The organism is Streptomyces sp. WAC05374 (genome assembly GCF_004353505.1).
Lineage (GTDB): Bacteria > Actinomycetota > Actinomycetes > Streptomycetales > Streptomycetaceae > Streptomyces.
In genome coordinates this window covers 115344-171960 of record NZ_SMNQ01000004.1, presented here as the reverse complement: position 1 = coordinate 171960, position 56617 = coordinate 115344, and the positions used below count along the sequence as shown (strand labels likewise).

The following is a 56617-nucleotide window of genomic DNA, read 5'->3' as shown; positions in this document are numbered from 1 at the left end:
GCTGTGGGTCCGGCTGTACGACGTCGAGGTCAACGGCACCCCGCTCGACGTCGGTCCCGCCTGCCGCACGGCCCGCCCCATGCGGCTCGTGCTGACCGGCCGCGGCTACCACGACTTCGCCAACCAGGCGTTCGGCTACACCGTCGACCGGGGCGGCCCCCTGACGGGTACCGCCGAGATCCCCGAGTTCCGCGGATGCGGGGCGAAGGAGGACCTGGACCCGCTGTTCACCGCGTCCGTCTCCGGCAGGGACAACTTCACCCGGATGACGCAGGGGCCGCTGTGCACCGAACAGGACGCGACGTTCTGTCCCGATCCCCCCAGGCCCAAGCCCCAGAAGTGAACGTGAACCGAGGAGTCGTGGTGGGAACAGAAGTGGTCGTCGAGGGGCTCACCATGTCCTTCGGCACGCAGAACATCTGGCAGGACGTCAGCCTCACCCTGCCCGCCGGTGAGGTCAGCGTGATGCTCGGCCCCTCCGGCACCGGCAAGACCGTGTTCCTGAAGTCCGTCATCGGGCTCCTCAAGCCCGAGCGCGGGCGCGTCCTCATCAACGGCGTCGACATGGTGAACAGCCCTGAACGCGAGATCTACGAGACGCGCAAGCTGTTCGGGCTGATGTTCCAGGACGGTGCGCTCTTCGGGTCGATGTCGCTCTTCGACAACGTCGCCTTTCCGCTGCGCGAACACACCCGCAAGAAGGAATCCGAGATCCGCCGCATCGTCATGGAGCGGATGGACATGGTGGGACTCGTCGGCGCCGAACAAAAACTGCCCGGCGAGATATCCGGCGGAATGCGCAAACGCGCCGGACTGGCCCGGGCACTCGTACTCGACCCCCAGATCATCCTGTGCGACGAGCCCGATTCCGGACTCGATCCCGTCCGCACCGCCTATCTGTCGCAACTCCTCATCGACCTCAATGCGCAGATCGACGCCACGATGCTGATCGTCACGCACAACCTCGACATCGCGGCGACGGTTCCGGACAACATGGGAATGCTGTTCCGGCGCCGCCTCGTCACGTTCGGACCGCGGGAGGTGCTGCTCACCAGCGACGAGCCGGTGGTGGCGCAATTCCTCAGCGGGCGGCGCGAGGGGCCCATCGGCATGTCGGAGGAGAAGGACGCGGCGACGCTGGCCCGTGAGCAGCGCACCGCTCCGGCGTACGCGCCCCGGACACCGGCGCCCCAACTGGAACCGTCCCCGGGCCTGCCGCCCCGGGCGGCGGTCCAGCGCCGCCGCGAGCGCGTCCTCGGCATGCTGCCCCGCCTGCCGGAGGCCGCCAGGGCCGCGATCCTGCAGAGCTACGCCCCCGCCGGCCCGATCGGCGGCACCGCCTCATGACCCCGGACCTCCCCCCCCCCCCCCCCCCCCCCCCCCCCCCCCCCCCCCCCCCCCCCCCCCCCCCCCCCCCCCCCCCCCCCCCCCCCCCCCCCCCCCCCCGCCCCCCCCCGCCCCGCCCCCCCCCCCCCCCCCCCCCCCCACCCCCCGCCCCCGAAGCCCCCACACGCCGGCCGTCGGTCCACCAGCCCCCCGCCCGAGCCCCGTTGGCGCCCGAAGCCCCCGCCCCCGAACCCCCCACACCCCGGCCGTCCGTGCGGTTACCGGCCGCCTCGCGGCTGCTCGCGCCGCTGCGCGAGACCGGCAGGCTGTTCGCGCTCGCCGCCACCGTCGCCCGCGACATCTTCCGGCGGCCGTTCCAGTTCCGGGAGTTCGTCGAGCAGTTCTGGTTCGTCGCCGGCGTGACCATCCTGCCCGCCGCCCTGGTGTCCATCCCGTTCGGCGCGGTCATCGCGCTCCAGGTCGGGTCGCTCACCCAGCAGCTCGGTGCCCAGTCGTTCACCGGCGGGGCCAGTGTCCTGGCCGTCGTGCAGCAGGCCAGCCCGCTGATCGTGGCCCTGCTGATCGCCGGCGCGGGCGGCTCCGCCATCTGCGCCGACCTCGGGTCGCGGAAGATCCGCGAGGAACTGGACGCCATGGAAGTCATGGGCGTCTCGCCCGTCCAGCGCCTGGTCGTGCCCCGGGTCCTCGCCACCATGCTCGTCGCCGTGCTCCTCAACGGCATGGTCTCCGTCGTCGGCACCCTCGGCGGCTACTTCTTCAACGTCGTCCTCCAGAACGGCACCCCCGGCGCCTACCTCGCCAGCTTCTCCGCCCTCGCCCAGCTTCCCGACCTCTGGATCAGCGAGATCAAGGCGCTGATCTTCGGCTTCCTCGCCGGCATCGTCGCCGCCCACCGGGGACTCAACCCGCGCGGCGGCCCGAAGGGCGTGGGCGACGCCGTCAACCAGTCCGTCGTCATCACCTTCCTCCTCCTCTTCTTCGTCAACATGGTCCTCACCGCGATCTACCTCCAGATCGTCCCCGCGAAGGGGGCGTGACGATGGCCTCCCCGCTCGCCTGGCTCGACCGCTCCGGCGACCAGCTCGTCTTCTACGTCAAGGCGCTGGTGTGGATACCCCGCACCCTGCACCGCTACTTCAGGGAGGTGCAGCGCCTGCTCGCCGAGGTCGCCTTCGGCAGCGGCGGCCTCGGCGTCATCGGCGGCACCATCGGCGTGATGATCGCCATGACCCTGTTCACCGGCACCGTCGTCGGCCTCCAGGGCTACGCCGCGCTCAACCAGATCGGCACGTCCGCCTTCACCGGCTTCGTCTCCGCCTACTTCAACACCCGCGAGATCGCCCCGCTGGTCGCCGGCCTCGCCCTCTCCGCCACCGTCGGCGCCGGATTCACGGCGCAGCTCGGCGCGATGCGCATCAACGAGGAGGTCGACGCGCTCGAGGCCATGGGCGTGCGCTCCCTGCCCTACCTCGTCACCACCCGCATCATCGCGGGCGTCGTCGCCATCGTCCCGCTCTACGCGATCGGGCTGCTCTCCTCCTACGTGGCCTCCCGCACGGTCACCGTCCTGTTCAACGGCCAGTCGGCGGGCACGTACGACCACTACTTCACGCTGTTCCTCTCACCCGACGACGTCCTGCTCTCCATCCTCAAGGTCCTCATCTTCAGCGTGCTGGTGATCCTCGCCCACTGCTCCTACGGCTTCCGCGCCACCGGCGGGCCCGCGGGGGTCGGCGTCGCCGTCGGCCGGTCGGTGCGCGGCGCCATCGTCCTGATCAGCGTCACCGACTTCTTCCTGTCCCTCGCGATCTGGGGAGCGACCACGACCGTGAAGGTGGCCGGATGAACACGACGACGCTCCGCAGACGGCTCGCCGGAGTCGTGTTCCTGCTCGTCCCCGTCCTCCTGGCCCGGCTGGCGGTGGCGGTGTACGACAAGGAGTTCAGCCGCGACGCCACCGTCACCGTCCTGACCGGCAGCGCCGGCAACGAGATGCACCGCGGCGCGGAGGTGAAGCTGCGCGGCGTCGTCATCGGCGACGTGCGCGACATCCGCGCCGACGGCACCGGCGCCCGCCTCACCCTCGCCATCGACCCCCGCCACCTCGGACGCGTCCCGGCCGACGTCACCGCGCAGATGCTGCCCACCACCCTGTTCGGCGAACGGTTCGTCGCCCTCGTACCGCCCGCCCGCGACCCCTCCCCGCGCGCGCTCACCGCCGGCGCCACCATCCCGCAGGACCGCTCCGCCAACGCCGTCGAGCTGGAACAGGTCCTCGACCAGGTGCTCCCGCTGCTCACCGCCGTCAAGCCGGAGAAGCTGTCCGCCACCCTCACCGCCGTCGCCCAGGCACTCGAAGGGCGCGGCGAGCAGCTCGGCGACACCCTCGTCACCCTCGAAGCGCACCTGAAACGGCTCAACCCCCACCTGCCCGCCCTCAACCGCGACATCACCCACCTCGTCGAGGTCGGCCGCGCGTACGGCGACGCCGCCCCCGACATCCTGGACGCCCTCACCGACTTCACCACCACCAGCGGCACCCTCGCCGCCGAGCAGGACCGGCTCGCCCGCCTCTACGGCACGACCACCGTGTCCGCCCAGGACCTCACGGCCTTCCTCCGCGCCCACCGCGCCCACCTCATCCGCCTCTCCGCCACCTCCCGCCCCACCCTCGAACTCCTCGCCCGCCACTCCTCCTCCTTCCCCTGCACCCTGCGCACCCTCGCCGGCTTCGTCCCGGCCATGGACAAGGCGCTCGGCAAGGGCACCGGCCGGCCCGGCCTCCACGTCAGCGTCCGTACCGTCCCCTCCCGCGGCGCGTACCTCCCCGGCAAGGACCGGCCCGTCTACGAGGCGACCGGCGGCCCGCACTGCTACGCCGTCCCGTACACCGGCAAGCCCCTGGCGGACCCGAGGGCCGCCGGCCAGCGTCTCGGCCTGCCCAACTCGCCGCAGGAGAACCAGCTCGTCACCGAACTGATCGCCCCGGGCCTCCGGGCCGCGCCCCAGTCCCTGCCCGACTGGAGCACCGTCCTGACGGGCCCCCTCTTCCGCGGAGCGGAGGTGACCCTCCAGTGAAGCGCCGTTCCCTCGCCGGACCGCTCACCAAGTCGCTCGCCTTCATCGTCGTGACCGTCCTGGCCACCACCGTCCTGGCGTTCTCCGTCGCCAACGAGGGCGTCGGCGACACCGTCGCGTACAAGGCCCGGTTCACCGACGTCACCGGCCTCGTCGAGGGCGACAGCGTCCGCATCGCCGGGGTGAAGGTCGGCCAGGTCGAGTCCGTCCGGATCGCCGACCGGCGGATCGCCGAAGTCGGCTTCACCGTCCAGAAGGGCCGGGCGCTGCCCGCGTCGGCGACCGCGTCGATCAAGTACCTCAACATGGTCGGCCAGCGGTACGTCGACCTCGACCGGGGCACCGGCCCCGTCGGCCGGTCCCTGCCCGCCGGGGCGGTCATCCCCCTCACCCGCACCACCCCCGCACTCGACCTCACCCAGCTCTTCAACGGCTTCCAGCCGCTGTTCCGGGGCCTGTCGCCGGACGAGATCAACAGCCTGGCCGGCTCCATCGTGCGGGTCCTCCAGGGCGACGGCGGAACCGTCGACTCCCTGCTGGAGCACATCGGCTCGCTCACCACCACCGTCGCCGGCAAGGACAAGGTCATCGGGGAAGTGATCACCAACCTCAACACGGTGCTGAAAACGGTCAACGACCGCGAGGAGGGCTTCAACGACCTGGTCGTCACCCTCCAGCAGCTCGTCAGCGGCTTCGCGGGGGACCGCGAACCCCTCGGCGAGGCCATCGCCGCCATGGGGTCGCTCACCACCGTCACCGCCGGACTCCTCGAGGACGGCCGCGCCCCCCTCAAGAACGACATCCGCCAGCTCGGCCGTCTGTCCGGACAACTGGCCGACAGCACCGACCGGATCGAATCCTTCCTGCGCACCACACCCGCCAAGATGCAGGCCGTCGGACGCCTCGCCTCCTACGGATCGTGGCTCAACCTCTACCTCTGCGAGGCCACGGTCACCGGCGTCACCACCGACGACGGCACCCGGCCGCCCACCGGCATCGCGATCACGGAACCGAGGTGCCGCGCATGAGACGCCGCACACCCGTACGGGAACGCAACCCCGTCACCGTCGGCGCCGTCGGCCTGCTCCTCCTCGCCCTCCTCGCCCTCGGCACGTACCGGATCGACGCCCTGACGGGCGGCACCACCGCCTACACCGCCGACTTCACCGAGGCGGCCGGACTCGACGAGGGCGACGAGGTGCGCGTCGCCGGCGTCAAGGTCGGCGCGGTCACGGAGGTCGCCCTGGACGGCGCCAAGGTGAAGGTGGGCTTCGAGGTCGACGACGAGACCTGGATCGGAGACTCCAGCACCGCCGCCATCGCCATCAAGACCCTGCTCGGCGAGAAGTACCTGGCCGTCGACCCCCTCGGCACCAGCGCCCAGGACCCCGGCGACCGCATCCCCCTGGCCCGCACCACCTCGCCCTACGACGTCACCCAGGCCCTCACCGGCCTCGGCGACACCATCGACGCGCTCGACACCCGCCGGCTCGCCCAGAGCTTCGAAGCCATCTCCGCCACATTCGCCGACTCCCCGCCCCATGTGCGCAGCGCCGCCACCGGCCTGTCCGCGCTGTCCGCGTCGGTCTCCTCGCGCGACGCGCAACTCGCCGAACTCCTCAAGGGCAGCGCGCGGCTGACGAAGACCCTGGAGGGGAAGAAGAGCAGCGTCGAGACGCTCCTGGAGGACGGGGGCCTGCTCCTCGGCGAACTCCAGGCCCGCCGCGACGCCATCCACCTCCTCCTCACCGGCGCCCGCGACCTCGGCACCCAGCTCGCCGGCCTGGTGCGGGACAACGACCGGCAGCTCGGCCCCACCCTCGCCGCACTCGGCCGGGTCACCGGCGTCCTGGTGAAGAACCGCGAGAACCTCGACCGCACCCTCGCCCTGGCCGGCCCGTACTACCGGCTCGTCGGCAACACCCTCGGCAACGGGCGCTGGTTCGATACGTACGTCTGCGGTCTCGTCCCCCGCACCTACCTCGACCCCGGCACGCCCCCCGCCACCGGATGCATGCCGCCCAGACCCGCGGGAGGCGGTACCAGGTGAACCTCCGACGCGCCCTCGGCATCACCGCCGGGCTCGCCCTCGTGGCCGTCGCCGGAGCGTCCGGCGTCACGGCCCTCGACGAGTCCCGCACCACCCGCGTCACCGCCCGCTTCGACCGCGCCACCGGCGTGTACGAGGGCTCCGACCTCCGCATCCTCGGTGTCAGGGCCGGCACCGTCGGCTCCGTACGCCCCCGGGGCGACGAAGTCGAGGTCACCCTGCTGATCGACGAGGGCGTCCGCGTCCCGGCCGGCGCCCACGCCGTCATCGTGACGCCCAGCGTCGTCGCCGACCGCTACGTGCAGCTCGCCCCCGCCTACACCGGCGGACCCGAGATCCGGGACGGCGCCGTGCTGCCCGCCGCCCGCAACGCGACGCCCCTGGAGGTCGACGAACTGTACGCGTCCCTCACCGAACTCACCGAGGCCCTCGGGCCGAACGGCGCCAACGCCGACGGAGCCCTCGCCGGCCTCGTCGGCACAGGAGCCGCCAACCTCAAGGGCAACGGCAAGGCCATCGGCGACTCCATCGAGCAGTTCGGCAAGGCCGCCAAGACCCTCGACGCGAGCAGCGGCGACCTCTTCGAGACGCTCACCCACCTCCAGTCCTTCACCACCATGCTCAAGAACAACGACGGCGACGTCCGCACGGCCCAGGAGCGGCTCGCCACCGTCACCGGCTTCCTCGCCCAGGACAAGGAGAACCTGGGCGCGGCGCTGAAGGAACTGGGCACCGCCCTCGCCCGGGTGAAGACCTTCATCGAGGACAACCGCGGCAGCCTCAAGAAGAACGTCGACCTTCTCGTCCCCCTCACCCGGACCCTCGTCGACCAGCGCGCCTCCCTCGCCGAGGCCCTGGACACCGCGCCGCTCGCCGCCGGCAACGCCCTCAAGGCGTACGACCCCGTCCACCGCACCCTCAACGGCCGCGCCGACATCAACGAGCTCAGCCTCGGCACCGGCCGCGTCACCGGCGCCCCCGGCCTGCCGAACGGCCTCGTCCCCGTCACCCCCGCCCGCCGCCAGGCCCTGCCCGCCCTGCCGCTGCCCGTGGTCGGCACCCTCTACGGGACACCCGAGAAGGGGGCCTCACGGTGAACCGCCCCTCCGGCCGCTTCCGTCTCCCGCCGCTCCCTCGCCCTACCGTCCCCTCCCGCCCCTCCGGCCGTCGTCGCCGTACCACCACCACCGGCGTCGCCGCCGTCCTCGCCCTGGCCGTCGGCCTCTCCGTGACCGTCGTGAGCTGCGACGCGCCGGCCGTCCCGGAGCTGTCCGGCCTCGAGCAGTTGCCGCTGCCCGGGGGCGCCGACCTCGGCGACCACCCGTACGAGATCACCGCCGAGTTCGCCGACGTCCTCAGCCTCGTCCCGCAGTCCGCGGTCAAGGTCAACGACGTCGCCGTCGGCCGCGTCACCCGCATCACCCTCGACCGCACCGACTGGTCCGCCACCGTCACCATGCGCGTCAACGGCGACGTGACGCTCCCCGCCGACGCGTACGCCCACCTCGAACAGTCCAGCCTCCTCGGCGAGAAGTACATCCAGCTCACCGCACCCCCCAAGCGCGCCGCCACGCCCCGGGGCACCCTCGGCGACGGCGACCGCATCCCCATGAGCCGCACCAACCGCAACCCCGAGGTCGAAGAGGTCTTCGGAGCCCTGTCGATGCTCCTCAACGGCGGCGGCATCCAGCAGATCCGGACCATCACCAGCGAACTGGGCACGGCCCTGCGCGGCAACGAGACCGAGATCCGCTCCCTGCTGCGACGGCTCGACACCCTCGTCACCACCCTGGACGGCAACAAGAGCGACATCACCGCCGCACTCGACCAGGTCAACCGGCTGACCGCCACCCTCGCCGGACGCGAACGCGACGTCGGCACCGTCCTCACCGGCCTCAGCCCCGGCCTGAAGGTCCTCCAGAGGCAGCGCGCCTCGCTCCTCACCATGCTCGGCGCACTCGACACCCTCTCCGGCGTCGCCGTCGACACCGTCAACCGGAGCAAGGCCGACCTGATCGCCGACCTCAAGGCCCTCGGACCCACCCTCCAGGCGCTCGCCGACTCCGGCAAGGCCCTGCCCGACTCCCTCCAGGTGCTGCTCACCTACCCGTTCACGGACGAGGTGCTCCGCGGCGTCAAGGGCGACTACCTCAACGTCTACCTGGACGTGACCGCCGCCCCCGGCACCCGGATCATCCCGGCGCTCACACCCCCCGCCGACCCCGCCCCCGCCACGCCGTCCGGCCCGCCCCTGCCCCTGCCGCCGACCGGGAGGAACTGATGCCGACCACCGCCATCCGGCTGAAGAACCTCGCCTTCCTCCTCATCGGCACCCTCGTCCTCGGCTTCGTCGGAGTGCGGTACGCGGACGTCGGCCACCTCGTCGGCCTGCGCGACCACTACACCGTGCGCGTACAACTGGCGACCACGGGCGGGCTCTTCACCCACTCGAACGTCACTTACCGCGGCGTGCCCGTCGGCCGCGTCGGCCCCCTCCACCTCACCGACGACGGGGTCGAGGCCGAGCTGCGCATCAGGAAGTCGGCCCCCGCCATCCCGGCCGACCTCGACGCCGTCGTCGCCAACCTCTCCGCCGTCGGCGAGCAGTACATCGACCTCCGCCCCGTCTCCGACGGCGGACCGTACCTGCGTGAGGGCGCGGTCATCGCCCGCGCCGACACACGGACCCCCGCACCCGTCACCCGTGTGCTGAGCGGGGTCGGCGCACTGGCCTCCTCCGTCGACCCGGAGGCACTGCGCACGGTCGTGGACGAACTCGGCACCGCGCTCAACGGGCGCGGCGACGACCTCCAGGCGCTGCTGGACAGTGGCGACGCCTTCGTCCGCGCCGCCGACGAGGCGCTGCCGTCCACCACCCGGCTGATCACCGACGCCGAGACCGTCCTGCGGACCCAGGCCGAGGAGGCCGGGGCGATCACCTCCTTCGCCTCCGGTGCCAAGGAGCTCGCCGCGCGGCTCAAGGACTCCGACGCCGACCTGCGGGCCCTGATCGCCGCGGCCCCGGAGGCCGCCGGCCAGGTCAGCGCCCTGCTGCGGGACCTCGACCCCGCCTTCGGCGTCGTCCTGGCCAACCTGCTGACCACCTCCGAAGTGGCGGTCACCCGCCAGCGCGGCATGGCGGAGTTCCTGGTGACCGTGCCCGCCCTCGTGGCCGCCGGGTCGACCGCCGTCACCCCCGACGGCCTCCGCCTCGGCATGTCGGTCACCTTCTTCGAGCCGCTGCCCTGCACGGCGGGGTACGGCGGTACGACGTACCGCAACGGCCTCGACCTGTCGCCCGCACCGGAGTTCAACACGCAGGCCCGGTGCACGGCCCCGCCATCGAGCGGCACCAACGTCCGCGGCTCCGCCCACGCACCCGGCGGCGGCCGGTGAGGGGGGCGGTGCGCGTCCACGGCTGGCGGGCCGCCGTCGCCGCGGCGGCGCTGCTGTGCGTCCTCGCCGCCTGCTCGTACGCCCGGGCGGCGGGCGACGGCACCCGGGCGCACGCCGAGGCACGGGACGCCGCCCTGGCGGCGGGGCGCGCCCACGTGGCCCGGCTCGGCGGCGTGGACGCCTCCGGGGCGCCGGGCCCGGCCACCGTCACGGACGTGGCGCTCACGGCGCTCGACGACCGGGCGGGTACGGCGCGCCTCATCGCGACGGTACGGGTTCGGAGCGCGCCCGGCGGCGCCGACCGCAGGCGCGTGGAAGCCACCCTCGCGCGCCGCGGCGACGGCTGGAAGGTCACCACGCTCACCGACGTCCCGGTGGCACGGCCATGAGCCGGGCGGCGCGTGGGCCTGTGGGCGGCCCGGCGGCGAGCCGGGCGGCGCGTGGGCCTGTGGGTGGCACGGCGGCGAGGCGGGCGGCGCGCGCCGCCGTTGTGCTGGTGCTGCTGCTGGGCGCGGCCGCACTCCTCGTCCGTGCCCAGCAGTTGAGCGGCACGCCCGCGGCCGGGAACCGGGCGTTCACCGACACCGCGGCCACCTCCCGGGCCGTGCGGGAGGTCGGCGGGGCGCTCACCCGGGTGTTCTCGTACGGCCCCGGCGCCACCGCCACCACCCGGCAGGCGGCGCGCCGGCACCTCGCGGGCAAGGCGGCCCGCCAGTACGACACGCTGTTCGGCCAGGTCGAGCAGCAGGCGGCCCGGCAGCGGCTGACGCTCACCACCCGGGTCGTACGCGCCGGAGTTGCCCGGCTCGACGACGACCGCGCACACCTCCTGTTCTTCCTCGACCAGGTCGCGCGGCGCGCCGGCGCACCGCCCACCACGGTCGCCGCACAGCTCTCCGTCACCGCTGAACTGCACGACGGGCGCTGGCGGATCGTCGACATCCGATCGCGATAGGGGGCACCCGCACCGATGGCCCACACCAAGAGAGGCAATCCGCTCCTGACGGCAGCGGCGGCACTCGCCCTGCTCGCGGCCGGCGGCGCAAGCTGGGGCGGCTGGTCCTGGTACACGGCGGCGCACGACGAGTCCACCGCGGACGCCGTCACGCGCGACGAGGTGCTCGCCGCGGGGGAACAGGCCGTGCAGAACATGAACACGCTCGACCACCGCGACCTGCGCCGCGGACTGGACACCTGGCAGGCGTCGGCCACCGGCGACCTGCTGGCCCAGCTCAGGGACGGCCGCCCGCAGTTCGAGCGGCAGATCCAGCAGGCCAGAACGGTGACCAGCGCCAAGGTGCTGTCCGGCGCGGTGACCGAACTCGACACCCGGGCCGGGCGGGCGAGCGTGATGGTCGCCCTCCGGATCACCGTCACCCCGCCCAAGGGCAAGCCCGCCGCCAAGGAGAGCCGGATGCTCGGCGAGCTCACCCGGACCGCCGGGGGCTGGAAGCTCAGCTCCCTGGGCCAGGCACCGGTCGGCACCACGTCCGGGCCCGCGACCGCCGCCGACTGACAGGAGCCGCCCCATGCCGACGACCCGTCACCTCATCAACCGGCAACGCCGCCTGGCGACCGTCCAGGCGAGCCGCACGGCCACCCCCGCCTCCCGGACCGCACCCGCGACCGGGAAGACGCGGACAGGGTCCGGGGCGCGGACCGTCCCCGCACCGGCGTCCGCGTCCACATCCCCGTCCGCGTCCGCGTCCGGGTCGCGCCATGCCGACGATCGCGGACGGCTCCGGAGCCACCGGTTGCCCGTCGCCCTGGGCGTCCTCACCGTCCTCCTGGGCGGTTTCGCCACCTGGGCCACCGGGCAGGCGGCCGCCCTGCGCGACACACCCGCCGCCCGCAACGCCGCCCTCACCGACGCCGCCCGCACCAGCGAGGTCAAGGGCCAGGTCACCAAGGCGGTGAACGAGCTGTTCTCGTACGACTACACGGCGACCGCAGCCGCCGACCGGGCCGTGCGCGCCCACCTCACCGGTAAGGCGGTCGGCCAGCACCGCACCATGCTCGCCCCGGTGCGGCAGCAGGCGGCGCGGCAGAAGCTCGTCCTCACCACCACCGTGACGCAGAGCGGCGTGGAGCTGATCGACGGCGACCGCGCGCGGGTGCTGATCTACGCGGACCAGAGCAACACCCGCACGGCGGCCAAGAAGGACGCGACCACGTACGGCGCCGCCATGTTCGCGGTCGAGGCGGTACGGAAGGACGGCGCCTGGCGCATCGCCGCCATCGACACCCTGGGCGCGGGCTCATGAGGCGGCGGGTGCGGCGGAGGCTCACCGGGACGGCGGCGGCGGTCGCCGCGATGGCCGCCCTCACGGCGTCGCAGGCCCCCGGCCTCGTACGCCCGCCCGAGCCGGCCGCCGAACGGCCCCTGGCGGGGAACCGCCCGCAGCGCGCGCCGCTGCCGCCGAGCGACGACGCCTACCACACCGAGCTGCCCCCGCTCACGTCACCGGCGCCGTCCGTGTTGCGCCCGCCCCGCCCCGGCGGCGGCCCCCAGGCGGGGCCGATCACCGCCCACGCCGGGATACCCGCCACCGTCCTGGCCGCCTACCGGCGCGCCGAGGCCGCCGTCGCCCGCACCGACCCGGGCTGCCGGCTGCCGTGGCAGTTGCTCGCCGCGATCGGCAGGGTGGAGTCGGGCCAGGCGCGCGGCGGCCGCGTGGACGCGCACGGCACCACGCTGGAGCCGATTCTCGGGCCGGTCCTCAACGGGATCGGCTTCGCCCGGATCACGGACACGGACGGTGGGGCGTACGACGGGGACGGGGTGTACGACCGGGCCGTCGGCCCCATGCAGTTCATCCCGTCCACGTGGTCGCGCTGGGGCGCGGACGGCAACGGAGACGGCCGGAAGGACCCCGGCAACGTCCATGACGCCGCCCTGGCCGCCGGCCACTACCTGTGCGCGGGGGAGCGGAGGCTCACGGTCGGGGCCGACCTGGAACGGGCGGTGCTCAGCTACAACCACTCCGTCCCCTATCTGCGGACGGTCCTGTCCTGGCTGGCCTTCTACCAGCGCGGCGCGCATCCCGTGCCGGACCGCACGGGCGTGCTCCCCGTGAGCCCCGGCCCGGGCAGTGCCCCCGTCCGCCCCATGGTTCCGCAGCCCTCCCCGCGCCCGCCCCGCCCCACGGGCGCGCCGCGGCCGGACACGCCGACGCACCCGGGCACGGCCCCCACGCCGGGCACCTCCCCGCGACCGGCACCGCCCCCGAAACCCACCCCACCGCCCCCCACGCGACCGACCCCAACCCCCACACCGACGCCGACGCCGACCCCGACCCCGACGCCGACCCCGACCCCGACCCCCACCCCCTCGCCCACCGACCCGTCCCCGGGCCCCACCTGCCCGCCCCCGCAGCCCGCCCCGACCGACACCCCCGCCCCCATCCCGACTCCCACACCCACACCCGCGCCCACCCCCACGCCCTGTTCGGCCCCCTCCTCAGCCGCCGCCCCCTGACAGCACCTGGTCGAGGTCGTACGACACGGGCTCCTCGAGCTGCCCGTACCCGCAGCTCTCCGGCGTACGGTCCGGCCGCCAGCGGCGGAACTGGGCCGTGTGCCGGAACCGGCTGCCCTCCATGTGGTCGTAGCCGACCTCGCACACCCGCTCGGGCCTGAGCGCCACCCAGGACAGGTCCTTCTTGCCGGACCAGCGACTCGGCGCGCCGGGCAGCCGTGCGGCCTCGTGCGCGGCCTCGTCGGCCCAGGCCGCCCACGGGTGCCCGCCGGGCGGGTCCATGCGGAGGGGTTCCAGCTCGTCGATCAGTTCCGCGCGGCGCTTCCCGGTGAACGCGGCGCAGACCCCGACATGCTGGAGGGTGCCGCGGTCGTCGTACAGGCCGAGCAGGAGGGAGCCGACGACGGGGCCGCTCTTGTGGAAGCGGTAGCCGGCCACGACGACATCGGCGGTCCGCTCGTGCTTGATCTTGTACATGAGCCGTGCGTCGGGCCGGTAGAGCAGGTCGAGCGGCTTGGCGATCACACCGTCGAGTCCGGCACCCTCGTACTGGTCGAACCAGCCGCGCGCCACCTCGATGTCGGTCGTGGACGGTGCCAGGTGGACGGGGGCGTCGGCGCCGCGCAGGGCTTCCTCCAGCGCGGCCCGGCGCTCGACGAGCACGGTGTCCATGAGCGACTCGTCGCCGAGGGCGAGGATGTCGAAGGCGATGAAACGGGCGGGCGTGCGTTCGGAGAGCGTCTTCACGCGGGAGGCGGCCGGGTGGATGCGCTCGGTGAGCCGGTCGAAGTCCAGCCGGCCCTCGTGGGCGATCACGATCTCGCCGTCGATGACGCAGCGCTCGGGGAGCCGGGGCGGCAGGGCGGTGACCAGCTCGGGGAAGTACCGGGTGAGCGGCTTCCCGGTGCGGCTGCCGATGACCAGCTCGGGTCCGTCCCGGTGGACGATGGCGCGGAAGCCGTCCCACTTGGCCTCGTACTGCATGCCGGGCGGGATCTTCTTCACGGACTTGGCCAGCATCGGTTTCACGGGCGGCATCACCGGCAGGTCCATGGCTCGATTCTGCCCGAGAGCCAATTGATATGCCCGATATGCACACCTCAGGTGGGCGTCCTACTGTGGCAGCCATGGGAAACGCGGTGGAGCTGGAGGCCGGCGGGCGGACCGTACGCCTGTCCAACCCTGACAAGGTCTACTTCCCCGAGCGCGGCTTCACGAAGCTGGACGTGGCGCGCTACTTCCTCGCCGTGCGCGAGGGCATCACGCGCGCCCTGCGCGACCGGCCCACCACCCTGGAGCGCTTCGTCGACGGAGTGGAGGGCGAGTCGTTCTTCCAGAAGCGCGCGCCCAAGAACCTCCCCGACTGGATTCCCACCGCCCACATCACGTTCCCCAGCGGTCGCTTCGCCGACGAGATCCGGCCCACCGAGATCGCCGCCGTGATCTGGGCCGCGAACCTCGGCACGCTCACCTTCCACCCCTGGCCCGTCCGTGGCGACCACACCGACCACCCCGACGAGCTGCGCATCGACCTCGACCCCCAGCCCGGCACCGGCTTCGCGGACGCGGTGGCCGCCGCGCACGAGCTGCACGCCCTGCTGGACGAGCACGGACTGCGCGGCTGGCCGAAGACCTCCGGCGGGCGCGGCATCCACGTCTACGTACCGATCGAGCCGCGCTGGGACTTCACCCGTGTCCGCCGCGCGGCCATCGCGGTCGGCCGCGAGCTGGAGCGGCGGATGCCCGGCCGGGTCACCACCGCCTGGTGGAAGGAGGAGCGCGGCGAGAAGATCTTCGTCGACTACAACCAGACGGCCCGCGACCGGACGATCGCCTCCGCCTACTCGATCCGTCCCAAGCCCCACGCCCCGGTGTCCGCCCCCCTGCGCTGGGACGAGCTCGACGACGTCGACCCCCGTGACTTCGACCTGGCGACCATGCCCGTGCGGTACGCCGATCACGGCGACATCCACGCGGACATGGACGACCACGCCTTCTCGCTGGACAGCCTGCTGGAGCTGGCCGCCAAGGACGAGCGCGACCACGGCCTGGCCGACCTGCCGTACCCGCCGGACTACCCGAAGATGCCGGGTGAGCCCAAGCGGGTACAGCCGAGCCGCGCCAAGAAGACCGACTAGGGCGTGTCTTTCGGATCTTGCCGGGCTCGCGGGCCCTGGCACGCGCTCCCCCTGCCTGCGGCGGGGGGACCCCCAGCGGCGTTGTCATCGGTCGCCAATGGCCCCCGTAGCCCTACGGGCACGGGAGGTGCCCCCACCGCAGTGGCTCCTCCCCCTGCCTGCGGCGGGGGGACCCCCACCTCCGCCTTGCATCCACACGCACCAGACCCCGCTCCCTGATCCGGCCTGATCCAAAAGACACGCCCTAGCCGCTCAGACCGGCCGGCCGGTCACAGCTCCTTGATCCGGATGTCGCGGTAGGAGATCACGTCCGTCGTGCCGTGGACCTGGAGCCCCACGTAACCGGTGGCGTACCGCCGGCCGTCCGTGCCCGGGTCGCCGTGGCGCGGCGGGGAGAACTCCTGCCCCCCGGTGTTGTCGAACTCGTTGATCAGCACACCGTTGCGGAAGACCGTGTAGTGCTGGCCCTCCACCCGGATCTCGTAGTCGTTCCAGGTGCCCTTGGGCGTGACGCCCGCCCCGCCCAGGCCCACCCGGTCGAACCCGTATATAGAGCCGGTCTTGTACATGTCGCCGTCCGGCCGGTCCAGGACCTGGACCTCGTGCCCGAACGTGATGGCGACCCACTCCGGCCGCGGCTCCTCGGGGTGGTCGTGGACGTGCGGGAAGCGGACGAACACACCGGAGTTGGCGTTGCCCGTGCCCGGGGCGTCGTCGCGCCACTGGAGCCTCAGCGAGAAGTCCCCGTACTGCCGCTGCGGGAACCACAGCATGCCCATGCCCGGAACCGTCGTGCTGCTGGTCATCGAGCCGTCGCCGTTGAGGGTGAACTTCCCGCCCCCGACGTGCTGCCATTTCGCGAAGGTCTCCGCCGAGCCGTCGAACAGCGTGCGGTAGCCGCTGGTCCCGCCCGGCTTGCCGATGCCGGACTCCCTGGCCGCGCGGTGGATGGTCCGGTGCTCCCGGGCGTCGATGACCCCGTCGGCGAGCAGCCGGTCGAGGACCGTGTCCACGTGCTTGAGGAACAGCGCGTGCGACGACCAGTCCTTCTCGTCCTCGATCAGTTCGTTGATGGTGCACCGGCCGCGCGTCATGCGGTTGGGCACTCCGGAGTCGACGGTGCCGACGATGACGGTGAGCCGCTCGTCGTACTCGGGGCAGTGGGGCGCCGGTACGCCGCCGCCCTCCGCGATGTCGAAGCCCACCCGCGTGGCGGCCGAGGTGTTGCCGGCCTTGTCGGTGGCCCGGTGCAGCACCGTGTGGTGGCCGACCCGGTCCACGACGACCGGCGCCGTGTACGCCAGGTACGGCCCGCCGTCCAGGGAGTACTCGACCTTGTCCACGCCCGAGCCGCCGGTGTCGGTCGCCGTGACCGTCACGGTGGCGCTGGTGATGAACGCTCCGTCGGAGTTCTTGCTGCCGGTCACCGTGGCCGTCGTCCGGGGCGGGGTGGTGTCCTGGGCGGGCGGGGCGACGACCGTGAACTGCACCGACTTCTCCGCCGCCACGTTCCCGGCCCGGTCCGTGGCCCGGTAGCGGACGGTGTGCGTGCCCACCTGGTGGACCATGACCGGGGCGGTGTACGCCTGCCAGGCGCCGCCGGCTCCGAGCGCGTACGCGATGGTGTTGACGCCCGAGCCGGTGTCGGACGCGGTGACCGTGACCGTCGCCATGTCCAGGTACTGGCCCTGGTCGTTCCTCTCGCCGCTGACGGTCGCGGACGTCTCCGGCGGGGTCCTGTCGTCCGTCGGCGGGGCGACCACGGTGAAGTCGACCGCCTTCACGGCGGAGGTGTTGCCCGCCTTGTCGGTGGCCCGGTAGCGGACGGTGTGCGTGCCGACCTGGTGGACCATCACCGGAGCGGTGTACGCCTGCCAGGCTCCGTCCGCCCCGACCGCGTACTCGATGCGGTCGACGCCCGAGCCGCCGGTGTCGGTGGCCGACACCGTGACGTTGGCGTGGCCGACGTACGCGCCGTCGGCGTTCCGCTCACCCTCGACCTTCGCGGCGGTCTCGGGCGCCGTGGTGTCCTCGCCGCCGCCTTCGGTCACGGTGAGGATGCCCTGCATCGCGCCGTGGCCCGGGATCGTGCAGAAGAAGCGGTACCGGCCGGGCGTCAGGGTGACCTGGGCGGTGTGCTTGCCGCCCCGGTCGTCGTTGGGGTTGGCCAGGATGTTGAGCGGGACGTCGTTGTTGTACTCCGGGTCCGAGACGTCGAACGTCAGCGTGTGCGGCATTCCGGTGGTGTTCCCGGTCGCCGTGCTGTTTTCGAACACGATCGTCGTGGGACCCGCCACCGCGGTGGCCGGGAAGGTCAGGTATCGGTCGACGGGGTCACCGGCGGTCCAGGTGAGCACCTGTTCCGCCGCGGCCGCCGGTCCGTTGTCCGGCCGCCCGTACGCGGCGGTCGACGTGAGGCCGAGGACCATCAGCAGCGACCCGAGCAGGGCGGTCCACAGCCGTGGGGTGCGGTGCCTCACTGTGCCGCCTCCTTCCTCGCCAGAAAGTCCGCGGCGGGCGTCGGCTCGCCGCCCTTGTAGGTCACGCGCCACAGGGCGGACTGGGCGTCGGAGGTGAAGAAACCGCGCCCGTAGTCCAGGACGTACAGCGAGCCGTCCGGGGCGAACTTCCAGTCCATCAGGTTGCGGATACCGCCCGGCCCGACCGGGATGATCTTCTTCAGGGACTCGGCGTGCACCGGCAGGCCGCCCTTGCCGACCGTTCTCGGATCGGTCAGCACCGCGTGCCGCGGCTGGTCACCGTCGTAGAAGTCCCCGACGAACCACTTGCCGTCCCAGTACGCCGGCCACTTGACGGTGCTGTCCGACGCGGCGTCGTACCGGTACACCGGCCCGTTCATGGTGGCCTGGCCGCCGCCCTTGAGCCACGGCAGCAGCAGCTTCTGCTCCTCGGTCCGGTAGCTGGGCACACCGCTCGCGTCACGTGGGTAGTCCACGCCGCCGCCCTGGGGCGAGTACCAGATGGTGTTCGGGGTGACCGGCGGCAGGTTCACCAGGCCGTCGTTGTTCGGCGACTCGTTCTTCGGCCTGGCGCAGTCGTACCAGCCGAGCGGCTTGCCCGGATCGGGCAGGTTGCGGTCCCGGTAGGGCTGGTTGTTGCCCATGCAGTACGGCCAGCCGTGGTTGCCCGCCCTGGTGATCGCGGCGAACGTGTCGTACTTCGCCGGGCCCCATGTGGTGGACGGCGCACCGGCGTCGGGGCCGACCCACCCCGCGTACAGGATGTCGGTCCGCTTGTCGACGAAGATCCGGGCCGGGTTGCGTACGCCCATCACATAGATCTCGCCCCGTGTCTTGCCGCCGCCCTCGTCCGGCTCCTGCCCGGTGAAGAGATTGCCCTCGGGGAGCGTGTACGTGCCGTCGTCCTCGGGGTGGATGCGGAGGATCTTGCCGTTGAGGTTGTTGGTGTTGCCGGAGGTGCGGCGCGCGTCGGCGAAGGAGACGCCCTTGAAGTCCGGCTCCGGGTTGTTGCCCGCGTACCCCCCGCTGAAGCCGCTGGAGTTGTTGTCACCGGTGGCGATGTACAGGTTCTCCTTGGAGTCCCAGGCCATCCCGCCGCCCGCGTGGCAGCAACTGTGGATCTGCACCGGCCACTTCAGCAGCACCTTCTCGCTCGCGAGGTCCAGCGTGCTGGTGGCCGGATCGAGAGTGAAGCGGGAGACGTACCGCTCCGCCATGTGCGTGTCGCGGTTGATCCTCGCGTGCGGTGTGTAGTGCAGGTACACCCAGCCGTTGGTGAGGAAGTCCGGGTCGAGCTCGATGCCGAGGAGACCCTCCTCGTTCTTCGTCAGCTCGTCGCCGCCGCCCTTGTTGCCGAAGACCGTCAGCTCGCCCGCGAGCCGAACCGTCTTCGTCCTGGGGTCGTAGACGTGGATCTCGCCCTTGCCCTTGCCGATGTCCGGATTGTTCCAGTCGGTCACCACGGGCTTGGAGGAGTCGGCGCCGCCGCGCCCGATGTAGAGGATGCGCCCGTCCGGGGCGGCGACCAGGCCGTGCGGCTCCCCGATCTGGTCGTTGCGGCCCGGCTGGTTGGGCCGTGTGACGCGCTCGGCGGTGTAATTGGCGTCGATGGTGGCCTTGCAGTCGGCACGGGAGAGGCGGGTCGTCCACAGCAGGGCGCCGCGCAGGTGGTCGCGGAAGTCCGTCTCGGCGAACGAGGCGGCCGTACCGCCCATGCCCGTGTAGAAGGACCGGCCGCCGTCGTAGTCACGGCACCAGGAGATGGGGTGGTCCCACCCGTTGGCACCCGGCCCCGGCTGGTAGGTGCTCTCCTTGACCCGCGCCACCGTGTGCACGCTGCCCGACGGGTTCACCGACCAGTTGAGCCACTTGTCCGGGCGCTTCCAGTTCAACGGGAGCTGCCGCGTGGCCGGATGCCGGCGGTCGCCTGCCTCGACGGTCGCCCGCTGGACGGTGGCCGGGCTCTGGGCCGCGGGCCGGGCGCCGACCAGCCCGGTGAACCAGTCCGAGTACGGCTCGGTGCGCGCCGCGTCATGGATGCCGAGGAAGCCGCCGCCGGCCTCCATGTACGTTTCGAGGCCCGCCTCCTGCTCGGGGTCGAGCACATCGCCGCCGCCGGTGAGGAACACCACCGCGTTGTACCGGCCGAGCCTGCGGGCGTCGGTGAACACCGCGGCGTCGTCCGTCGCCTCGGTGCGGAACTGCTGGGCGGCCGGACCGGACCGGCCGATCGACTCGATCGCCGCGATGCCGGCGTCGACGGTCGGGGACTCGGCCGTCGCCGAGGCGTGGAACACCAGCACGCGTACATGCGCCCCGCCGGGCGGTGACGGGATCGACAACGTTGTCCGAATGGGAGCCGGCTCGCCGGGATTCGGCCCGGCGGTGGCTGCCGTCCCGCTGAGCAGTAAGGCCGCCAGGGCGCCGGAGGCGACGGCGACTTCCGCTCGGCGGCGGGTTCTTGACCGGTGATGTGGTGCACGGTGCATGTGTTCACCCACCCCTCTGTGGTCACAGCAAACGACGATGAAGCTAGACCTCTTTCCGTGGCACGCCAATAGCTTGGCATCAATCCCGCGAACTTTGTCCTGGCTGTGGATAAACCCGGGCCCGCCCCGCTACGGTGTGCCCGTTCCGGGGGCGGTCCGCCCCGTCAGCCTCCACACCGCACCGGGGAGTTCGGCATGGACAGACGGAGCTTCAACAGGCGCCTGCTGGCGGGAGGAGCGGTGGCCGCGGCCGGGGTGACATCGTTGTCCCAGGCGTCCGCGCCCGACGCGGTGGCGGCCGAGACGCCGCCGCCCACGGCCCCGGCGGGCGGACAGGTGCGCCATCTCAAGCTGTACGCCGAAAAACTGGCGGACGGTCAGATGGGCTACGGCCTGGAGAGGGGCAGGGCGACCATCCCCGGCCCGCTGATCGAGCTGAACGAAGGGGACACCCTCCACATCGAGTTCGAGAACACCATGGACGTCCCCGTCAGCCTGCATGTGCACGGCGTCGACTACGACGTGGCGAACGACGGCACGAGGATGAACCGCAGCCACGTCGAGCCCGGCGGCACCCGCACCTACACCTGGCGCACTCATGCCCCCGGCCGCCGCAAGGACGGCACGTGGCGCGCCGGCAGCGCGGGGTACTGGCACTACCACGACCACGTCGTGGGTACGGACCACGGTACGGGCGGCATCCGCAAGGGGCTGTACGGGCCGGTCGTGGTGCGGCGCAAGGGCGACATCCTGCCGGACAAGCAGTTCACGATCGTCTTCAACGACATGACGATCAACAACAGGCCCGGGCACCAGAGCCCCGACTTCCGGGCGACGGTGGGTGACCGCGTCGAGATCATCATGATCACCCACGGCGAGTACTACCACACCTTCCACATGCACGGTCACCGCTGGGCCGACAACCGCACCGGCATGCTGACCGGCCCGGACGACCCCAGCCCCGTCATCGACAACAAGATCACCGGCCCCGCCGACTCCTTCGGCTTCCAGATCATCGCGGGCGAGCACGTGGGCGCCGGTGCCTGGATGTACCACTGCCACGTGCAGAGCCACTCGGACATGGGCATGGCCGGGCTCTTCCTGGTGGCCAAGCCGGACGGCACCGTCCCCGGCCACGACCCCCACCACCCGGCGGCGTCCGGGGGCGCCACCCACGCGCACTGAGCCGCGGCGGCCACCGGCCGCCGGTGCGCCATGACATCGGCCCGTCCCGCAGCGCCGGGGCGGGCCTTTCGTCGCACCAGAAAACCAGCGGGCCTTTCGTCGCAAGAAAACTAAACGAACGATCGTGCTAGCATTTTTTCCTCGCCCGGCCGACCGAGGAGAACCGGCATGCATCCCCTGGCTCCACTCCTTCGCACCGTCCTCAACACGACCTCCCGCATCGCGCCCCGCCTGTCCGGCAGGCTCGCCTTCGCCGCTTTCGTCCGGCCCCTCGGGCGCAGCCGCGTCCGCCCGGCCGAGCGCGCGCTGCTGGACCGGGCACGGCTCGGCGCCCTGCCGGTGAGGGGCAGGAACGTCGTCACGTACACCTGGGGCGACGGCGCCCGTCCGGTGCTCCTGGTCCACGGCTGGTCGTCACGGAGCTCCCGGTTCAGCGCGTTCATCACGGCCCTGTGCGACCAGGGCTACAGCCCGGTCACCTTCGACGCGCCCGGGCACGGCGACTCGGAGGGGCGCGCGAGCAACCTCCGCGACTACCGCGAGATCATCGGGCGGCTGCACGCCGAGCACGGTGACTTCGAGGCCGTCGTCGCACACTCCTTCGGGGTGCTGGCCTCCTTCGTGGCGCTGCACGACGGTGTCGTGGCCCACCGGTTCGTCGGCATCGGCGGCGTCGCCGAGTTCGATCACCTCCTGGACGCCTTCCGTACGCGCCTGGGCCTCCACGAGCGGGTGGAGCGCGACATCCGCGGCCATGTGGAACGCGTCCTGTTCCCCGGCGAGCCGGCGATATGGGAGCGCCTGACGGCCACCTACCGGCCCGCCTGCCCGCGCCCGTCCTGCTCCTCCACGACGAGGACGACGACATGACGCCCGTCGCCCAGTCCCGCCTCGCCGCCGCCGCCCTCGGCGACCGTGCTCGTCTGGTCCTCACCAAGGGCCTCGGCCACCGCCGCATCCTCGCCGACCCGGACGTGGTCGCCCGGGCGGTGGACTTCGTCGTCACGGCCGGCGCCCGGCCCTGAGACGCCGGCGCCCCGGGGTACGGCGTGTCCGGCCCCGGCCCCAAGATCTTCTCCGCCGTCGTGCGGCGAGCAGCCCCGGGGCCCGGCGGGCGCCGGTTCCGGCGGCCCGTCTACGGGCGGTGGGGCAGGGACCCGGGGTCGGTCGCCTCGGCGCGCAGCCGGTTCAGGATTCCCTTCGCGGCCATGCCGTACGCCGCGTCGTCGCCGTGCAGCACCGACTGGGCGTTCGCCGCCTCCATCAGCGCGATGATCTCGAAGGCCACCTGGCCCACGTCCAGGCCGGGGACGAAGCCGCCCGCCGCGCGGGCCTTGTCCAGGGTCCGCTCCACATACGTCACCCAGTCGCGGCGGGCCTTGGCGATCGCGTCCCGCACCGGCCCGGTACGGGCGTCGTACTCCGCCGACACGCCGTAGAAGAAGCACCCGCCCGCGAACACCCGCTCCCGGGAGTACCGCAGCCAGTTGTCGCACAGCGCCCACACCCGCCCCGGCCCGGGCGGCAGGTCCCGTACGGGCGTGATCACCTGCTCCACGTACACGGCGACCGCCGCCCGTACCGTCGCCAGTTGCAGCTCCTCCTTGGAGCCGAACAGGGCGAAGACCCCGCTCTTGCTGAGCTTCAGCTCCGTGGCGATACGCCCCAGGGAGAGGCCCTCCAGCCCCTCCACCGAGGCGATGTCCACCGTGCGCCCCAGGATCAGCCGCCGGGTCTGGTTGCCGCGCTCGACCCGTCCGTCACGTCCGTCCGTCATCCGCCCAGCGTACTGAACGCACGGTCGTGCGGTCATCCGGTGATGCCGAACCCGCCGTCGACCAGCGCGACCACGCGCGCGTGGCGGGGCAGCACGGCGCTCGGACGCGTCTGGGGAGGGCCGGCGGCGCGTTCGCCGAGGGGCGGGGACGGCTGCCCCGCGCGCCATGGGCCTTTCCGGCCGTCATGGGGCCGCTCATACGTGCGGGCGCCCTTCTGGTGCGGTGGCCCGGCGACGGTCCCAGACTCGGCACCATGCTGACCACCCGTGGCACCACCGGCTCCCCGGACCGGCTCGACCTGGCGACCCCCGACCTCAAGGGCGCGGAGTCCTTCTATGGCGCCCTGTTCGGCTGGCGCTTCGGGCCGGCCGGTCCCGAGGCCGGTGGACACGGCACCTTCCGGTTGCAGGACGGCAGGACCGTCGCCGGCGCCACGACCGTCCCGCCGGGCCAGGCCCCGCCCGGGTGGACGCTCTCCTTCCGGACGCCCGACGCCGACGTCACGGCCGCCGCCGTGCGCGACGGCGGCGGGACCGTGCTGATCGAACCCACGGACGTCGCCGGCCTCGGCCGCACGGCGGTCTTCGCCGACCCGGCGGGCGTCGGCTTCGCCGTCTGGGAGCCCGGCCCCCACTCGGGCCTGGACGTGGTCAACGAGCCGTACAGCCTCTCCTGGACGGAGCTGTACACCCGCGATCCGGCCGCCGCCATGGCCTTCTACGGAGCGGTGCTCGGCATCGAGTCGTCCTCCGTGCCCTGGCCCGACGGCACCGGCTCGTACCTGCTCCTCACCCCGCCCGGCGGCGACGACGACTCCTCCTTCGGCGGCGTGGTCCCGCTCGGGTCCGACCCGGTCGAGGCCGCGGACGGCCCCTGCTGGGAGCCCTACTTCGAGGTGCCCGACACCGACACGACGGCCGCCCGGGCCCGGGAGTTCGGCGGCACCGTACGGCTGGCCCCGACCGAGACGGGCGGGGTCGGGCGCTTCGCCAAACTGACCGACCCTTACGGCGCCCGGTTCGCGGTGATCACGAGTACCCCCGCGCAGCCCTGAGGCCCGTGTCCGGGGTCCGGCCGCCCCGATGGGCGGTCACAGGGGCCGGACGCGGGAGCGCAGGAGGCAGAATTCGTTGCCCTCCGGGTCGGCCAGGACGTGCCAGCTCTCGGTGCCGCTCTGGCCGACGTCGGCGGGCTCGGCGCCGAGGGCGAGCAGCCGCGCCAACTCGGCCTCCTGGTCGCGGTCGGTGGCGCTGACGTCGATGTGCAGCCGGAGCTTCCCGGCCCGGGGTTCACTGGTGGGGCCGATGACGAGGACGGGCTGCGGTCCGCCGAATCCGGCCCCGGGCGGCCCGATCGCGATGCTTCCGTCGTCCTCCCGCTCGATCTCCACGTAGCCGAGCACCTCGCTCCAGAACGCGGCGAGCCGCTCGGGGTCGGCGGCGTCGATGACCAGTTCGCTGATGCGGCATGCCATGACCGCCAGTGTACGGAGGCGTTCGTGACGGCCCGTCAGGTTCGGTGGGGGCTCGGCGCATGCCTTCCGGGTTCGGTTCCCTCCCCCGCCGACACCCCGGCGCAACCCCTTGCCCGATCACGCGCCGGAGGCCCATGCTTACGGAGCGAACCAGCACGGCCGGTGGCCCTGGTGCCGTTGATCGTTCATTGACGAGCCGTTTATCGCGGCGGGGCAGCGTGTCCGGCATGCCGATCAACCGCACCACGCGCGACGACCACGAACTGTCCTGGCAGGAAACCGCCCTGTGCGCCCAGACGGGACCGGAGTTCTTCTTCCCGGACCCGGGCTCCTCCACCCGCGAGGCCAAGCGCCTCTGCGCCGCCTGCGAAGGCCGCGAAGCGTGCCTCGAGTACGCCCTCACCCACGACGAACGCTTCGGCGTGTGGGGCGGGCTGTCGGAGAAGGAGCGGTACGCGCTCCGGCGGCAGGGGCGTTGACCGCAGAAGGGCCCGGGGGGACAACCGGATGTCCGTCCGGGTCGCCCGGCCTTAAGATCACATGCGCATGGAGCAGCAGCACAGCGCAGTGACGGACGACGAGCTGGCCGCGTTCGGCCGTACGGTGGGGCGGCTACGCGCCCTGCCCCTGGACGACCCGATACGCATGCGGGCCGAGGCGCTCGCCGCCTCCTTCGCCCGCGAGAGCCGCAACAAGCGCCGCAAGGCCGGCCGCCGGACACGGTCCGAGGCCGACGCCCTGCTCACCGCCGCCACCGCCACCGGTGCGCTCGACCGGCGGGAGGACGCCCCGCTGGCGACCCGGCGCGGCACGGTGGGGGAGTTCCTCAAGCCCCGCCACTGCTATGTCTGCAAAGCGCTCTACCGGCAGGCCGACGCGTTCTACCACCGGCTCTGCCCCGCGTGCGCCGCCGACAACACCACCCGCCGCGCCCTGGCCACCGACCTCACCGGGCGCCGCGCGCTGCTCACCGGCGGCCGGGTGAAGATCGGGTTCCAGCTCGCCCTGATGATGCTCCGCGACGGCGCCGAGCTGCTCGTCACCAGCCGCTTCCCGCAGGACACCCTGCGCCGCTTCCGCGCCGCCGAGGGCAGCGAGCGGTGGCTGGAGCGGCTCACGGTCGTCGCCATCGACCTGCGCGACCCGCGCCAGGTCCTCGGCCTGTGCGAGCGGCTCCTGGACGACGGCCGGCCCCTCGACATCCTCGTCAACAACGCCGCCCAGACCATCCGCCGCCCGCCCGAGTCGTACGCCGCGCTGCACGCGGGGGAGCGGGGCGAACTCCCGGGCGGCGTCATCACGGCCCCCGGCTACGCCCCCGCCCTCCCGGCCACCGGCGGCGGCGCCCTCGGCGGCGTACTCGCCGGTCTCCAGGGTCTGGACGTGGCCGGGACGGACGAGGCCGGCCTCCTGCCCGACCCCGCACCGCACAACTCCTGGTCCGTGCGGCTCGGTGAGCTCGACCCCGCGGAGCTGCTGGAGACCCAGCTCGTCAACGCCCTCGCGCCCGTGCTGCTGTGCGACCGTCTGCTGCCGCTGCTGCTGAAGTCCCCGCACCCCCGCCGCTACGTCGTCAACGTCAGCGCGGTGGAGGGGCGGTTCGCCGTACGGAACAAGACGGCCGGGCACCCGCACACCAACATGGCCAAGGCCGCCCTCAACATGCTCACCCGCACCAGCGCCGAGGACCTCGCCGCCCAGGGCGTGCACATGTGCAGCGTCGACACCGGATGGATCACCGACGAGAACCCGGCGCCCCGCAAGGCCCGCATCGCCGCCGCCGGCACCCGTACGCCGCTGGACGTGGTGGACGGCGCGGCCCGGGTCTACGACCCGATCGTGCGGGGGGAGGCGGGCACGCCGGTGAGCGGGGTGTTCCTCAAGGACTACCGGCCGGCTGCGTGGTGATCCGGAACGTCTCCCCGTAGGTCTGCCACGTCAGCGGCACCTTCAGGTCCATGTTGCCCTCCCGGAGGAAGACCCGCTGGGCGGTGTCGATCCGGGAGGTGTCCCGCTCCCGCTCGGTCCTCTGCGTCTTCATCACGGCCCGTCCGGCGTCCAGGAAGGCGTTGAGGTACGCCTTCTCGTCGCCGCCCTCGGCGGCGGTCCTGGCCTTCTTCATCGCCGCCTCGCGGATGCCGTAGAAGGCGTTGGGGCCCACGCCCGGCCCGTGCAGGACCATCGCGTCGTAGTAGATGAACTGGCCGAGCGTGGACAGGCCGTCCATCTTGGCCAGCCGTACGGCCGGGTCGAAGTAGATGCGGTCCCGCATCACGTCCTGCGCCTCGCGGAAGGCCGGGTCCTCGGCCGCCTTCTTCCAGGCGTCGGTGAAGCCCGGGTCCAGGCCCTCGTGCGAGTCCGTGCCGTCGACCTGGCGCAGCGCCGGGAGGTAGGGCGCCAGCGGGTTGCCGGGGTGCTGCTTCGTGTAGTACTCGACGAGCTGGAGCATGTCGTTGGTGCCGGAGCAGAAGCCGATGACACCGGCGGTGTAGCCGTTGCCGTCGCCGATGTCCTCGATGTCGTCGTACGCGCCGCGCCAGTCGAGCGTCGAGTTGTCGGCGCTGGCCACCAACTGCGCGGCGAGCTCCTTCTTGCCGGGGGCGGCCAGGCCGGCAGGCATCTTGGCGATGCGCGCCTCCAGCGCCTTCTGCTCGTCCGCGGTGCCCGCCTTCAGCGGGTTCGGTGCCCCCGTGGTCGTGGGCGCCTGCGGGACGGTGCCGTCGCCGGCGGCGTCGGCGGGCCGTACGGAACCGTCGCCTCCGCCGAAGACGAGGGCAGCGGCGACGGCTATCGGGGCGCCGATCAGGAAAAAGCGGGTCACAGGCTTCACGCGCCACAGCGTACGACGCGGTCCGGCCGACCCTGTGAGGGGCCTGTGCACGGGGCTCATCCGGCGCGAACGGAACCGGTCGCTCCACCCCCGCCCGCCTGGGCCGCGCCCCGCACCCGCACCCACCCGCGCGGCCCGGGAGCGGACGCCCTGGGGGCGCCGCGGGGGCCGTCGCGCGGCCGGGGCGGGGCCGCACCGGCCGTGCCGGCGAGGGCCCCGCCCGGAGGGTCAGCGGCCGCGGGCGGCCATCCGGGCCTTGCGGGCCGCGAGCTTCTCGTCGAACTTGCTGGCCTCCGAGTCGAGGCCGTCCATGTACAGGCCCAGCTCCTCCTGCGCCTTCAGCCCCTCCGGGCCCAGCCCGTCGATCTCCAGCACCTTCAGGAACCGCAGCACGGGCTGGAGGACGTCGTCGTGGTGGATGCGCAGGTTGTAGATCTCGCCGATGGCCATCTGCGCGGCCGCCCGCTCGAAGCCCGGCATGCCGTGCCCGGGCATCCGGAAGTTCACGACCACGTCGCGGACCGCCTGCATGGTCAGGTCCGGGGCGAGCTCGAAGGCCGCGCGCAGCAGGTTCCGGTAGAAGACCATGTGCAGGTTCTCGTCGGTCGCGATGCGCGCCAGCATCCGGTCGCAGACCGGGTCACCCGACTGGTGGCCGGTGTTGCGGTGCGAGATGCGGGTGGCCAGCTCCTGGAAGGCGACGTACGCGACCGAGTGGAGCATCGAGTGGCGGTTGTCCGACTCGAAGCCCTCACTCATGTGGGCCATCCGGAACTGCTCCAGCTTGTCCGGGTCCACGGCCCGCGAGGCGAGCAGGTAGTCGCGCATCACGATGCCGTGACGGCCCTCCTCGGCGGTCCAGCGGTGCACCCAGGTGCCCCACGCGCCGTCGCGCCCGAAGAGGGTGGCGATCTCGTGGTGGTAGCTGGGCAGGTTGTCCTCGGTCAGCAGGTTGACGACGAGCGCGATCCGGCCGATGTCGGTGACCTTGGACTGCTGCGGCTCCCACGCTTCGCCGTCCTCGAAGAAGCCGGGGAAATTCCGGCCGTCCGACCACGGGACGTACTCGTGGGGCATCCAGTCCTTGACGACCTGAAGGTGGCGGTTGAGCTCCTTCTCGACCACCTCCTCCAGGGCGTACAGCAGCCGGGCGTCGGTCCACACGTCCGAACTGCCGAGGTGGGGAGAGGTGAGGGTCATGCGGGTGCTCCTGGGGACGGGAGAATTACCTACGGGCTCGTAGGTTACGAGACCGTAGGTTAAGGGGGCGGTAAGCCTCAGCCAAGCCCGGGTCCGGGGATGGACGCTTACGTTCCGTTATGGGCGGAGGTCACGCAGCCGCACGGAGAGACACGTCACGCACCCTTCGAGCTTTTCGAACTCACCGATGTCGACGACGACGGGCTCATACCCGAGATCCGCGAAGAGATCCGCCGTCTTCGGGGCGCTCGCCGCCATCAGCAGCTTTCCCCCGCCCAGCAGCACCACGTGCGCGCCCGCCTCCTCGGGCACCGGCAGGAAGCGGGGGAACAGCGAGGGAGCCTCCACGAGCGGCTCGTACCCGATGACCGTGCCGTCCGGCAGCGCGGTGACGGCCGACTTCAGGTGCAGCACCCGGCTCACCGGCACCTCGGCCACCCGCGCGCCCAGCGGCTCGAACGCCGCCCGGAGCTGCGCCACGCCCGCCGCGTTCGTCCTGCCGCCCACACCCACGTACACCGTGTCGCCGATCTTGAGCACATCGCCCCCGTCGAGCGTGCCCGGCTCCCGCACCCGCTGCACCGAGCAGCCCAGGCGGGCCACCGCCGCCTCGACCGCCGCGGTCTCCGCGCGCCGCGAGGGGGCACCCGAGCGGGCGACCAGCGCCACCTCGTGGAACACCACCACCGTGTCCTCGACGAACACGCCGTCCGGGCAGCCGTCGGCCGGTTCCACCTCCACGGGCTCCCAGCCGTGCGCGGCCAGGGCGGCGGCGTACCGCTCCCACTGGCCGAGGGCCAGGCCCGGGTCGACGGGACTGCGTTCGGCATGGGTGACCAGCCCCTCGGCGAGGCGCGGGCTCGGGCGGCGGACCAGGGCTTTCCTGCTGGGCATGCGGGCCTCCGGCAGTCGCTGACCGCCCACCCCTACCCCGTACCCGACCGGGCTACCCGAGGCCCAGGTCACGGCGCAGGTGGGTGGCCGTGAACGACTTCGGGTGCTCCAGCAGCTCCGCCGGAGTGCCCTCGAAGACCAGCTCACCCCCGTGCTTGCCGCCGTCCGGGCCCAGGTCGATCACCCAGTCCGCCCGCTTCACGACATCCAGGTTGTGCTCCACGCAGACGACCGTGTTGCCCGCGTCGACCAGTCGGTCCAGCAGCGCCACCAGCGTCCGCACGTCCGCCATGTGCAGTCCGGTCGTCGGCTCGTCCAGCACGTACACGCTGCCCGTGCGGTGCAACTGCGTCGCCAGCTTGATGCGCTGGCGCTCACCGCCCGACAGCGAGCTGAGCGGCTGCCCCAGGGTGAGATACGTCAGGCCCACGTCGTCGAGCGCCCGCAGCCTGCGGACCAGCGCCGGGTCGTCGGCGAAGAACGGCACCGCGTCCGCCGCCGTCATCTCCAGGACGTCCACGATCGACCTTCCCCGCACCCGGTGCTCCAGCACCTCGTCGTGGAACCGGCGCCCCTCGCACGCCCCGCACGTCGTGGTGACCGGGTCCATGAACGCCAGATCCGTGTAGATCACCCCGCGTCCGGAACACGTCCCGCACGCCCCCGCCGAGTTGAAGCTGAACAGCGACGCCGGGACGCCGTTCTCCTTCGCGAACACCTTCCGTACCGAGTCCATGATCCCCAGGTACGACGCCGGGGTCGACCGCACCGACGCCGTGATGGCGCCCTGGTCGATGACGACCGCCTCCGGGTACGCGGCCGTGAACACCTCCGACACGAGCGTGGACTTGCCCGAACCGGCCACGCCCGTCACCACCGTCAGCACCCCCGCCGGGAAACGGACGTCGATGCCCTTGAGGTTGTGCAGCTCCGCCCCCGTCACCGGCAGCGCCCCGGTGGGGGAGCGGAACGTCTCCTTCAGCGGTGTACGCCGGCGAAGGCACCGCCCCGTGAGCGTGTCCGCGTCGCGCAGCCCGGCGAACGGCCCCGCGTACACCACCTCACCGCCGTCCGTGCCGGCGCGCGGCCCCATGTCGACGATGTGGTCGGCGACCGCCATCACGTCCGGGTCGTGCTCCACCACCAGCACCGTGTTGCCCTTGTCGCGCAGGCGCACCAGCAGGTCGTTCAGCCGCCCCACGTCCCGCGGGTGCAGCCCGACGCTGGGCTCGTCGAAGATGAACGTCAGACCCGTCAGCGAACTGCCCAGGTGGCGCACCATCTTCAGCCGCTGCCCCTCGCCGCCGGACAGGGTGGTGGTCTCCCGGTCCAGGCTCAGATAGCCGAGCCCGATGGCCACCAGGCGTTCCAGCCGCTCCCGCGCGGCCGCCGCGATCGGCGTGGCGACCGGGTCGTCGATCCCCGCCAGGACCTCGACCAGGTCGGCGACCTCCATCCGCGCGTAGTCCGCGATGTTCAGCCCGTCGATACGGGTGGCCAGCGCGGCCTCGTTCAGCCGGGCGCCGCCGCACGCCTCGCACAGCCCCTGCGTGGTGACGTTCCGCACCGTGTCCCGGTACGCCTCGGAGAGCCCCGCCGTGTCGCGCTTCAGGTACAGCCGCTCGAACCGGTCCACCAGCCCCTCGAACCGCACGTCCGCCGCGCCGGACTTCATCTCCAGCCGCACCTTCATGTCCGGGCCGTCACCCGTCCCGTGCAGCAGCGCCCGGCGCTCCGGTTCGGTGTAGTCGGCGAGCGGTTTGTCCGGGTCGAAGAGACCCGAGTCGGCGTACAGCTTCCACTGCCAGCTCCCCACGGAGGAGCCCGGCAGCAGCAGCGCGCCGCCGTTCAGCGACCTCGTCCAGTCGACCGCCTTGTCCAGGTCGAGCCGGACCGTGCGCCCCACCCCGTCACAGACCGGGCACATGCCGGACGGGTCGTTGAAGGAGTACGCCGTCGCCGGCCCGGCACTGGGCGTGCCGTACCGGGAGAAGAGCACCCGGATCACCGAGAAGATGTCGGTCATCGTGCCCACGGTCGAGCGGACGTTGCCGCCGACGGGCTTCTGGTCGACGACGATCGCCACCGACAGGTCGTCGATCGCGTCCACGTGCGGCCGCTCGTACTTCGGCAGCCGGTTCCTGATGAACCAGGTGAAGGTCTCGTTGAGCTGCCGCTGCGACTCGACCGCGATGGTGTCGAAGACGACCGACGACTTCCCGGAGCCGGACACCCCGGTGAAGACGGTGATGCGGTTCTTGGGCAGGGAGAGGGAGACGTCCCGGAGGTTGTTCTCACGGGCGCCCGAAATCACGATGTCCGAAGCCATGCCGCCGAAGCTAGGCCGTATACCCGACACCTTCTGTCGGGTATACGGCCCCGTCTTCGCCCGACGGCGCTCAGCGGGCGGACAGCACCTCGTCCGCCGTCGTCGGCCGCAGCGTGCCGTCCTCCAGCAGCAGCCAGCGCGTGATCCCGATCGACTCCAGGAACGGTACGTCGTGGCTCGCCACGATCAGCGCCCCCTCGTACGCGTCGAGCGCCGCCGTCAGTTTGCGGACGCTCGCCATGTCGAGGTTGTTCGTCGGCTCGTCGAGCATCAGCAGTTGGGGCGCCGGTTCCGCCAGCAGCAGCGCGGCCAGCGCCGCCCTGAACCGCTCGCCGCCCGACAGCGTCCCGGCCGGCTGGTCCGCCCGCGCACCCCGGAACAGGAAGCGGGCCAGCCGGGCGCGAATCCGGTTGTTGGTCGCCTCGGGCGCGAACCGCGCCACGTTCTCCACCACGCTCAGCGCGTCGTCGAGCACATCGAGCCGCTGCGGCAGGAACCGCAGCGGGACGTGGGTCACCACCTCGCCCGCCACCGGCCGCAGTTCACCGGCGATCGTGCGCAGCAGCGTCGTCTTCCCGGCGCCGTTGGGCCCCACGAGCGCGATCCGCTCCGGCCCGCGCAGCTCCCACTCGCCGTCGACCCGCGCCCCGTAGCGCAGCTCCAGGTCGCGCATCACGAGCACGCCCCGGCCGGGCGGCACCGTGGTGTACGGCAGCTCGACACGGATCTCGTCGTCGTCCCGTACCGCCTCCACCGCCTCGTCGAGCCGCTCCTTGGCCTCGGCCAGCTTCTGGGTGTGCATGATCCGGTGCTTGCCGGCCGACTCCTGCGCCGCACGCTTGCGCGCGTTCATGACGATCTTCGGCTCGCGCTTGCTGTCGTACATCTTCTGTCCGTACCGCTTGCGCCGCGCCAGCTTCACCTGTGCGTCGGCCAGTTCGCGCTTCTGCCGCTGTACGTCGGCCTCGGCGACGCGCACCATCCGCTCGGCGGCCTCCTGTTCGGCCGCGAGCGCCTCCTCGTACGCCGAGTAGCCGCCGCCGTACCAGGACACCTCCCCGTCGCGGAGGTCGGCGATCTGGTCGACCAGCTCCAGCAGTTCACGGTCGTGGCTCACCACGACCAGCACGCCGGACCACGCCTCGACGGCCCCGTACAGGCGGCGGCGGGCGTGCAGGTCCAGGTTGTTGGTCGGCTCGTCGAGCAGGAGCACGTCCGGCCGGGCGAGCAGCAGGGCGGCCAGCCGCAGCAGGACGCACTCGCCGCCCGACACCTCGCCGATGGTGCGGTCCAGCCCGATGCGGCCCAGACCGAGCTGGTCCAGGGTGGCCAGCGCCCGCTCCTCCACGTCCCAGTCGTCGCCGACCGCGGTGAAGTGCTCCTCGCTCGCGTCACCGCCCTCGATGGCGTGCAGGGCGGCGCGCGTCGCGGCGATCCCCAGGGCCTGGTCGACCCGGAGCGCCGTGTCGAGCGTGGCGTTCTGCGGCAGGTAACCGACCTCCCCGGCGATGCGGACCGTGCCGTCGGCGGGGGTCAGTTCACCCGCGATCAGCTTCAGCAGGGTCGACTTGCCGGAGCCGTTGACGCCGATCAGGCCCGTCCTGCCGGGACCGACGGCGAGCTGGAAGCCGTCCAGGACCTCGGTGCCGTCGGGCCACGAGAAGGACAGGCCGGTGCAGGTGATGGAGGTGGGGAAGGTAGACATACGGGTCTCCCGGTTGCGTGAGGAAAAAGGGGGCAACGGGTGAGACACCGGGACGGCTCGCGGGCCGAGGTCGCACACATCGGCGCACAGCGTCAGGCGCGGCTGTGCGACACGGTGTCTCAAGACCTCAGACGAGCAACGTCCTGCTCCGTTCGACGACGACAACGACGGGGACGACGCTACGCCGGTCCGCCCGGGGCGGCAACGGAATTAATTCCGCACGGGAATGGGGCCGTCAGCAGGCGTCCCGCAGCAGTTCGGCCAGGTCCTGGTCGAGGTCCAGGAACCGGTGCTCGCACCCCGCCGGCACCAGGTTCTGGGTGCGCCTGAGGAACCGGCGCACCTCCGAGGTGCGCACGTGTACCATCGCGACGCCCTCGGGGGCGTGGAACTCCACCACCGTACGGTCGTAGCCGAAGGGCCGTACGCGTACGTCGCCGAGGCCGGCCGGTTCCTCCACGCCGGCCGCGAGCAGCTCCCGCGAGAACTCCCAGGCCACGTCGGTGCCTTCGAGGGTGGCCCGGGCGGGGAAGGCCATCTGCACGGCGAACGGGTTGCCGCGGTCGTAGCGGAGTGTCGCCGGGACGGATTCCATGCGGGGTGCGGACGCGACCAGGCGGACCTGTACGGCCTGCTCGATGACGGTGGACAAGGCCAGCTCCCTCACACGCGGCTGCGGTGGTACGACTCCTTACGCCAGGGAGGACGACGAATTCCGTCGGCGCGTGCATTCCCGGGCGATGTGACCTGTGTCACCCAGGCGCCCTGGACGGGCCGGACGGGGTGGGCTACGTTCCCGCGCCATGACGTCCATGGGGAAGACGAGACGAGCGGTGTCGGCGGGGCTGTGCGGGGCGGCGCTGGCGGCGGCACTGACCGCCCCCGCCGAAGCGGCCCCGGCCGGCGCTGTGTGGGAGGTGAAGCCGACCGGCACGGAGGTGCGCTTCCGGGGCCTGGCGGCCGTCAGCCGCTCCACCGCCTGGGTGGCCGGCTCCAAGGGCACGGTGCTGCGGACCCTGGACGGGGGCCGGAGCTGGCGGAACGTGTCACCGCCGGGCGCGGAGGCGCTGGAGTTCCGGGACGTCGAGGCGTTCGACGGGCGCCGCGCGGTGGTGCTGGCCATCGGGGAGGGGGAGGCGTCCCGGATCTACCGCACCGACGACGGCGGCGCGAGCTGGACCGAGTCGTTCCGCAACACCGACGCCCGGGCCTTCTACGACTGCGTCACCTTCTTCGACAGCCGGCACGGCCTCGCCATGAGCGACCCGGTCGACGGCAAGTACCGCATCCTGTCGACCGGTGACGGCGGCCGCACCTGGACGGTGCTGCCCGACAGCGGCATGCCCGCCGCGCTGCCGGGGGAGGCGGGCTTCGCGGCGAGCGGCCAGTGCCTGGTCAGCTCCGGGCCCCGGGACGTGTGGCTCGCCACCGGAGGCGGCGCCACCGCGCGCGTGCTGCACTCCGCCGACCGGGGCCTGACCTGGACGGCCGCCGAGTCGACGATCCCGGCCGGCGACCCGGCGCGCGGCGTCTTCGCCCTGGCCTTCCGCGACCGCACGCACGGCCTCGCCGTGGGCGGCGACTACCGGACGGGCCAGGCCTCGCCCCGTGCGGGCGCCGTCAGCCGGGACGGCGGGCGCACCTGGCGGCAGGCGCACACCCCGCCGCCCGCCTACCGCTCGGGCGTGACATGGCTGCCGCACACCCGGTCCGCCGCCCTCGCCGTCGGCCCCACCGGTACGGACCTGACCCTGGACGGCGGCCGCACCTGGCGGACCGTCGACACCGGCTCGTACGACACCGTCGACTGCGCCCGCGACGCCGGCTGCTGGGCCTCCGGCGAGAAGGGCCGGGTCGCCCGCCTGGAACCCGGGGGGCACGGACCCGGCCCGTCCGGTCACGCCGACGCGGGGCCCGGCTCGTCGCCGGCACGGACGGCGCCGAGCCACGGCACGAGCTGAGCCAGCCCGAGCGCCACCTCCACGGCGAGGAACGGCCACAGCACCCCGGGGGCGCCGTGTGCCAGCGCGTACGCCTGCCAGGCGGCGAACAGGACGCGGGCGGCGCCGTCGAACAGTCCGTGCGCGGGCAGTGGCCGGGCCACCCGCAGGAGCGCCCAGACCACTACGACCGAACCCATGAGGTTGGCGTACAGGATCTGCATCGGCTCCAGGGCGGGAAGGACGCCCAGCCCGGACGCCCGGCCCAGCGACGACAGCCCGCCGTGCACCAGCGCATAGGTCCACGGGGTCGCGAACCCCGCCGTCACGACGAGGTCGTACCAGGCGCTGGCGCGCACGACACGGAGGTACGAGGGGTGGGAAGGGGCGGCGGAGAACACGGTCACGGCAAGGCTCCTGCTGGTCCGTCGGTCAGCGACGCCTCATGCTCGACCGTGGAGTACTGTCCAAGGTCAAGTCGATGGGGGATGGGGCGTCGTGCGCATCGGGGAGCTCGCCGCGAGGACCGGCGTGAGCAGGGACACCATTCGTTTCTACGAGAAGATCGGCCTGGTCGCCGGGCGACGGCTCGCCAACGGCTACCGGGACTTCCCGCCCGAGACCGTGACCTGGCTGACCCACGTCCGTACCGCGCAGGCCCTGGGGTTCTCGCTCGGGGAGATCGCGCGGCACGGCAGGGACATCGGTGGGGCGCCGGACGACGCGGAGGTGTTGTCGGCGCTGCTGGAGGAGAAGATCCGGCTCATCGACACCCGCATGGCGGAGCTCGCCGCCCTGCGGGCGGACCTGGAGGCGCGCGTGGGCACCGACTGCCCGTTGCGCCGGGTCGGCCCGACGGGCTGAACTCCCGCCGCACGAAGGCCCGTCCAGGGAGCGGACCCCGCGGATCAGCGCGCCTCGGGCGGCAGCTCCTGGCGGTGGGCGGCCAGTGCGGGGGCCGTCCTGGTGGCTATGAACTCCGTGACGCGGTACGCGCAGACGCCCCCGGTGACCAGGGGGTCGGACGCCGTGATCTCGTCGATCAGCGCGCGGTCGGCGCCGGTGGCCAGGATGATGCCGCCGTCCCGGGGGTTCTTGCGGCCGGAGGCGAGGAACAGCCCTGACGCGTAATGGGTGTCGAGCCAGGCGACATGGTCCGCGAGGAGCTCGTCGACCCGCTCGAGGGGCCCGGTGTAGGTCAATTCCAGTACGAACATGATCGCGACCCTACCGGGCCGCACCGACAGTCCCACCGCGCCTAAAGTGGCCGTCACTATGACGATCATCGAAAAGCCCGCCGGCTGGCCGTCCGACGAGGCCGAGGCCCTGGCCGTCCAGGACGAACTGCGCGGCCGCGTGGTCCTGGACGAGCCCGGCCCGCCGCCCGGCACCGGACTGGTGACCGGCGTCGACGTGGCCTACGACGACGAGCGCGACCTCGTCGCCGCCGCGGCCGTCGTCCTGGACGCCGGTACGCTCACCGTCGTCGAGGAGGCCACCGCGGTCGGGCGGGTCTCCTTCCCGTACGTCCCCGGACTCCTCGCCTTCCGCGAGATACCGACCGTGCTGGCCGCGCTCGAAACGCTGCGCCACGGCCCCGGACTGGTCGTGTGCGACGGCTACGGACAGGCCCACCCGCGTCGCTTCGGCCTCGCCAGCCACCTCGGCGTCCTCACCGGACTGCCGGTGATCGGTGTCGCCAAGAACCCCTTCACCTTCACTTACGAGCAGCCCGCCGACGAGCGCGGGGCGTCCACGCCCCTGGTCGCGGACGGCGAGGAGGTCGGCCGGGCACTGCGCACCCGGACGGCCGTCAAACCGGTCTTCGTCTCCGCCGGCCACCGCGTCACCCTCGCCAACGCCTGCGCCCACACCCTGCACCTGACGCCCCGCTTCCGCATCCCCGAGACCACCCGGCACGCGGACGCCCTGTGCCGGCGCGCCCTGAAGGAGGCGGCGGCGTGATCGGGGCCCTCCACGGCGACCCCGCCCGCGGCCGGCACGTCTGCGCCGGCCCGGCGGGGCACCCCTTCCGCCTCGTACGCCGCTGACCCGGCCACCGGGTCAGCGAGAATCGGCCACCCGGAAACGGATGCCCGCGCCGCGCAGGCGTTCCAGCAGCGCGTCGCCCATCGCGACCGCCGTGGTCACCTGCCCGGCGGTCGGGGGCAGCGTGTCGAAGGCCAGGCACAGCGCCGACTCGGCCAGCATCTTCGCCGTCTCGTCGTACCCCGGGTCGCCGCCCGACACCTCGGTGAACACGCGCCGCCCGCCGCCCTCGCCGACGAACCGGACCGTGAACCAGCTCCGTGCCCGGCGCTCCGCGTCGGGCCCCTGGCCCGCCTCGTAACGGTCCATCAGCCACCGCCTGGCGGGAGGCACCTGGGCCAGCCCGAACAGCGCCCCCATGGCCGCGGTCCCGCCGAGGGCCATGGGCAGGGCCTTCACCGCCGCGTAGTGGCGGTAGCGGAAGTCCGGCCCGTACCGCGGCAGGGCCGCCGCCGAACGCGCCACGACCCCGGCGTCCAGGGTCGGCAGCGGCAGCGCCCACGCCCCGGTCTCCCGGCTGAAGCGCGGCGCCCCGAGCGGTGCCCGCGCCCGCCGCCCCACCAGGCGCGGCTCGTGCAGCCGCCGCTCCCGGGCCGCGTCCCGCATCTGCCGGCCCCGCCCCATGGCGGTGATCGCCGAGGCGAAGGTGCCGCCCGAGAAGAAGGCGTTGGAACGCACGAACCCGTCCACGGTCAGCGGCACCTCCCTGGGCAGCCGCGACACCGTGAAGTACACGCCCAGGTCGTGCGGGACCGAGTCGAAGCCGCAGGCGTGCACGATCCGCGCCCCCGTCTCCCGGGCCCGGGCGTCATGGCGCACATACATCAGGTCCACGAACTCCGGCTCACCGGTCAGGTCCACATAGTCCGTGCCCGCCTCCGCGCACGCGGCCACCAGCGGCTCCCCGTACCAGACGTACGGTCCGACCGTGGTCGCCACCACCCGGGCCGACTCGGCGAGCGCGCGCACCGAGCCGGCGTCGGCGGCGTCGGCCGTCAGCAGCGGCAGCCCGGCGCAGTGCGGGTGCTCGGCGGCCAGCTTGTCGCGCAGCCGTTCCAGCCTGTCCATGCTGCGCCCGGCGAGCGCCCACCGGCAGGTCGCGGGCGCGTGGGCGGCGAGGTAGCGGGCGGTCAGCTCCCCGACGAATCCGGTCGCTCCGAAGAGCACGACGTCAAAAGCCCGTTCCGTGCCGTGCCGCTTGTCCATCCAGCCCTCCGCCGTCCGCGCCGTTGTCGGAGGCAGAGGCTAGCGTGCGGGATGAGGAGTGATCGCGCGGGTCCCCTCCTTCGACCCGGTTGTCCACAGGGCTTGTGCGGAGTGGAACACGTTCTTAGCATCATTGCTGTTACAGCAGTTGTGTCACAGTCCTGGGGGTGTGATGGCAGCGACAGGCAGCGGCCCGCTCGCCGGAGTGCGGGTGGTCGAGCTGGCCGGCATCGGGCCCGGCCCGTTCGCCGCCATGCTCCTGGGCGATCTGGGCGCCGACGTCGTCCGGGTCGATCGGCCCGGCGGCGCGGGGCTCGCGATCGATCCGGCGTACGACCTCACCAACCGCAACAAGCGGTCGGTGCTCGTCGACCTCAAGGCCGACGGCGGCGCCGACCGCGTCCTGGACCTGGTCGAGCGCGCCGACGTCCTCATCGAGGGATACCGCCCCGGCGTCGCCGAACGGCTCGGCGTCGGGCCCGGACCGTGCCTGGCGCGCAACCCGAAGCTGGTCTACGGGCGGATGACCGGCTGGGGCCAGGAGGGCCCGCTCGCCCAGCGCGCCGGCCACGACATCGCGTACATCGCCGTCACCGGCACCCTGTCCATGATCGGCAAGGCCGGCGAGCCGCCGACCGTGCCCGCCAACCTCGTCGGGGACTACGCGGGCGGTTCGCTCTACCTCGTCGTCGGCATCCTCGCCGCGCTGCACCACGCGCGCGAGGAGGGCGGCGGCGGCCAGGTCGTCGACGCGGCGATCACCGACGGAGCCGCCCACCTGGCCACGATGATCCACGGCATGATGGCCGCCGGCGGCTGGCAGGACCGGCGCGGCACCAACCTCCTGGACGGCGGCTGCCCCTTCTACGGCACCTATGAGACCGCCGACGGGCAGTACATGGCGGTGGGCGCCCTGGAGCAGCGGTTCTACGACGAGTTCACCGGCCTGCTCGGCCTCGGGGACACGGCCGCCGCCCGCGCGGACCTCACCCGCTGGGGCGAGCTGCGCGACGCCGTCGCCCGGCGCTTCAAGGAGCGGACCCGCGCCGAGTGGACGGCCGTCTTCGAGGGCTCCGACGCCTGCGTCGCGCCCGTGCTGTCCCTGCGCGAGGCGCCCGGCCACCCGCACCTCGCCGCCCGCTCCACCTTCACCGACCACGGCGGGATCACCCAGCCCGCCCCCGCACCGCGCTTCTCCGTCACGCCCGGCTCCGTGACCCGGCCGCCCGCCATGCCGGGCGCCGGCACCGACGAGGTCGCCCGCGACTGGGACGTACCGAGCATCCGTACCGACGACACCAGGGGGACCGGGTGAAACGCCAGATCTTCAGCGCCGAGCACGACGCCTTCCGCGAAACCGTCCGCACCTTCCTCGCCAAGGAGGTCCTCCCGCACTACGAGCAGTGGGAGAAGGACGGCATCGTCTCGCGCGACGCCTGGCTCGCGGCCGGCCGCCAGGGGCTCCTCGGCATCGCCGTCCCCGAGGAGTACGGCGGCGGCGGCAACCCCGACTTCCGCTACAGCGCCGTCCTGTCCGAGGAGTTCACCCGCGCCGGCGCCCCGGGCCTCGCCCTCGGTCTCCACAACGACATCATCGGCCCCTACCTCACCTCGCTCGGCACCGAGGAGCAGAAGCGGCGCTGGCTGCCCGGCTTCTGCTCCGGCGAGCTCATCACCGCCATCGCCATGACCGAGCCGGGCGCCGGGTCCGACCTCCAGGGCATCCGCACCGCCGCCGAGGACAAGGGCGACCACTGGCTCCTCAACGGCTCCAAGACCTTCATCTCCAACGGCATCCTCGCCGACCTGGTGATCGTCGTCGCCAGGACCACCCCCGAGGGCGGCGCTCACGGACTGTCCCTCCTGGTCGTCGAGCGCGGCGCGGAAGGCTTCGAGCGCGGCCGCAACCTCGACAAGATCGGCCAGAAGGCGCAGGACACCGCCGAGCTCTTCTTCCACGACGTCCGCGTCCCCAAGGAGAACCTGCTCGGCGAGCTGAACGGCGCGTTCGTCCACCTGATGACGAACCTCGCGCAGGAGCGGCTCAACATCGCCGTCGCCGGGATCGCCGCCGCCGAGCACCTGCTGGAGATCACCACGGAGTACGTCAAGGAGCGCGAGGCGTTCGGCCGGCCGCTCGCCAGGCTCCAGCACATCCGCTTCGAGATCGCCGAGATGGCCACCGAATGCGCCGTCACGCGCGCGTTCCTGGACCGCTGCGTCGTCGATCACTCGAACGGGGAGCTGGACGCCGTCCACGCCTCCATGGCCAAGTGGTGGGCGACCGAACTCCAGAAGCGGGTCGCCGACCGCTGCCTGCAGTTGCACGGCGGCTACGGCTACATGGCCGAATACCCGGTCGCCAGAGCGTTCACCGATGGCCGGATCCAGACCATTTACGGCGGAACGACCGAAATCATGAAGGAAATCATCGGCCGTTCCCTGCTCGGCTGACCCCTCCCCGAAAGGCTTGACCAGTGAGCACCGAAGCGTACGTGTACGACGCGATCCGCACCCCGCGCGGGCGCGGGAAGGCCAATGGCGCCCTGCACGGCACCAAGCCGGTCGACCTGGTGGTCGGCCTCATCCACGAACTGCGCGGCCGGTTCCCCGGACTGGACCCCGCCGCGATCGACGACATCGTGCTGGGCGTCGTCGGCCCCGTCGGCGACCAGGGCTCCGACATCGCCCGCATCGCCGCCATCGCCGCCGGACTGCCCGACACCGTCGCCGGCGTACAGGAGAACCGCTTCTGTGCCTCCGGCCTCGAAGCCGTCAACATGGCCGCGATGAAGGTGCGTTCCGGCTGGGAGGACCTGGTCCTCGCGGGCGGCGTCGAGTCGATGTCGCGCGTCCCCATGGCCTCCGACGGCGGTGCCTGGTTCAACGACCCCATGACCAACTGGGACACCAACTTCGTCCCGCAGGGCATCGGCGCCGACCTGATCGCCACCATCGAGGGCTACGCGCGGCGCGACGTGGACGAGTACGCCGCCCTCTCCCAGGAGCGCGCCGCCACCGCCTGGAAAGACGGCCGCTTCGACCGGTCCGTCGTCCCCGTCAAGGATCGCGCCGGCCTGGTCGTCCTCGACCACGACGAGCACATGCGCCCCGGCACCACCGCCGACTCGCTCGCCTCGCTCAAGCCCTCCTTCGCGGCCATCGGCGAGATGGGCGGCTTCGACGCCGTGGCCCTCCAGAAGTACCACTGGGTCGAGAGGATCGACCACGTCCACCACGCGGGCAACTCCTCCGGCATCGTCGACGGCGCCGCGCTCGTCGCCATCGGGAACAAGGAGGTCGGCGAGCGGTACGGGCTGACGCCCCGCGCCCGGATCGTCTCCGTGGCCGTCTCCGGCTCCGAGCCCACCATCATGCTCACCGGCCCCGCGCCCGCCTCCAGGAAGGCCCTCGCCAAGGCCGGGCTCACCATCGACGACATCGACCTGGTCGAGATCAACGAGGCGTTCGCGGCGGTCGTGCTGCGCTTCGTGAAGGACATGGGCCTGTCTCTGGACAAGGTCAACGTCAACGGCGGCGCCATCGCCATGGGCCACCCCCTCGGCGCCACCGGCGCGATGATCCTCGGCACCCTCGTCGACGAACTGGAGCGCCAGGACAAGCGCTACGGCCTCGCCACGCTCTGCGTCGGCGGCGGCATGGGCATCGCCACCGTCGTCGAGCGCGTCTGACCCCGTCCTTTCCCGTACGGCCTTACGGAGCAGCCACCACCATGAGCCAGTCCACCACCATCCGCTGGGAACAGGACGAGACCGGCGTCGTCACCCTCGTGCTCGACGACCCCGACCAGTCCGCCAACACCATGAACCAGGCCTTCAGGACCTCCATCGCGGCCGTCGCCGACCGCGCCGAGGCCGAGAAGGACTCCATCCGGGGCATCATCTACACCTCCGCCAAGAAGACCTTCTTCGCGGGCGGCGACCTCAAGGACATGATGAAGGCCGGGCCCGGCGACGCCCGGCAGATCTTCGACGCCGCCATGGAGATGAAGCGCGCTTTGCGCCGCATCGAGACCCTCGGCAAGCCGGTCGTCGCCGCCATCAACGGGGCGGCCCTCGGCGGCGGTTACGAGATCGCCCTCGCCTCCCACCACCGGATCGCCCTCGACGCGCCCGGTTCCAAGATCGGCCTGCCCGAGGTCACCCTCGGCCTCCTGCCCGGAGGCGGCGGTGTCACCCGCACCGTACGCCTCATGGGCATCGCCGACGCCCTGCTGAAGGTGCTCCTCCAGGGCACCCAGTACGCGCCGCGGCGCGCCCTGGACAACGGCCTGGTCCACGAAGTGGCCGCCACCGAGGAGGAGATGCTCGCCAAGGCCCGGGCGTTCATCGACGCGCACCCCGAGTCGCGCCAGCCCTGGGACACCCCCGGCTACAAGATCCCCGGCGGCACCCCGGCCCACCCCAAGTTCGCCGCCAACCTGCCCGCCTTCCCGGCGAACCTCAGGAAGCAGCTCAACGGCGCGCCCTACCCGGCCCCCCGCAACATCCTCGCGGCCGCCGTCGAGGGCTCCCAGGTCGACTTCGAGACCGCGCTGACCATCGAGTCGCGGTACTTCACCGAACTGGTCACCGGGCAGACCGCCAAGAACATGATCCAGGCGTTCTTCTTCGACCTCCAGGCCGTCAACGCCGGCCGCAGCCGCCCGCAGGGCACCGAGCCCCGCCCGGTCCGCAAGGTCGCCGTCCTCGGCGCCGGCATGATGGGCGCGGGCATCGCGTACTCCTGCGCCAAGGCGGGCATCGACGTCGTCCTGAAGGACGTGTCGGCCGAGGCCGCCGAGAAGGGCAAGGCGTACTCCGTCAAGCTCCTCGACAAGGCGCTGTCCCGGGGCCGCACGACCGAAACCCAGCGGGACGAGCTGCTCGCCCGCATCACCCCGACCGCCGACCCGGCGGACCTGGCGGGCTGCGACGCCGTCATCGAGGCGGTCTTCGAGGACACGGCGCTCAAGCACAAGGTGTTTCAGGAGATCCAGGAGATCGTCGCGCCCGACGCGCTGCTGTGCTCCAACACCTCCACCCTGCCGATCACCCTCCTCGCCGAGGGTGTCGAGCGCCCGGCGGACTTCATCGGCCTGCACTTCTTCTCGCCCGTCGACAAGATGCCGCTCGTCGAGATCATCAAGGGCGAGCGCACCGGCGACGAGGCCCTCGCCCGCGCCTTCGACCTCGTCCGGCAGATCAGGAAGACGCCGATCGTCGTCAACGACTCGCGCGGCTTCTTCACCTCCCGCGTCATCGGCCAGTTCATCAACGAGGGCGTCGCCATGGTCGGCGAGGGTGTGGAGCCCGCCTCCGTCGAACAGGCGGCGGCACAGGCCGGCTACCCGGCGAAGGTGCTGTCCCTGATGGACGAGCTGACCCTCACCCTGCCCCGCAAGATCCGCAACGAGACCCGGCGCGCCATCGAGGAGGCGGGCGGCACCTGGCCGGAGCACCCGGCCGACGCGGTGATCGACCGCATGGTCGACGAGTTCGGCCGCACCGGCCGCAGCGGCGGCGCGGGCTTCTACGACTACGACGAGGAGGGCAAGCGGCAGGGCCTGTGGCCGGGCCTGCGCGAGCACTTCGGCACCTCCGGCACGGCCGCGGCCGTGCCCTTCGAGGACATGAAGGAGCGGATGCTCTTCTCGGAGGCGCTGGACACCGTCCGCTGCCTGGAGGAGGGCGTGCTGACGTCCGTCGCCGACGCCAACATCGGCTCCATCATGGGCATCGGCTTCCCCGCGTGGACCGGCGGTGTGCTCCAGTACATCAACGGCTACGAGGGCGGCCTGCCGGGCTTCGTCGCGCGGGCGCGGGAGCTGGCCGAGCGGTACGGGGAGCGGTTCGCGCCGCCCGCGCTGCTGGTGGAGAAGGCCGGGCGGGGCGAGACGTTCAGCGACTGACCTCCCCGCCGGGGCGGCCGTCCGGGTCCACCGGACGGTCGTCCCGGTGCCGCCCCAGGGCCCGGCCGTACCGGCGCGAGACCTCCGGCATCAGGGAGGCCCCCCGCGCCGGCCGGTCGAGCCCGAACACGTACCCGGGGAAGTCGAGCTCCCGCTGCACCGCCCAGATCTCACCGTGGTCGTCCGGCGGGAAGAGCTGCCCGGGATCGCCCACGGCGACCCAACCGATCGGTACGGTCGTCTCCTCCGGCAGCACCGTCCGCAGGTGCACGACGCCGTTGACGCGGACCTCGCAGCGGGCGCCGAGACGCGCGCCGTTGAACACCCGCGCACCGGTGGCGAGGAAGACGTCGTCGGCGGCCTCGCAGCCCACCAGCGAGGCGCCGGGGCCGACCAGCACATGGCGGCCGAGCCGCAGCGGGTCTTGGCGCGTGCCGCGCAGCACCGCGTTCTCCATCACGATGCAGCCCTCACCCAGCTCCACCGGCCCGCCCTCGGCCGTCAGGACCGCGCCGAACAGCACCCGGCAGTCCGGCCCCACCCGCACGTCGCCGCAGAGCGTGGCAGTGGGCGCGACATAGGCGGTCGGGTCGACGGTGGGGGTGCGCCCCTGGTGCTCCAGCAGGATGGCCATGGCCCGCATCGTGCCATCCGCCGGCTCATTCCGCGCGGAACGCGGCGCGCAGCTCCTCCTTCAAGGACCGCTGGAACGCGGTGACCAGTGCCTGGACCACCAGCGGCTGCATGTGGGCGGAGAGCGACTTCATCGCCGCCACGTGCTCGGGGTCCGCCTCGCGCTCCCGGTACGGCCCCCAGACCTCGTCCCGGAACAGCCGCGTCAGCTCCTGCGCGGCCGACCGGGTGTGCTCCACCAGGACCGTGCGGGACGCCAGGATCGTCTCGTGCGCGATCGGCACGTCCAGCAGCCGCACGCCCAGCCGCAGCAGGCCCGGGTCGACCCGGAAGGTGTCGCCCGCCTCCGTGCGGGCCAGGACGTCCATCGCGGCGAGCCGGTCCAGGTCCTCCTCGCCGAGCGCCCGCCCGGCGCGCCGCTCCAGCTCGGCCCGCGGCATCTCCTCCGGCGTGTCGGGCGCCCATGTCGCCACCAGGGCCCGGTGGATGGCCAGGTCGTCGGCGCTCAGGTCGGGCGGGAGCTGTTCCAGGTACCGTTCGATGGCGGCGAGCGTCATGCCCTGGTGCTGGAGCTCCTCGATGAGCGCCAGCCGGGACAGGTGCTCCGGCCCGTAGTGGCCGACCCGGCGCGGCCCGATCACCGGCGGCGGCAGCAGACCGCGGGTGCCGTAGAACCGGATGGTCCGCACGGTGACGCCCGCCCGGGCGGCCAGCTCGTCGACGGTCAGCGTCTGCTGCCGGTCCTGGGTCTCGGTCGCCTCGGTCGCCATGCGGGGCCTCACTTCCGGCTGGTGCGCTGCGTCAGTACAACAGTATTGCTGTCTCACCATCACTGTGAAAGTCAGGGGTGATTGTCAGTGGTCGCCCGTACGGTAGTTCGTATGACGGGGATCGCGTACGTACGGGGGGACGCCACCACGCCGGCCGGCAAGGGCGTCAGGATCATCGCGCATGTCTGCAACGACCTGGGCGGCTGGGGCAAGGGGTTCGTCCTCGCCCTCTCCCGCCGCTGGCCGGAGCCCGAGGCCGCGTACCGCCGCTGGCACCGGGAGCGCGCGGGCAACGACTTCGGCCTGGGCGCCGTCCAGTTCGTCCAGGTGGGGCCCTACCTGTGGGTGGCCAACATGGTGGGCCAGCGGGGCACGCGGACGGGCAGCAAAGGGGTGCCCGTGCGGTACGAGGCGATCGACGCCGCGCTGGCCCGGGTCGCCGGCAAGGCCGCCGAGCTGGGCGCCTCCGTCCACATGCCACGCATCGGCTGCGGCCTCGCGGGCGGGAAGTGGTCCCGCGTGGAGCCGCTCATAGCCGCACGGCTGCTCGCCCGGGGCATACCGGTGACGGTCTACGACCACGGCGACTGACCCGCCGGCGCGCCCGCGCACCGCGCCGCACGGCCGCGAAAACCGGTTGCCGCGCCCGGGCGGGGGCTGCTGAGGTGCCCGCATGGATCACGACACGCTCCTGGCCCTGTTCGACCGGCAGACACGGCGCGACGCACGCCCCGACGCGCCGGACTCCACGGTGCAGCGGGTGGGGGACGTGGTGCGGCAGACCGGCCCGGCCCACGGGTGGAACGGGGTCCTGTGGTCGGACCTCGACGCGGCGCGGGCCGACGGCGCGATCGCCGAGCAGGTGCGCCACTTCACCGCGCTCGGCCGGGCCTTCGAATGGAAGCTCTACGCGCACGACCGCCCGGCCGGCCTCGGCGAACGGCTGCGGGCGGCCGGCTTCGTCGCCGGGCCGGAGGAGGCCGTGATGGTCGCCGAGGCCGCCGGCCCGGGCGCCACCGGCTCCCCGCCGCCCGAAGGCGTCGAGCTGCGGGCGGTGACGGACGAGGCGGGCGTCGCCCTGGTCACGGAGGTCCATGAGCGGGCCTTCGGCACCGACGCCACGCACCTGGGGCGCCGCCTCCTCGACCAGCTCGCCGCGCGGCCGCAGACCGTGGTCGCCGTCGTCGCCCTGGCCGGGGACCGGCCGGTGGGCTCCGCGCGCCTGGAGCTGCCGCCCGGCACCGTGTTCGCCGGCCTGTGGGGAGGCGGCACCGTGCCGGAGTGGCGCGGCAGGGGCATCTATCGTGCCCTGGTCGCCCACCGCGCCCGCCTCGCGGCCGAGCGCGGTCACCGCTACCTCCAGGTCGACGCCTCCGGCATGAGCCGCCCCATCCTCCGGCGGCTCGGTTTCACACCGCTGTCGACGACGACCCCGTACGTGTACGAGCCCTGAACCGCCACCACGAGCCCGAACCGCCACCACGAGCCCTCAGCCGCCGCCGGAAGCGGACGCCCGCGGGATGCGGACGCCCGCCGGAAGCGGACGCCCGCCGCATCCCCGGCGCGCACCCCCTACCGCACGGCTACCGGCTGGAGGCGACCACCGGGTAGTGGTCCGAGAGGTTGGTGTACGTGTACTGCGTGCCCCAGCTCGAGACCGTCCAGGGCGCGCTCTGCTCCTTGATCACCTCGTTCGTCCAGCCCGCCGGCTTCACATGACCGGCCCGGTGCAGGACGTAGTCGAGGTCCTCCCGGGGGTCGTTCGGGTAGCGCTCGGCGGCGATCGAGTTGTCCCGGGTGTCGAAGGAGTACGGGTGGCCCGTCCGGGCGTCCGCACCCGCCAGCCCCGCGTCGGCGAGCATCGTGGCGTACTCGGCGCTGTGGGAGTCCACGTTGAAGTCGCCCGCCACCAGCACCTGCTCGGACGCGGGGATGTTCTTGGCGTCCAGGAAGGCGTCCATCGCCTTGAACTGGCGGCTGCGCATCTGAGCCGCCTCGCCGCTGTCGCACCCCGGGTCGGTCGACTGGGCGTGCGTACCGACCACGTGGACGCGGGAGCCGTTCACGTCGAGCACCGCGTAGACGAAGCCCTTGTTGGAGTACCAGTCGGCCCCGCAGGCGTCCTTGTAGACGTACTGCTCCTTGCGGATGATCGGCCACTTGCTGAGCACGGTGACCCCGCCGTCCTCCGGCGTCGTGGCGGAGTACGCGCCGCTCGTGGCGTCCCACCCCGTCTTGCCGCGCCCCATCACCGGCGTCTGGTACGGGTACTGGGAGGCGGCGTTGCGCATGAGCGCGTCGGAGGCGCCGTTGTCGAAGGCCTCCTGGAGCACCACCACGTCCTGCCCCCGGAAGAACGCCGCCGCCGGTATCTCCTTCGCCCGGTGGTCCTGCCCCCAGTTCGGGTACAGCGTCTTGCTGAACAGGAACGCGTTGTACGAGAGCACCTTCAGCGCCGGCGTTCCGGCCGCGCTCGCGGCGCCGGCCTCGGCGGCCGGGGCGGCCGGGGCCGTGGCGGCGACGGCCGCGGCGGCGAGCACGGTGGAGAGGGCGGCGGACAGCGCGGTGGACAGGCCGGTGCGCTTCGGGGATCGCGGCACGGAAACTCCAGAGGGAGGCGGGGGGTTGGACATCGCGCGGCACATCAAATCAGCCACGGTTACTTTCGGGTAGCCATCGCGTGCAGGGAATCTTGCGGACCTCGGTCGACCACACGAACATGTCCGCGGCGGATACTGGGACCATGAGCACGTCCTCCGCCCCGCCCGACCCTGTACCGCCCCCGCCCGGCGGAGTCCTCTGGAGCCTCGCGGGCGACATCCGGGGCCTGCTGATGCTCCCCGCCGCCTTCACCCTCCAGGTCGCCCACCCCGCCGTCGGCGCCGGCGTCGACGAGCACTCCGTCTTCCGCACCGACCCGTGGGGCCGCGGTGAGCGCTCCCTGCGCTCGGTCCAGCTATGGGTGTACGGAGGCGAGGCCGCCGCCGAGGAAGGGCGCCGGCTGCGCAGGCTCCACGCGACCATCCAGGGCACCGACACCCGGGGCCGCCCGTACCACGCGCTCACCCCCGCGAACTACGCCTGGGTCCACGCCACCGGCTTCCCCGTCTACCACCACGCCATCCGCTACCTGATCCGGCCCCTGAGCGAGGAGCAGGAGCGCCGGCTCTACGCCGAGTGGCTCCAGGTCGGCCGTGTCCTCGGCATCCACGACCGCGACATGCCCCCGACGATCGAGGAGTTCTGGCCCTACTACCGCAAGGTCCTCGACGAGGAGATCGAGGCCACCGCCGTCGCCCGCGAACTCGTCTCCGCCGACGTCCCGTTGCCCCCCTTCGACCGCGGACCGCTGCCGCTGCGGCTCCTGATGCGCGCCTTCTGGCCGGTCCTGCTCCCGCCGTTCGCGCGCTTCCGCCGCTTCCTGACCATTGGCCTGATGCCGCCGGACGCGCGGGAGGCGATCGGCCTGGAGTGGACCGACCAGCAGGAGCGCAGGCTGCGCCGCTTCGGAGGGGTCGTCCGGGTCGTCGTCCCCGCGCTCCCCGAGCGGCTGCGCTACCTCCCGCTCGCCCGTGAGGCCCGGCGGCGCCACCGGCTCACCCAGCGGGGCCGAGGGGCCCGCGCAGCCCGCCCCGGGCGATGACGTCCGCGTACCAGCGCGCGCTGTCCTTCGGCGTACGCCGCTGCGACGCGAAGTCCACGTGCACGATGCCGAACCGCTTGCCGTAGCCGTACGCCCACTCGAAGTTGTCCAGCAGCGACCACAGGAAGTAGCCCCGCACGTCCACCCCGTCCGCGAGGGCGCGGTGCACCGCCGCCAGGTGCGCGTGGAGGTAGGCGACCCGCTCCGGGTCGTGCACCTCGCCCGAGGGGTCGGCGTAGTCGTCGTACGCCGCCCCGTTCTCCGTCACCATCAGCGGCACCCCGGGCAGCTCGTCCCGCAGCCGGCTCAGCAGCTCGTACAGCCCCTCCGCGTCCACCGGCCAGTCCATCGCCGTCCGGGGCCCCGGCGCCGGCACGAACCGGACATGGGGCTCGGCGCCCGGCCACGGGGACGGCGCCCCGGACGCGCCCGCCGCGACCACCGTGGGGGAGTAGTAGTTGATGCCCAGCGAGTCGACCGGCGCGGAGGTCACCTCCAGGTCCCCGTCGCGCACGAAGGACCAGTCCGTCAGGGCCGCCGTGTCCCGGACCAGGTCCTCCGGCAGGCGCCCGTGGAAGACCGGGTCCAGGAAGATCCGGTTGCCCAGCGCGTCCACCCGCCGCGCCGCGTCCCGGTCCTCCTCCGCGTCCGAGAGGGCGCGCACCGCGTGCAGGTTGAGCGTCAGCGAGACCTCGGCGGACGGCGGCAGGGCGGCCCGCAGCACCTGGACGGCCCGCCCGTGCGCCAGGTTCAGGTGGTGCGCGGCGCGCAGTGCGGCGGCCGGCTCCGTACGGCCCGGGGCGTGCTCGCCCGACGCGTACCCGAGGAACGCGGCGCACCACGGTTCGTTCAGCGTCGTCCACGTGGCCACCCGGTCGCCCAGCGCGCCGGCCACGAGCTCCGCGTACGCGGCGAACCGCTCCGCCGTCTCGCGCTGCGGCCAGCCGCCCGCGTCCTCCAGCTCCTGCGGCAGGTCCCAGTGGTAGAGGGTGGCGACCGGCCGGATGTCGGCGGCCAGCAGCTCGTCGACGAGCCGGCGGTAGAAGTCCAGGCCCTTCTGGACCGCCGGGCCCCGCCCCGTCGGCTGCACGCGCGGCCACGCCACGGAGAACCGGTAGTCCGTCACGCCCAGGTCCTTCATCAGGGCGACGTCCTCGGTCATCCGGTGGTAGTGGTCGGCCGCGATGTCACCGGTGTCGCCGTTGCGGACCCTGCCCGGCGTGCGGCTGAAGGTGTCCCAGATGGACGGCGTGCGGCCGTCCTCGTCGGCGGCGCCCTCGATCTGGTACGCGGCCGTGGCCGTGCCCCAGCGGAACGCGGCCGGAAAGGCGAGCTCGGTCATGAGACTCCCAACGAAGGAGGGTGGAAGGAAGGGGGGTGGAGCGCGGGCGTCAGCCCTTGACGGCGCCCTGCATGATGCCGCCGACGATCTGCCGGCCCAGCAGCCCGAAGACCAGCAGCACGGGGAGCGTGCCCAGCAGGGTGCCCGCCATGATCACGGACTGGTCGTTCACGTAACCGCCGCCGAGCTGGCGCAGCGCGACCTGCACGGTCGGGTTCTGCGAGGACAGCGCGACGACCGGCCAGAAGAAGTCGTTCCAGGCCGCCATGAAGGTCAGCAGTCCCAGGACCGCCATGCCCGGCCGGGCGATCGGCACGACGATCGACCAGAAGATCCTCGCGGAGGAGGCCCCGTCCACCCGCGCCGCCTCGATCAGCTCGTCCGGCAGCGCCTGCACCAGGAACTGCCGCATGAAGAAGACGCCGAAGGCCGACACCAGACCGGGCAGGATCACCGACTGGAGCCGGTTCACCCACTCCAGCTCCGCGATCACCATGAACAGCGGGATCACGCCCAACTGCGGCGGGATCATCATCGTGCCCACGGTGACCGCCAGCAGCGCGCCCCGGCCGCGGAAGCGCAGCTTGGCGAAGGCGAACCCGGCCAGGGTGCAGCACAGCACCGTGCCGACCGTGATGGACCCCGAGACGATCAGGGAGTTGACCAGGGCCGTGCCGATGTCGGCCTCCTCCATCACGGCCTCGAAGTTCCGCATCAGGTTGGGGCCGGGGAGCAGGGACGGGGGCACCTTCGCCAGGTCGGCGTTGGAGCGGCTGGCGGCCACGATCGTCCAGTAGAACGGGAAGGCGGAGACCAGCACGGCGACGACGAGGATCGCGTACGCCACCCTGCCGCCGTGCAGGGTGCGCCCGGCGCGGCGCGTACTCATCGGCCGGCCTCCTTACGGGAACGACGGCGCGCGATCAGGGCGTTGACCCCCACCAGCACCAGGATCAGCAGGAACATCACCCAGGCGATGGCCGCGGCCCGGCCCAGGTGGAAGAAGCCCCAGCCCTGCTCGTACAGGTAGAGCCCGAGCGTCTGGTACTGGTGCGAGATGCCGCCCGAGACCGATCCCTCGAACAGCAGCGGCTCCCCGAAGAGCTGGGTGGCGCCGATCGTCGAGACGACGGCCGTGAACACGATGGTCGGACGCAGGCCCGGCAGGGTGACGTGGAAGAACTGCCGCCACCGCGATGCCCCGTCCATCTCCGCCGCCTCGTACAGCTCGCTCGGGATGGACTGCATGCCCGCGAGGTAGATCAGCGCGTTGTAGCCGGTCCAGCGCCAGACGACGATCGTCGACACGGCGATCTGGGAGGCGAGCGTGTTGGTCTGCCAGTCCACCGGGCCGATCCCGACCAGCCCCAGCACGTAGTTGACGAGCCCGAAGTCCCGGCCGAAGAGCTGCGCGAAGACCAGTGTCGCGGCGGCGACGGACGTGGCGTACGGCAGCAGCATCGCCGTGCGGAAGAACGTCCGCCCGCGCAGCTTGTAGTTGAGCAGGTGGGCCAGGCCCAGGGCCATCACGAGCTGGGGGACCGTGGAGATGATCCCGATGGTGAACGTGTTGCGCAGCGAGATCCAGAAGAACTCGTCGGTGAACACGGCGGCGTAGTTGCCGAGGCCCCGCCACTCCATGTCGCCGGGGGTCTGGAGCTCGACGCGGTAGAGCGACACGAACGCCGTGTAGATCAGCGGGAAGAGGCCGAAGGCGGCGAAGAGGGTGAAGAACGGGGCGAGGTACGCGTACGGCGAGACGGCCCGCCACACGCGGTGCGCCCGGCGTGGCGGGCCCGCCGGCGGGAGCCGCCGCCCAGCGGCTGCCGTTCCTTGCGGAGCGGTGAGGGTCACGGTGCGGCCCTTCGAAGGTCGGTGCGGACGTGGACGTGGTGCGGCGGCCCGGGCGGGCCGGTCCCCTGCGGCCCACCTCCCGCGGGTGGGCCGCCCGCGGGAGGGGGAGCACGGTGGTGGCGGGGGCGTCAGCCCGTGACGTTCTCGACGCCCTTCCTGGCGTTGGACCACGCCTTGTCCGGTGACGTCCCCTTCCGCTCCACCTCGCTCAGGGCGTTGGTGATCTGGTCCGCGACGCTCTTGTCGTGGACGCCGAGCACCTGGACCGGGGCCGCCTTGGCGGCGTCACCGAAGATCCGGCCGATCGGGGCGCCCGAGAAGTACGGGTCCTGGGCGCCGGCGACCTTGGCGATGGCGCCCGTGGAGGAGGGGAAGTTGCCCTGCTTCTCGAAGAGCCTGGCCTGCTGTTCCGGCGCCGTGAGCCACTGGATCAGCTCGTACGCCTCCTTCTTGTGCTTGGCCGCCCGGGGGATGCTCAGGTACGAGCCGCCCCAGTTGCCCGCGCCGCCCGGCAGCTTGGCGATGTCCCACTTGTCCTTGCCGGCCTCACCGGCCTGGCCCTTGATGTACCCGAGCATCCAGGCGGGGCAGGGGATGGTGGCGAACGACCCGGCGGCGAACGCCTGGTTCCACTGCGGGGACCACTGGTCCAGCTTGGCGCTCAGCCCGTCCTCCGCGGCCTGCGCGGCGGTGTCCCAGGCGGTCTTGACGGCGGGGTTCGACTCGTAGATCAGCTTGCCGGAGGCGTCGTAGTACCGCTCCTCCTCCTGCCCGATCATGATGGTGAACAGGCTGCCCACGCTGTCCAGCCAGGCGCTCTTGGCGGGCGCCTTGGCCTTGTACTGCTTGCCGAGCTCCAGGTAGCCGTCCCAGGTGGCCCACTTCTTCGCCAGCTCGGTGCGGTCCGTCGGCAGGCCGGCCTGCTGGAAGAGGTCCGTGCGGTAGCACATGGCCTCGGGGCCGACGTCGGTGCCGAGCCCCAGCACCTTGCCGTCCTTGGTCGTGGCCGCCGACCACTTCGCCTCGGCGAACTCGCCCTTCAGCTTGTCCGCGCCGTACTTCGTCAGGTCCTCGAACCTGTCCGCCTGCGCCTGTGTGACGGAGGCGATGCGGCCGACCTCGATCGCCTGTACGTCGGCGAGTCCGCCCCCGCCGGCGAGGCGGGTCTGGAGGGACTTCCAGTAGTCCTGTTCGTCCTCCGTGTCCGTCTGCTTGATCTTGATCCCGGGGTGCAGCTTCTCGTACTCGGCGTAGAGTCCCGCCTCCTTGTAGCCGAAGGAGCCGAAGAGGTCCACGGTCAGCGTGACCGTGCCGTCGGACGCCTCGTCGGAGGCGCCGGACCCGCAGGCGGCGAGCAGGGCCCCGGTGAGCGCGAGCGCACCGAGTCGGACGGCGGCCCTTCTGGCGCTGGTGGCTCGGGCGATGGGCATGGGAAGGCTCCTTGGCTTCGGGGGCGGCGGTGCGGCGGGTCCAGCGTGCTGAGAGCGCTCTCAAGAAGATGCTCAGGAGCGTGCCTCCCGCACCCCTGCCCCGTCAAGACTCGAACACATAACGGCTGCCGGGGCCATCAACTCCCGTCTGTGTCACCTGTATTGACAGTCCTGTTTCAGGAGTTTTACGTTCCAGGCACCTGAGAGCGCTCTCGAATCGCTCTCCCGCCATCCCCGCCCCACTCCTCCACACCGATCCGAGGTGCCGACATGCCATCCCCCCGCACCGGACCACCCCCACACGCCGGACCAGCCGCCGTGCTCCTCGTCACCGCCCTGGCCGCCCTCGGCCTCACCGCCACCACCGCGTCCCCCGCCGCGGCGGCCACCGTCCCCGTCGGGACCGGCAGCTACTCCGACACCCGTCCCCCCGGAACCTCCGGCCCCACCACCAACACCGGCACCCCCGTCACCCCCAAGCTCACCCCCGCCGCCCAGGGCAAGCCGGTGCCCACCAACGACTGGTGGTCCTCGCTCGCGTTCCAGCGGTACGGCGACAACCCCTGGTCCACCCCCATGTACGGCCACCCGCTCACCTACCAGGCCACCGCCGCCGGCCTGGACATCGGCTACCCGACCACGCCCGCCGTCGTCGGCGACGGCAGACAGTACGAGTACGCCCACAAACGCGACCTCACCCTCGGGCTCACCGGGCTGAACTCGCCCGACACCAAGGCCGACGCCTGGTCCGACTGGACCGTCACCCCCTACTGGTCGGACGGCGCCCGTACGCTCCGGACGACCATCGGCCACGGGTCGCCGTTCGTGTACGCCAAGGGCACGGGCGGCGACGCCCGGATCACCACGGCGAGCGCCCCCACCGTCTTCGCCGACCAGGGCAACGTCCTCGGCATCACCGTCGCGGGCCACCACTACGCCCTGTTCGCCCCCACCGGCACCGACTGGACGGTCTCCGGCTCCACGCTGACGGCCGGGCTCGGCGGCAAGGACTACTTCTCCGTCGCCGTCCTGCCCTCGCCGGACGCGCTCGCCACGTACCGGACGTACGCCTACAGCTTCGTCACCGGCTCCAAGGTCACCTGGAGCTCCACCGGAGGCACGGTCAGGGCCACCTACACCCTGACCACCCAGCCCCAGGAGGGCAGCCAGACCGGCACCCTCCAGGCGCTCTACCGGCACCAGTGGCTGCACACCACGGACCCGCTCACCGCGTACACCTACGTCTCACCGCGCGGCACCATGAAGGTCCGCGCGTCCACCACCTTCACCACCAGCCAGAAGGCCGCCGCCGTCCTGCCCGGGCTGCCGAAGTCCTCCGGCGCCGACCCCGCCCGGCTGCGCGGCTACCTGAACGAGGTGGTGAACGCCCCCGACCCGTTCTCCGGCGCCACCGACACGTACTGGACCGGCAAGGCCCTCGGCCGCCTGGCGCAGCTCGTGCCCCTGGCCGACCAGATCGGCGAGACGGCCACGCGTGACAGGCTGCTCGGCCTGATGAAGGGACGGCTCCAGGACTGGTTCACGGCGGGCGGGGCGAACGAGTTCTCCTACGACCGCGCCTGGAAGACGCTGACGGGCTACCCGGCCTCGTACGGCAGCGACACCGAGCTCAACGACCACCACTTCCACTACTCGTACTACGTCTACGCCGCCGCGATCGTCGCCCAGTACGACCCGGCCTGGGCCGCCGACTCGGCCTGGGGCGGCATGGTGAAGACGCTGGTGCGCGACGCCGCCAACCCCAGCCGCACCGACACGGCCTTCCCGTTCCTGCGGGGCTTCGACGTGTACGCGGGCCATAGCTGGGCCTCCGGCCACCAGGGCTTCGCGGCCGGCAACAACCAGGAGTCGTCGTCGGAGTCCACCAACCTCAGCGCGGGACTGGTCCTGTGGGGCTCGGCCACCGGTGACACCGCCCTGCGCGACCTGGGCGTGTACCTGCTGACGACCGAGGCGGAGGCGATCGC

54 protein-coding genes (2 of these 54 only partly in view) are annotated in these 56617 nt (G+C 72.5%); 33 read left to right on the top strand and 21 right to left on the bottom strand.

Annotation, left to right across the window (positions count from 1 at the left end):
- The 15 genes from E2B92_RS11125 to E2B92_RS11055 all read left to right on the top strand — a co-directional run.
- Positions 1-343 carry the end of a DUF6801 domain-containing protein gene (locus E2B92_RS11125; protein WP_126887375.1) on the top strand. Its footprint begins 1277 nt before the window's first position, so the window shows 343 of its 1620 coding nt (coding positions 1278-1620); the start codon falls outside the window, past its left edge; it ends in the stop codon at positions 341-343.
- Between the two features lie 20 nt (positions 344-363).
- Positions 364-1347 carry an ABC transporter ATP-binding protein gene (locus E2B92_RS11120; RefSeq protein WP_185923665.1) on the top strand — a complete coding sequence of 328 codons (984 nt, stop codon included), beginning with the start codon at positions 364-366 and terminating at the stop codon, positions 1345-1347.
- 251 nt (positions 1348-1598) lie between these two features.
- Complete coding sequence (locus E2B92_RS11115; protein ID WP_443070278.1) at positions 1599-2384, top strand: MlaE family ABC transporter permease; 786 nt, start codon at positions 1599-1601, stop codon at positions 2382-2384.
- 2 nt (positions 2385-2386) lie between these two features.
- Positions 2387-3193, top strand: coding sequence for an MlaE family ABC transporter permease (locus tag E2B92_RS11110; RefSeq protein WP_126889159.1), 807 nt, complete (start codon positions 2387-2389; stop codon positions 3191-3193).
- On the top strand, positions 3190-4425 hold the full coding sequence (locus E2B92_RS11105) for an MCE family protein (protein WP_126889158.1): 1236 nt from the start codon (positions 3190-3192) through the stop codon (positions 4423-4425). Before E2B92_RS11110 ends, E2B92_RS11105 begins: the two co-directional genes overlap by 4 nt.
- A complete protein-coding gene (locus tag E2B92_RS11100; RefSeq protein ID WP_126889157.1) occupies positions 4422-5453 on the top strand; it encodes an MCE family protein in 1032 nt (343 codons plus the stop codon). Before E2B92_RS11105 ends, E2B92_RS11100 begins: the two co-directional genes overlap by 4 nt.
- Positions 5450-6475 carry an MCE family protein gene (locus E2B92_RS11095; RefSeq protein ID WP_126889156.1) on the top strand — a complete coding sequence of 342 codons (1026 nt, stop codon included), beginning with the start codon at positions 5450-5452 and terminating at the stop codon, positions 6473-6475. The genes E2B92_RS11100 and E2B92_RS11095 overlap by 4 nt, the downstream gene beginning before the upstream one ends.
- A complete protein-coding gene (locus E2B92_RS11090; RefSeq protein ID WP_443070277.1) occupies positions 6436-7572 on the top strand; it encodes an MCE family protein in 1137 nt (378 codons plus the stop codon). Before E2B92_RS11095 ends, E2B92_RS11090 begins: the two co-directional genes overlap by 40 nt.
- Positions 7573-7685: 113 nt before the next feature.
- Positions 7686-8756, top strand: coding sequence for an MCE family protein (locus E2B92_RS11085; RefSeq protein WP_133087513.1), 1071 nt, complete (start codon positions 7686-7688; stop codon positions 8754-8756).
- Positions 8756-9871, top strand: a complete 1116-nt coding sequence (locus E2B92_RS11080) for an MCE family protein (protein WP_126889428.1) — start codon at positions 8756-8758, stop codon at positions 9869-9871. Before E2B92_RS11085 ends, E2B92_RS11080 begins: the two co-directional genes overlap by 1 nt.
- A gap of 8 nt (positions 9872-9879) precedes the next feature.
- On the top strand, positions 9880-10260 hold the full coding sequence (locus E2B92_RS11075) for a hypothetical protein (protein ID WP_235023784.1): 381 nt from the start codon (positions 9880-9882) through the stop codon (positions 10258-10260).
- Between the two features lie 59 nt (positions 10261-10319).
- Positions 10320-10826, top strand: coding sequence for a hypothetical protein (locus tag E2B92_RS11070; protein WP_235023783.1), 507 nt, complete (start codon positions 10320-10322; stop codon positions 10824-10826).
- A gap of 15 nt (positions 10827-10841) precedes the next feature.
- Positions 10842-11387, top strand: coding sequence for a hypothetical protein (locus E2B92_RS11065; RefSeq protein WP_126889430.1), 546 nt, complete (start codon positions 10842-10844; stop codon positions 11385-11387).
- Between the two features lie 13 nt (positions 11388-11400).
- Positions 11401-12135 (top strand): nuclear transport factor 2 family protein, encoded by a 735-nt coding sequence (locus E2B92_RS11060; protein ID WP_126889431.1) that lies wholly within the window; start codon positions 11401-11403, stop codon positions 12133-12135.
- Positions 12132-13349 carry a lytic transglycosylase domain-containing protein gene (locus E2B92_RS11055; RefSeq protein ID WP_133087492.1) on the top strand — a complete coding sequence of 406 codons (1218 nt, stop codon included), beginning with the start codon at positions 12132-12134 and terminating at the stop codon, positions 13347-13349. The genes E2B92_RS11060 and E2B92_RS11055 overlap by 4 nt, the downstream gene beginning before the upstream one ends.
- On the opposite strand, the gene E2B92_RS11050 is transcribed toward E2B92_RS11055, so the two are convergent.
- Complete coding sequence (locus E2B92_RS11050) at positions 13332-14402, bottom strand: ATP-dependent DNA ligase (RefSeq protein ID WP_126884603.1); 1071 nt, start codon at positions 14400-14402, stop codon at positions 13332-13334. The two genes, E2B92_RS11055 and E2B92_RS11050, sit on opposite strands and share 18 nt — an antisense overlap.
- A gap of 74 nt (positions 14403-14476) precedes the next feature.
- On the opposite strand from E2B92_RS11050, the gene ligD reads away from it, so the two are divergent.
- Entirely contained in the window at positions 14477-15487 is a 1011-nt protein-coding gene (ligD, locus tag E2B92_RS11045; protein ID WP_185923549.1) for a non-homologous end-joining DNA ligase, read from the top strand.
- 269 nt (positions 15488-15756) lie between these two features.
- Here ligD and E2B92_RS11040 read toward each other — a convergent pair whose 3' ends face one another.
- On the bottom strand, positions 15757-17916 hold the full coding sequence (locus E2B92_RS11040; protein ID WP_126884608.1) for an OmpL47-type beta-barrel domain-containing protein: 2160 nt from the start codon (positions 17914-17916) through the stop codon (positions 15757-15759).
- 47 nt (positions 17917-17963) lie between these two features.
- Positions 17964-20456: a ThuA domain-containing protein gene (locus tag E2B92_RS11035; protein ID WP_126884602.1), complete on the bottom strand. Its 2493-nt coding sequence runs from the start codon at positions 20454-20456 to the stop codon at positions 17964-17966.
- Positions 20457-20651: 195 nt separating this feature from the next.
- On the opposite strand from E2B92_RS11035, the gene E2B92_RS11030 reads away from it, so the two are divergent.
- From E2B92_RS11030 to E2B92_RS33370, 3 genes are all read left to right on the top strand, one after another.
- Positions 20652-21641, top strand: a complete 990-nt coding sequence (locus E2B92_RS11030; protein WP_126884601.1) for a multicopper oxidase domain-containing protein — start codon at positions 20652-20654, stop codon at positions 21639-21641.
- Positions 21642-21809: 168 nt separating this feature from the next.
- The gene (locus E2B92_RS11025; RefSeq protein WP_235023782.1) at positions 21810-22511 is read left to right on the top strand and encodes an alpha/beta fold hydrolase; all 702 of its coding nucleotides are present in this window, start codon (positions 21810-21812) and stop codon (positions 22509-22511) included.
- The gene (locus E2B92_RS33370; RefSeq protein WP_235023781.1) at positions 22433-22666 is read left to right on the top strand and encodes an alpha/beta hydrolase family protein; all 234 of its coding nucleotides are present in this window, start codon (positions 22433-22435) and stop codon (positions 22664-22666) included. Before E2B92_RS11025 ends, E2B92_RS33370 begins: the two co-directional genes overlap by 79 nt.
- A gap of 110 nt (positions 22667-22776) precedes the next feature.
- On the opposite strand, the gene E2B92_RS11020 is transcribed toward E2B92_RS33370, so the two are convergent.
- Entirely contained in the window at positions 22777-23418 is a 642-nt protein-coding gene (locus E2B92_RS11020; RefSeq protein WP_126884600.1) for a TetR/AcrR family transcriptional regulator, read from the bottom strand.
- A 254-nt stretch (positions 23419-23672) separates the two neighbouring features.
- Between E2B92_RS11020 and E2B92_RS11015 the strand changes: the two genes are divergently transcribed.
- Complete coding sequence (locus tag E2B92_RS11015) at positions 23673-24473, top strand: VOC family protein (RefSeq protein ID WP_126884599.1); 801 nt, start codon at positions 23673-23675, stop codon at positions 24471-24473.
- A gap of 36 nt (positions 24474-24509) precedes the next feature.
- On the opposite strand, the gene E2B92_RS11010 is transcribed toward E2B92_RS11015, so the two are convergent.
- The gene (locus tag E2B92_RS11010) at positions 24510-24893 is read right to left on the bottom strand and encodes a VOC family protein (protein WP_126884598.1); all 384 of its coding nucleotides are present in this window, start codon (positions 24891-24893) and stop codon (positions 24510-24512) included.
- A gap of 227 nt (positions 24894-25120) precedes the next feature.
- Between E2B92_RS11010 and E2B92_RS11005 the strand changes: the two genes are divergently transcribed.
- Entirely contained in the window at positions 25121-25372 is a 252-nt protein-coding gene (locus E2B92_RS11005) for a WhiB family transcriptional regulator (protein ID WP_126884597.1), read from the top strand.
- A gap of 67 nt (positions 25373-25439) precedes the next feature.
- Positions 25440-26801, top strand: a complete 1362-nt coding sequence (locus E2B92_RS11000) for an SDR family NAD(P)-dependent oxidoreductase (protein WP_126884596.1) — start codon at positions 25440-25442, stop codon at positions 26799-26801.
- Here the strand turns inward: E2B92_RS11000 and E2B92_RS10995 are convergent.
- The 6 genes from E2B92_RS10995 to E2B92_RS10970 all read right to left on the bottom strand — a co-directional run bounded on the left by E2B92_RS10995 (position 26773) and on the right by E2B92_RS10970 (position 34503).
- Positions 26773-27714 (bottom strand): chitosanase, encoded by a 942-nt coding sequence (locus tag E2B92_RS10995; protein ID WP_126884607.1) that lies wholly within the window; start codon positions 27712-27714, stop codon positions 26773-26775. The two genes, E2B92_RS11000 and E2B92_RS10995, sit on opposite strands and share 29 nt — an antisense overlap.
- A 237-nt stretch (positions 27715-27951) precedes the next feature.
- Positions 27952-28923 carry an acyl-ACP desaturase gene (locus tag E2B92_RS10990; RefSeq protein WP_126884595.1) on the bottom strand — a complete coding sequence of 324 codons (972 nt, stop codon included), beginning with the start codon at positions 28921-28923 and terminating at the stop codon, positions 27952-27954.
- 117 nt (positions 28924-29040) lie between these two features.
- Positions 29041-29817: a dimethylargininase gene (ddaH, locus tag E2B92_RS10985; protein WP_126884594.1), complete on the bottom strand. Its 777-nt coding sequence runs from the start codon at positions 29815-29817 to the stop codon at positions 29041-29043.
- A 52-nt stretch (positions 29818-29869) separates the two neighbouring features.
- Positions 29870-32146, bottom strand: a complete 2277-nt coding sequence (locus tag E2B92_RS10980) for an ATP-binding cassette domain-containing protein (protein ID WP_126884593.1) — start codon at positions 32144-32146, stop codon at positions 29870-29872.
- 70 nt (positions 32147-32216) lie between these two features.
- On the bottom strand, positions 32217-33851 hold the full coding sequence (locus tag E2B92_RS10975) for an ABC-F family ATP-binding cassette domain-containing protein (protein ID WP_126884592.1): 1635 nt from the start codon (positions 33849-33851) through the stop codon (positions 32217-32219).
- A gap of 235 nt (positions 33852-34086) precedes the next feature.
- A complete protein-coding gene (locus E2B92_RS10970; protein ID WP_126884591.1) occupies positions 34087-34503 on the bottom strand; it encodes an SsgA family sporulation/cell division regulator in 417 nt (138 codons plus the stop codon).
- Positions 34504-34654: 151 nt separating this feature from the next.
- Between E2B92_RS10970 and E2B92_RS10965 the strand changes: the two genes are divergently transcribed.
- Positions 34655-35812, top strand: coding sequence for a WD40/YVTN/BNR-like repeat-containing protein (locus tag E2B92_RS10965; RefSeq protein WP_235023780.1), 1158 nt, complete (start codon positions 34655-34657; stop codon positions 35810-35812).
- Here E2B92_RS10965 and E2B92_RS10960 read toward each other — a convergent pair.
- The gene (locus E2B92_RS10960) at positions 35749-36198 is read right to left on the bottom strand and encodes a hypothetical protein (protein ID WP_399431269.1); all 450 of its coding nucleotides are present in this window, start codon (positions 36196-36198) and stop codon (positions 35749-35751) included. The genes E2B92_RS10965 and E2B92_RS10960 overlap by 64 nt on opposite strands.
- A 91-nt stretch (positions 36199-36289) precedes the next feature.
- Between E2B92_RS10960 and E2B92_RS10955 the strand changes: the two genes are divergently transcribed.
- Positions 36290-36655, top strand: coding sequence for a MerR family transcriptional regulator (locus E2B92_RS10955; protein ID WP_126884590.1), 366 nt, complete (start codon positions 36290-36292; stop codon positions 36653-36655).
- 44 nt (positions 36656-36699) lie between these two features.
- Here the strand turns inward: E2B92_RS10955 and E2B92_RS10950 are convergent, their stop codons facing one another.
- Entirely contained in the window at positions 36700-37008 is a 309-nt protein-coding gene (locus E2B92_RS10950; protein WP_126884589.1) for a YciI family protein, read from the bottom strand.
- 58 nt (positions 37009-37066) lie between these two features.
- Between E2B92_RS10950 and E2B92_RS10945 the strand changes: the two genes are divergently transcribed.
- The gene (locus E2B92_RS10945) at positions 37067-37756 is read left to right on the top strand and encodes an endonuclease V (protein WP_126884588.1); all 690 of its coding nucleotides are present in this window, start codon (positions 37067-37069) and stop codon (positions 37754-37756) included.
- Between the two features lie 99 nt (positions 37757-37855).
- On the opposite strand, the gene E2B92_RS10940 is transcribed toward E2B92_RS10945, so the two are convergent.
- Positions 37856-39046: a saccharopine dehydrogenase family protein gene (locus E2B92_RS10940; protein WP_126884587.1), complete on the bottom strand. Its 1191-nt coding sequence runs from the start codon at positions 39044-39046 to the stop codon at positions 37856-37858.
- 172 nt (positions 39047-39218) lie between these two features.
- On the opposite strand from E2B92_RS10940, the gene E2B92_RS10935 reads away from it, so the two are divergent.
- Genes E2B92_RS10935 through E2B92_RS10920 form a run of 4 tightly spaced genes read left to right on the top strand, consistent with a single transcriptional unit; the run spans position 39219 to position 44957 of the window.
- The gene (locus E2B92_RS10935) at positions 39219-40361 is read left to right on the top strand and encodes a CaiB/BaiF CoA transferase family protein (protein ID WP_185923550.1); all 1143 of its coding nucleotides are present in this window, start codon (positions 39219-39221) and stop codon (positions 40359-40361) included.
- Entirely contained in the window at positions 40358-41500 is a 1143-nt protein-coding gene (locus E2B92_RS10930) for an acyl-CoA dehydrogenase family protein (protein ID WP_126884586.1), read from the top strand. The genes E2B92_RS10935 and E2B92_RS10930 overlap by 4 nt, the downstream gene beginning before the upstream one ends.
- A gap of 23 nt (positions 41501-41523) precedes the next feature.
- Entirely contained in the window at positions 41524-42738 is a 1215-nt protein-coding gene (locus tag E2B92_RS10925) for an acetyl-CoA C-acetyltransferase (protein WP_126884585.1), read from the top strand.
- Between the two features lie 41 nt (positions 42739-42779).
- Entirely contained in the window at positions 42780-44957 is a 2178-nt protein-coding gene (locus E2B92_RS10920) for a 3-hydroxyacyl-CoA dehydrogenase NAD-binding domain-containing protein (protein WP_126884584.1), read from the top strand.
- Here E2B92_RS10920 and E2B92_RS10915 read toward each other — a convergent pair.
- The gene (locus tag E2B92_RS10915; RefSeq protein WP_200836951.1) at positions 44947-45591 is read right to left on the bottom strand and encodes a gamma carbonic anhydrase family protein; all 645 of its coding nucleotides are present in this window, start codon (positions 45589-45591) and stop codon (positions 44947-44949) included. The two genes, E2B92_RS10920 and E2B92_RS10915, sit on opposite strands and share 11 nt — an antisense overlap.
- 25 nt (positions 45592-45616) lie before the next feature.
- Complete coding sequence (locus tag E2B92_RS10910; RefSeq protein ID WP_126884583.1) at positions 45617-46360, bottom strand: MerR family transcriptional regulator; 744 nt, start codon at positions 46358-46360, stop codon at positions 45617-45619.
- A gap of 111 nt (positions 46361-46471) precedes the next feature.
- Here E2B92_RS10910 and E2B92_RS10905 point away from each other — a divergent pair, with 111 nt between their 5' ends.
- Together E2B92_RS10905 and E2B92_RS10900 are read left to right on the top strand one after the other, a co-directional pair.
- Positions 46472-46951, top strand: coding sequence for a macro domain-containing protein (locus tag E2B92_RS10905; protein ID WP_126884582.1), 480 nt, complete (start codon positions 46472-46474; stop codon positions 46949-46951).
- Positions 46952-47033: 82 nt separating this feature from the next.
- A complete protein-coding gene (locus tag E2B92_RS10900) occupies positions 47034-47813 on the top strand; it encodes a GNAT family N-acetyltransferase (RefSeq protein WP_126884581.1) in 780 nt (259 codons plus the stop codon).
- Positions 47814-47943: 130 nt separating this feature from the next.
- On the opposite strand, the gene sph is transcribed toward E2B92_RS10900, so the two are convergent.
- Positions 47944-49005 (bottom strand): sphingomyelin phosphodiesterase, encoded by a 1062-nt coding sequence (sph, locus tag E2B92_RS10895; RefSeq protein ID WP_399431279.1) that lies wholly within the window; start codon positions 49003-49005, stop codon positions 47944-47946.
- Between the two features lie 98 nt (positions 49006-49103).
- Between sph and E2B92_RS10890 the strand changes: the two genes are divergently transcribed.
- Positions 49104-50003 carry an oxygenase MpaB family protein gene (locus tag E2B92_RS10890; RefSeq protein WP_126884579.1) on the top strand — a complete coding sequence of 300 codons (900 nt, stop codon included), beginning with the start codon at positions 49104-49106 and terminating at the stop codon, positions 50001-50003.
- Here E2B92_RS10890 and E2B92_RS10885 read toward each other — a convergent pair.
- From E2B92_RS10885 to E2B92_RS10870, 4 genes are all read right to left on the bottom strand, one after another.
- Positions 49957-51345: a GH1 family beta-glucosidase gene (locus E2B92_RS10885; RefSeq protein ID WP_126884578.1), complete on the bottom strand. Its 1389-nt coding sequence runs from the start codon at positions 51343-51345 to the stop codon at positions 49957-49959. The two genes, E2B92_RS10890 and E2B92_RS10885, sit on opposite strands and share 47 nt — an antisense overlap.
- A gap of 49 nt (positions 51346-51394) precedes the next feature.
- A complete protein-coding gene (locus E2B92_RS10880) occupies positions 51395-52234 on the bottom strand; it encodes a carbohydrate ABC transporter permease (RefSeq protein ID WP_126884577.1) in 840 nt (279 codons plus the stop codon).
- Entirely contained in the window at positions 52231-53199 is a 969-nt protein-coding gene (locus E2B92_RS10875) for a carbohydrate ABC transporter permease (RefSeq protein WP_126884576.1), read from the bottom strand. Before E2B92_RS10875 ends, E2B92_RS10880 begins: the two co-directional genes overlap by 4 nt.
- A 128-nt stretch (positions 53200-53327) precedes the next feature.
- Positions 53328-54629, bottom strand: a complete 1302-nt coding sequence (locus tag E2B92_RS10870) for an ABC transporter substrate-binding protein (RefSeq protein WP_126884575.1) — start codon at positions 54627-54629, stop codon at positions 53328-53330.
- 270 nt (positions 54630-54899) lie between these two features.
- Between E2B92_RS10870 and E2B92_RS10865 the strand changes: the two genes are divergently transcribed.
- Positions 54900-56617, top strand: the 5' portion of a protein-coding gene (locus E2B92_RS10865; RefSeq protein WP_133087491.1) for a glycosyl hydrolase. Its footprint extends 1081 nt past the window's final position; only the first 1718 of its 2799 coding nucleotides appear in the window; its start codon is at positions 54900-54902; the stop codon falls past the right edge of the window.

Bases quoted from the DNA above. Each gene is read 5' to 3' on its own strand.
- E2B92_RS11110 (WP_126889159.1), top strand. From the start codon at position 2,387: ATGGCCTCCCCGCTCGCCTGGCTCGACCGCTCCGGCGACCAGCTCGTC.
- E2B92_RS11105 (WP_126889158.1), top strand. From the start codon at position 3,190: ATGAACACGACGACGCTCCGCAGACGGCTCGCCGGAGTCGTGTTCCTG.
- E2B92_RS11095 (WP_126889156.1), top strand. From the start codon at position 5,450: ATGAGACGCCGCACACCCGTACGGGAACGCAACCCCGTCACCGTCGGC.
- E2B92_RS11090 (WP_443070277.1), top strand. From the start codon at position 6,436: ATGCATGCCGCCCAGACCCGCGGGAGGCGGTACCAGGTGAACCTCCGA.
- E2B92_RS11080 (WP_126889428.1), top strand. From the start codon at position 8,756: ATGCCGACCACCGCCATCCGGCTGAAGAACCTCGCCTTCCTCCTCATC.
- E2B92_RS11065 (WP_126889430.1), top strand. From the start codon at position 10,842: ATGGCCCACACCAAGAGAGGCAATCCGCTCCTGACGGCAGCGGCGGCA.
- E2B92_RS11060 (WP_126889431.1), top strand. From the start codon at position 11,401: ATGCCGACGACCCGTCACCTCATCAACCGGCAACGCCGCCTGGCGACC.
- E2B92_RS11055 (WP_133087492.1), top strand. From the start codon at position 12,132: ATGAGGCGGCGGGTGCGGCGGAGGCTCACCGGGACGGCGGCGGCGGTC.
- E2B92_RS11050 (WP_126884603.1), bottom strand. From the start codon at position 14,402: ATGGACCTGCCGGTGATGCCGCCCGTGAAACCGATGCTGGCCAAGTCC.
- ligD (WP_185923549.1), top strand. From the start codon at position 14,477: ATGGGAAACGCGGTGGAGCTGGAGGCCGGCGGGCGGACCGTACGCCTG.
- E2B92_RS11040 (WP_126884608.1), bottom strand. From the start codon at position 17,916: ATGGTCCTCGGCCTCACGTCGACCGCCGCGTACGGGCGGCCGGACAAC.
- E2B92_RS11035 (WP_126884602.1), bottom strand. From the start codon at position 20,456: ATGCACCGTGCACCACATCACCGGTCAAGAACCCGCCGCCGAGCGGAA.
- E2B92_RS11030 (WP_126884601.1), top strand. From the start codon at position 20,652: ATGGACAGACGGAGCTTCAACAGGCGCCTGCTGGCGGGAGGAGCGGTG.
- E2B92_RS11025 (WP_235023782.1), top strand. From the start codon at position 21,810: ATGCATCCCCTGGCTCCACTCCTTCGCACCGTCCTCAACACGACCTCC.
- E2B92_RS33370 (WP_235023781.1), top strand. From the start codon at position 22,433: ATGGGAGCGCCTGACGGCCACCTACCGGCCCGCCTGCCCGCGCCCGTC.
- E2B92_RS11020 (WP_126884600.1), bottom strand. From the start codon at position 23,418: ATGACGGACGGACGTGACGGACGGGTCGAGCGCGGCAACCAGACCCGG.
- E2B92_RS11015 (WP_126884599.1), top strand. From the start codon at position 23,673: ATGCTGACCACCCGTGGCACCACCGGCTCCCCGGACCGGCTCGACCTG.
- E2B92_RS11010 (WP_126884598.1), bottom strand. From the start codon at position 24,893: ATGGCATGCCGCATCAGCGAACTGGTCATCGACGCCGCCGACCCCGAG.
- E2B92_RS11005 (WP_126884597.1), top strand. From the start codon at position 25,121: ATGCCGATCAACCGCACCACGCGCGACGACCACGAACTGTCCTGGCAG.
- E2B92_RS11000 (WP_126884596.1), top strand. From the start codon at position 25,440: ATGGAGCAGCAGCACAGCGCAGTGACGGACGACGAGCTGGCCGCGTTC.
- E2B92_RS10990 (WP_126884595.1), bottom strand. From the start codon at position 28,923: ATGACCCTCACCTCTCCCCACCTCGGCAGTTCGGACGTGTGGACCGAC.
- ddaH (WP_126884594.1), bottom strand. From the start codon at position 29,817: ATGCCCAGCAGGAAAGCCCTGGTCCGCCGCCCGAGCCCGCGCCTCGCC.
- E2B92_RS10980 (WP_126884593.1), bottom strand. From the start codon at position 32,146: ATGGCTTCGGACATCGTGATTTCGGGCGCCCGTGAGAACAACCTCCGG.
- E2B92_RS10975 (WP_126884592.1), bottom strand. From the start codon at position 33,851: ATGTCTACCTTCCCCACCTCCATCACCTGCACCGGCCTGTCCTTCTCG.
- E2B92_RS10965 (WP_235023780.1), top strand. From the start codon at position 34,655: ATGACGTCCATGGGGAAGACGAGACGAGCGGTGTCGGCGGGGCTGTGC.
- E2B92_RS10950 (WP_126884589.1), bottom strand. From the start codon at position 37,008: ATGTTCGTACTGGAATTGACCTACACCGGGCCCCTCGAGCGGGTCGAC.
- E2B92_RS10945 (WP_126884588.1), top strand. From the start codon at position 37,067: ATGACGATCATCGAAAAGCCCGCCGGCTGGCCGTCCGACGAGGCCGAG.
- E2B92_RS10940 (WP_126884587.1), bottom strand. From the start codon at position 39,046: ATGGACAAGCGGCACGGCACGGAACGGGCTTTTGACGTCGTGCTCTTC.
- E2B92_RS10935 (WP_185923550.1), top strand. From the start codon at position 39,219: ATGGCAGCGACAGGCAGCGGCCCGCTCGCCGGAGTGCGGGTGGTCGAG.
- E2B92_RS10920 (WP_126884584.1), top strand. From the start codon at position 42,780: ATGAGCCAGTCCACCACCATCCGCTGGGAACAGGACGAGACCGGCGTC.
- E2B92_RS10915 (WP_200836951.1), bottom strand. From the start codon at position 45,591: ATGGCCATCCTGCTGGAGCACCAGGGGCGCACCCCCACCGTCGACCCG.
- E2B92_RS10910 (WP_126884583.1), bottom strand. From the start codon at position 46,360: ATGGCGACCGAGGCGACCGAGACCCAGGACCGGCAGCAGACGCTGACC.
- E2B92_RS10905 (WP_126884582.1), top strand. From the start codon at position 46,472: ATGACGGGGATCGCGTACGTACGGGGGGACGCCACCACGCCGGCCGGC.
- E2B92_RS10900 (WP_126884581.1), top strand. From the start codon at position 47,034: ATGGATCACGACACGCTCCTGGCCCTGTTCGACCGGCAGACACGGCGC.
- sph (WP_399431279.1), bottom strand. From the start codon at position 49,005: ATGTGCCGCGCGATGTCCAACCCCCCGCCTCCCTCTGGAGTTTCCGTG.
- E2B92_RS10890 (WP_126884579.1), top strand. From the start codon at position 49,104: ATGAGCACGTCCTCCGCCCCGCCCGACCCTGTACCGCCCCCGCCCGGC.
- E2B92_RS10885 (WP_126884578.1), bottom strand. From the start codon at position 51,345: ATGACCGAGCTCGCCTTTCCGGCCGCGTTCCGCTGGGGCACGGCCACG.
- E2B92_RS10880 (WP_126884577.1), bottom strand. From the start codon at position 52,234: ATGAGTACGCGCCGCGCCGGGCGCACCCTGCACGGCGGCAGGGTGGCG.
- E2B92_RS10870 (WP_126884575.1), bottom strand. From the start codon at position 54,629: ATGCCCATCGCCCGAGCCACCAGCGCCAGAAGGGCCGCCGTCCGACTC.